Here is a 55,079-nt window from a genome sequence, read left to right as displayed (position 1 = left end):
CGTCGAGCACGCTCATCCCGGTGCGCACCGCCGACGGCGTCGCCGCGATGCTGAAGATCGCCCGCGTCGACGAGGAGGAACGCGGCGGCGAACTGCTCGAGCGGCTCGCGGGTCGCGGCGTCGCGCGGGTGCTCCGACGAGAGGGCTCGGCAGTGCTGCTCGAACGGGCGACCGGGCCGAACGACCTCGTGCGGCTCGTGCTGGCGGGGCATGACGACGAGGCGACCCGGGTGCTCTGCGACGCCGCCGCCCGGCTGCACCTCGAGGTCGCCGAGCTCGACCCGCCGGGCGACCGCAATGCGCTCGTCGTCGACACCGGCACGACCGGCCGCACCGAGTCCGGTGATCCGCTGCTCGCCCCACTCACCGACTGGTTCCGCGAGCTGTTCACCCACGCCGACGGGCTCGACCCGCTGCACCGGCGCGGCGCCGAGCTCGCACGAGAGCTGTTGGACGCGCCCCGCGACGAGCGCGTGCTGCACGGCGACCTGCACCACGGCAACGTGCTCGACTTCGGCGAACGCGGCTGGCTCGCGATCGACCCGAAGGGGCTCGTCGGCGAGACCGGGTTCGACTACTGCAACCTGCTCTGCAACCCCTCGCACGAGCGCGCCCTCGCGCCGGGCCGGCTCGAGCGCCAGTTCGGGGTCGTGCTCGATGCGACCGCCGGCGCCGGCGCGCCCCTCGAGCCCGACCGCTTCGCCCGCTGGCTCGTCGCGTGGTGCGCCCTGTCGTCGACCTGGTTCGCGCTCGACGACGACCCCGTGCACGCCGACGGCGTCGCCCGCATCGGCGAGCGCGCGCTCGGCCTGCTCGGCTGAGCGGACCACGTCTCAGCGCGCGAGCTGCACGGGCCGTCGCGACGCCCAGTCGCGCACGAGCTCGGGGCGCACGGTCACGCCGGTGCCCGGGGGATCCGGCACCTTCAGCTGGCCGCGATGCTCGCCCTCGCCGAGCACGAAGGGCTCGGTCAGGTCGTCGGCGTAGTAGCGGTCGGACGCAGAGGTGTCGCCGGGCAGGAGGAACCCGGGCAGGGCCGCGAGCGCGACGTTCGCGGCACGGCCGAGCCCGGTCTCGAGCATGCCGCCGCACCAGACGGGCACGTCGAGCTCGCGGCAGGCGTCGTGCACCCGCAGTGCCTCGAGGTAGCCGCCCATGCGCCCGGGCTTGATGTTCACCACCGAGGTCGAACCGCGCTCGATCGCGTCGACCGCCGTCGCGGCGTCGAGGATCGACTCGTCGAGGCACACCGGGGTCTCGCACGCGGCGGCGAGGCGGGCGTGGGTGGCGAGGTCCTCCTCGGCGAAGGGCTGCTCGATGAGCAGCAGCTCGAACGCGTCGAGCGTGGCGAGCAGGGGGATGTCATCGGCCGTGTAGGCGGTGTTCGCGTCGACCTGGAGCAGCCCGCCGCGGCCCATCAACTCGCGCACGGCAGCCACCGGCACGACGTCCCAGCCGGGCTTGATCTTCAGCTTGATGCGCCGGTACCCCGCCTCGAGGTAGCCCGTGACCTCGTCGAGCAGCTCTTCGAGCGTCGGTGCGATGCCGACCGAGACCCCGCAGTCGACCCACTCGCGCACGGCGCCGAACGCCTCGCCCATCGAGCGGCCCTGCGCCCGCAGCTCGGCGTCGAGCACGGCGGCCTCGAGTGCGCCCTTCGCCATGCGATGCCCGGCCACGAAGCCGAGGGTGCCGGCGAGCGAGCGGGCGAGCGGCAGCGAGGCCCCACGCCGGCCGGGCCCCTCCTCGCCGTCCGGCGGCGCGGTCGACGGCGCCGCAAGCAGCGCGGGCGCGAGGTAGCGTTCGATCACGGATGCCGCGCCGTCGACGTACTCCGCCGAGTAGAACGGGTCGCGTCCGGCGACGCATTCGCCCCAACCGTCGCCGGCATCGGTGCGGACGTGCACCAGCAGGACCTCGCGCACCGTCTCGCGCCCGAAGCTCGTCTCGAAGGGCCGCACGAGCGGCACCTCGATGCGGTGCAGCTCGATCGCCTCGATGCGGCTCGCCGTCGTGCTCATCTCGTCTCCTCGTCGTGGCGGTCGGGGTCGTCGTCGGTGAAGACGTAGTCGCCGTGCGCGTCGAGCTCGGCACGGAGCCCCTGCCGCGCCATCGTCGTGAACGCGACGACCGAGGCGTCGCGCAGGCGCGAGGCCTCGACGGGGTCCGTACGACGAAGCGCCTCGAAGTCGGCGACGAGCGCCAGCCGCTCACCGCCCGACCACGTCGGTGCGGGCGCACCGGCGAGCGCCCGTTCGACGCGCGGGGCGTCGAGCCGCCAGCGCACCTCGAAGCGGTCGCTGCGGTCGGCGCCGGTGATCTCGTCGCCGATCACCCCGTAGAACTCGGGCAGGTAGGCGGCGACCTCGGCGCCGAGCCGCACGAGGTTCAGGTGCGCGTTGCGGCGGATGAGCGGGTCGAACGTCCAGCGGATCTCGTCGACGCCGTGCGCGAGCGCGATCGCTCGCTGGCGGAGCTTCAATGCGAGGCCGATGCCGTGCCCGCGCGCCTCGGGCGCGACGGCGTTCATGTGCGAGTGCACGTGGAGGCCCTCGTTCCAGCCGAGGAACCCGAGGGTGGCGCCGAGCAGCGCGCCGGGCGTCGCGAACGGCGGCGTCGCCGAGGCATCCACCCCGCCCTCGTCGTCGGCGACCGCGACGAGCACGGTCGCGCCGGCGTGCAGGAGCGCGCGGATCATCGCGTGGTCGGGCCCGCGCCCCCCGCCCCACGTGGCCTCGAACCGCCCGAGCACGTCGGCGATCTCGTGCTCGGCCGCCTCGCGGGTGACGACGCCCGAGCGCAGATCGGCCGCCTCGGCGAGCGCCTCGGCGGCATTCACGACGTCACGGTCCATGCCTCCCGAGGCTAGCCGAACACGACGAGCGGCACCCGTCCGGATGCGGGTCAGCAGAAGCCCGCGACGCCCTCCCATGCCGCGGGCGCCGGCTCGACGCCCGCGCGCATGACCGAGGCCTCGATCAGGCCGTAGGGCCGGTCGACGGCGAAGAACACCTCGTTCGGGTTGTCGAGGCCGAACGGCGCGAGGTCGACCGCGAAGTGATGCCGGTTCGGCATCGAGAACCGGATCTCGTCGAGCTCGGCCTCGGTCTCGAGGACCGCCCGGCCCATGTCGTACAGCGTCGCCTGCAGCGCGGGCGAGTACCCTTCGGCGAAGCTCGCGAGCAGGTGCGCCCGCACGCGTCCGTACAGCGCGTCGTAGTCGGGGCGGGAGCCGGCGGCGAACCGCCAGCGCACGGCGACGCTCGTCGCGAGGATTCGGTCGGCCGTCTCCTGGAGGGTCGTGTATCGGTCTCTCGGGAACCCCTCGAAGCCCGAGTCCGTCGTCTTCATGACGGTGAGGTCCTGCAGCCCGCCGAGCACGTGGCGCACGCCGCCGTCGACGACGACCGCGGCGGTGCGCACCTCCTGGCCGGAGCGCACGAAGGCGTGGTCGTGCTCCTCGCCGTCGCTCGCGATGCGCTCCCACGCGAACCGCTCGGCGAGCCAGCGCCCGCCCGTGACCCAGTCGAACTCGCCCGTGAAGTGGTCGGCGAGCCGCTGCAGGAACTCCTCGGGCGCGCCGACGCCGTCGCGGGCGAAGGCGAAGATCGTGTTCTTCTGGGTGTCGGTGGCGACGACGTGGGCGTTGTCGCCCTCGAGGTGCGCCGCCCGGAAGTCGCCGCGCAGCTGCGAGGTCACGTTGAGGTCGTCGACCTCGTGCCGCGCGGTGTCGCGGGTCACCCGCACGAGCCGCACCTCGGCCTTGCCGTACCGGTTCGGGCCGAGGACGATGCCGTTGCCGCCGTCGCCGCTGTTGCCGCCGTTGCCGTTCGCTTCGTCGCTCATGCTCGTCTAGCTCCCTCGGTAGGTGGAATACGCGAACGGGCTGAGCAGGATCGGCACGTGGTGGTGCCGCCCCTCCTCCTCGACCGCGAAGGTGATGAGCACCTCGGGGTAGAAGCCCGCGGTCCCTCGGGCGGCGAAGTAGGCCCCCGTGTCGAAGCGCAGCCGGTACTCCCCCGGCGCGACGCGCTCGGGGCCGAGCGCGTTCGCCCGTCCATCGTGGTCGGTCACGGCGCGCGCGAGCATCGTCCACCCGGCGCCGTCGTCGTCGCCGTCGCCGTCGCGCCTGAGGAGCTCGACGGCCACGCCGACGGCGGGCACGCCGCGGGCGGCGTCGAGCACGTGGGTCGTGATCTGCGACCGGCTCATGAGAAACGTCCTTTCACTCGCAGCACCGCGATCTCGCGCAACTGCTCGGCGACGACCGCCGCCTCCGCGGCGTCGTCGTTGCGGAGGCGGTCGGTGAGCGCGTCGAGGATGTCGCGCGCGGAGCGCCCCGCGGCCCGGATGAGGAACACCCGCCCGAACCGCCGCTCGTACGCCGCGTTGCCCTCGGCGAGCGCACGGGCGAGCTCGGCGTCGGCGGGGTCGACACCCGCCTGCTCGCCGCGCGACAGCGTCGCGGCCTCACCGGCTCCGGTCGCGCGTTCGCCGATCCGGGGGTGGTCGCCGAGCGCCCGGGCGACCTCGGCGGCCGTGAACGGCGAGGCGGCCTCGCCGGCCGCACGCACGAGCGCATCGACCGAGGCGTACGGCCGGGCGTCGACGAGCTCCTGGCACCAGCGGGCGACGTCGAGGCACGGCCGGAGCGACGCGAACGCGTCCTCGCGATCGGTGCCGTTGAACCGCTCGAGCCGACTCGCCTGCGTCATCGCCCCAGTGTGCAGGCGGCCACTCGCGGGGGGAAGCGGCTCCCGCCGGAGCATCCGCCCGCGAGGCCGCTCGCGATCGACGGGCTCGCCCGCGAGCAGGGTCCGGCGGACGACGCCCGAGAGCTCGCGGCCGTCGTACGGCGAGACGGGATGCCGGTGCAGCAGTGCCGTGGCGTCGACGGTGAAGCGGGACTCGGGCGCGAAGACGACGAGGTCGGCGTCGGCGCCGACCGCGATGCGCCCCTTCGCGGGCAGCCCGACGAGCTCGGCGGGGTGCTCCGACATCCATCGCACGACCTGCTCGAGCCCGATGCCGCGACGGCGCGCCTCCGTCCAGACGAGCGGCAGCCCGAGCTGCAGCGACGCGATGCCACCCCAGGCGAGCTCGAAGTCGCCGTCGCCCGCGAACTTCAGCTCGGGCGTGGCCGGCGAGTGGTCGGAGACGACGAGGTCGATGACGCCGTCGGCGAGCCCCTGCCAGAGGGCGTCGCGATTCGCCCGCTCGCGGATCGGCGGACAGCACTTGAACGCGGTCGCCCCGGCGGGAACGTCTTCGGCGCTCAGGGTCAGGTAGTGCGGGCAGGTCTCGACGGTCAGGCGGACCCCGGCGGCGCGGGCCTCGGCGATGCGGCCGAGCGAGTCGGCGGCGCTCAGGTGCAGCACGTGCGCGCGGGCGCCGGTGCGGCTCGCGCGGGCGATGACCTCGGCGATCGCCGTGTCCTCCGCGGCCCGCGGTCGCGAGGCGAGGAAGTCCGCGTAGGCGGGCCCGCCGCGGTGCGGGGCGCCCTCGATCAGCCCCGCGTCTTCGGCGTGCACGATGAGCAGCGAGTCGAGCGCCGCGATCCGTCGCATCGCCGCCTCCATCTCCTCGGCGCTCAGCGGCGGGAACTCGGGCACCCCCGAGGGCAGCAGGAAGCACTTGAAGCCGAACACCCCCTCGGCGACGAGCGGCTCGATCTCGTCGAGGGAGCCGGGCACGATCCCGCCCCAGAACCCGACATCGACGGCGAGCTGCCCGGACGCCGCGGCGCGCTTGACCGCGAGCGCCGCGACCGAGACAGTCGGCGGGATGCTGTTGAGCGGCATATCGATGATCGTCGTGACACCCCCGGCCGCGGCCGCCCGCGTCGCCGAGGCGAAGCCCTCCCATTCGGTTCGGCCCGGCTCGTCGACGTGCACATGGGTGTCGACGAGCCCGGGCAGGAGCACCTCGTCGTCGGCGAGGGTCTCGACATCCGCGCCCTCGAGCCCCGTGCCGAGCGGGGCGATCGCCGCGACGACGCCGTCGCGGACGCCCAGCTCGACGGGCGCGAACGCACCGTCGACGAGGGCGCGTCGTGTGCGCAGCACCAGGTCGAACGGCGCGGATGCCTCGGGCTCGGTGTTCACGCGGTGAGCCTCACCTGCCGGTTGACGTCCTTGTAGAGCAGGTAGCGGAACGGGCCCGGCCCGCCCGCGTAGCAGGCCTGCGGGCAGAACGCCCGCAGCCACATGAAGTCGCCCGCCTCGACCTCGACCCAGTCGTCGTTGAGCCGGTACACGCCCTTGCCCTCGAGCACGAACAGCCCGTGCTCCATCACGTGCGTCTCGGCGAACGGGATGGACCCGCCCGGCCGGAACGTCACGATGTTCACGTGCATGTCGTGCGCGAGGTCGTCGGGGTCGACGAAGCGGCTCGTCGCCCAGGCGCCGTCGGTGCCCGGCATCGGCTGCGGCGCGACGTCCTGGTCGCGCGTGACGAACGACGCCGGCGCATCGACGCCCTCGACCGGCTCGTAGGCCTTCCTGATCCACTGGAAGCTCACGCGCTCATCGGCGTCGTTCGCGATCGACCAGCTCGCGCCGGCGGCGAGGTACGCGTAGCCGCCGGGCTCGAGCCGGTGCGGCCGGCCCTCGAGGGTCAGTGCGAGGGCGCCCGCGGTGACGAACACGACGCCCTCGACCCCGGGCTCCGCCTCGGGCCGGTCGGCCCCGCCGCCGGGCGCCAGCTCGACGATGAGCTGCGAGAAGGTCGTCGCGAAGCCGGCGATGGGGCGGGCGAGGATCCAGGCGCGCGCGTCGGTGAAGCCCGGCAGGCGACTGGTCACGATGTCGCGCAGCACCCCCTTCGGGATGACCGTGTACGCCGTCGTCACGATCGCCCGGTCGCTGAGCAGCTCGCGCTGCCCCGGCAGCCCGCCGTCGGGGGTGAAGTAGTCGCTCATCGAGCCTCCTCGTGGTCGTCCTCGGTGCGTCTGCGGCGGCATCCGGTCATCTCGCGGTGCGCCTCGCGCTCGCGAGCCCGGCGAGCGCGCCCTCGTCGAAGCCCGTGTCGGCGGCGACCTCGTCGCCCGTGAGCGCCCCGCACTGCACGCCTCGTCGCACGAACCCGGCGAGCGCGCGCACCGTCGCCGGCTCGTCGAGCACGGCGCCCGCGGTGCCGTCGTGCACGTGACGAAGGCGGGCGGATGCCTCGGGGTACCCCTCGCGGTAGTACGCGTACGCCGCGACGAAGCGCGTCGGGAGCTGCGCCGGGTGGAGGTCCCACCCCTGCGGGATGCCTCGCTCGAACGCCCGTCGCACGAGGCGGGCGTGCACCCGCCAGGCCTCCAGCGCACGGTCGTCGACCGGCAGGAGGTTCGACGAGCCGTCGGAGAGCCGGATGCCGGTGCCCGCGACGGCGAGCTGCATGACGTGCTTGGCGTGATCGGCCGCCGGGTGCTCGAGCGACTGGTAGGGCGCTGCGATGCCGAGGGCCGCGGTGTAGTCGTAGGTGCCGAAATGGAGGCCGACGATGCGGCCGGGTGCGGCGAGCGCGAGCCGCGCCACCGGGGCGGTGCCGTCGGCGCCGAGGACGAGCTGGGGCGTCTCGACCTGCACCTCGAAGCGCAGCCGGCCGTCGGGCAGCCCGTGGGCGCGTTCGAGCGCCGCGAGCACCTCGGCCATCGCCTCGACCTGCGCGACCGTCGACACCTTCGGGAGCGTGAGCATGAGTCCATCGGGCAGCCCGCCCTGCTCGACGAGCGCCGTGATGAAGAGATCGAGGGTGCGCACGCCCCTCGCACGCGTCGCGGCTTCGAAGGACTTGCACCGGATCCCGATGAACGGCGGCGCGAAATGCGCACCCGTCGCGGCGGCCACGCGTTTGGCGGCGCGCACGGCGTCGGCGTCCTCGGCGGCGTCGTCGCGCACGCCGTAGCCGTCCTCGAAGTCGATCCGCAGGTCCTCGATCGGCTCCGTGGCGAGCTTCCGCTCGACGAGGGGGGCCACCGCCTTCGCGATCGCTGCCTCGACGCCCACCCGGAGGCCGAGCGCCTCGGCGCCGCCCGCCCAGGCGGCGGCCTCGCGCGCAGCCCTGCCCCACTCGACGGGGAGCTCGGGCGTGTAGCGATCGCCCGGCACGTAGATGGTGTGCACCGGCTGGCGGGAGCCGTCGTCGCCGGGGTAGGCGCGCTCGAGCAGCCGGTCGGTGGCGTCGAGCCGGTCGTCGATGCGGGCGCGCTCGGCGGCCGTGAGCGCCGTGCGCGGACGGGCGGGCATGCTCACCTCCGCAGGCGGGCGTTGCGGACGACCCCGATGGCCATGCGAACACCTCCGTCCGCGCCGCGCGTCGGCACCGACGGCGGCGTATCTCGGAGGCTACACCCGGGGCTGCGCCCGGTGCCCGGAACCTGCCGTCCCCTCCACGGCGCCCGGTGCGGTGGAGGTGCGTAGACTCCGAAGGAGGGGTGCAACGTCGCACCGGAGGAGCCCGGCCCATGGAAGAACCCGTTCTCACCGTCAACGCACGACGGCGCCCGCTGACGGGCGTCACCGCGCACACGACCGCGCTCGACTGGCTGCGCTCGACGGGGCTCACCGGCGCGAAGGAGGGCTGCGCCGAAGGCGAGTGCGGCGCCTGCGCGGTGCTCGTCGCGACCCCTGACGACGAGGGCGGCACCACGTGGACGGCGGTGAACTCGTGCCTCGTGCCGGTCGCGGCGCTCGACGGCCAGGAGGTCGTCACCGCCGAGGGCCTCGGCGACCCCGAGTCCCTGCACCCGGTGCAGCGCGGGTTGGCCGAGTCGGGCGGTTCGCAGTGCGGCTACTGCACGCCCGGGTTCGTCTGCAGCATCGCGGCGGAGTTCTACCGCGCCGACCGCGCGCCCGCGGCCATCGCGACCGAGGGAGGCGACACCGCCGAGCACGGCCCCAACGGCTTCGACCTGCATGCGCTCGGCGGCAACCTCTGCCGATGCACCGGCTACCGCCCCATCCGCGACGCCGCCTATGCGCTCGGCGGGCCCGACGAGGGCGATCCGCTCGCGGAGCGCCGCACGCAGCCGGCACCTGCACCGGTCGCGACGGACTTCGAGGGCGGCGGCGCCCGCTTCGTCCGGCCGACGACGCTCGACGCGGCGTTGCGACTGCTCCACGACGAGCCGTCGGCCGTCGCCGTCGCGGGCTCGACCGACCTCGGCGTCGAGGTGAACCTCCGCGGTCGCCGCGATCCGCTGCTCGTGGCGATCGACCGCCTCGACGAGCTGCGCGGCTTCCGCGTCGACGACGACGCCGTCGAGCTCGGCGCGGCCCTGCCGCTGTCCGAGGTCGAACGGCGCCTCGACGGTCGAGTGCCGCTCCTCGCGCAGCTCATCCCGCAGTTCGCCTCGCGGCTGATCCGCAACCGCGCGACCCTCGGCGGCAACCTCGGCACCGGTTCCCCGATCGGCGATGCGCCTCCCGCGCTCATCGCCCTCGACGCGCGTCTCGTGCTCGCCTCGCTCGACGGCGAACGCGAGGTCGGCGTCGCCGACTACTTCACCGGCTACCGCGAGACGGTGCTCGCGCCGGGCGAGCTCATCCGGGCCGTCCGCATCCCGCTGCCGCTCGCGAGGCTGACGGCCTTCCACAAGATCGCGAAGCGTCGATTCGACGACATCTCGAGCGTCGCCCTCGGATTCGCGCTCGACCTCGACGGCGGCGTCGTGACCGCCGCCCGGATCGGCCTCGGCGGCGTCGCCGCCACCCCCCTGCGTGCGCACGCGACCGAGGCGGCGCTCGTCGGCGAGCCCTGGAGCCTCGAGACGGTGCGCCGCGCCGCGGCGGTGCTGGCGGGCGAGGGCACCCCGATGTCGGATCACCGCGCCTCGAGCGAGTACCGCTCGCTCATGCTCGGCAACGCGCTCGTGAAGCTCTTCCACCGCGACGCCGAAGCGGCGCCCGATCGGGCGGGGGTGCCGGCATGATCCCCGCGACCCCTCCGAACATCTCCGGCGCGATGCCCGGAGCCTCGGGCGGCGCGGGCGCGTCGCTCGCCGATCGTCCGGCCGACCCCGTCGTGGGTCGCGTCGCCCCGCACGAGAGCGCGGCCCTGCACGTCACCGGTCGCGCGCAGTACACCGACGACCTCGCCGCCCGCACCTCGGGCGTGCTCACGGCATGGCCCGTGCAGTCGACGCACGCGCACGCCCGCATCTCGCTCGACGTCGCCCCCGCCTACGAGGTGGCGGGCGTCGTCAGGGTGCTCACGGCCGACGACGTGCCGGGCGTCAACGATGCGGGCGTGAAGCACGACGAACCGCTCTTCCCCGCCGAGGCCATGTTCCACGGGCACGCCCTCGCGTGGGTGCTCGGCGAGACGCCCGAGGCCGCCCGGCTCGGCGCCGCGGCCGTGCGCGTCGAGGCCGAGCCGCTGCCCTCGATCGTCACCCTGCGCGAGGCGATCGAGGCGGGGTCCTTCCAGGGCATCCCGCGCACGGTCGTGCGCGGCGACGCGGTCGAGGCCCTCCGCACCGCGTCACTCGTGCTCGAGGGCGTCTCGGAGTTCGGCGGGCAGGAGCACTTCTATCTCGAGACGCACGCCTCGTTCGCGGTGCGCGACGGCGACGGGCAGTACCTCGTGCAGTGCTCGACGCAGCATCCGAGCGAGACCCAGGAGATCGTCGCGCACGTGCTCGGCATCCCCTCGCACGAGGTCACCGTGCAGCAGCTGCGCATGGGCGGCGGTTTCGGCGGAAAGGAGATGCAGCCGCACGGCTTCGCCGCGATCGCCGCGCTCGGCGCGAAGCTCACGGGCCGCCCGGTGCGACTGCGGCTCGACCGCACGCACGATCTCACGATGACCGGCAAGCGCCACCCGTTCCACATCGCGTGGCGGGCGGGCTTCACGGGCGACGGCGGGCTTCTGGCGCTCGAGGCGACGCTGACGAGCGACGGCGGGTGGAGCCTCGATCTGTCCGAACCGGTGATGACCCGCGCGCTCTGCCACATCGACAACGCCTACTGGATCCCGAACGTGCGCGCCCACGGCCGAGTCGCCAAGACGAACCTGCCCTCGAACACGGCGTTCCGCGGGTTCGGCGGGCCGCAGGGGGTGTTCCTCATCGAGGACGTCCTCGGCCGCGCTGCGCCGCTGCTCGGCATCGAGCCCGAACGGCTGCGCGAGCAGAACTTCTATCGTCCCGGCCAGACGACGCCCTACGGGCAGCTCGTGAAGGACGCCGAGCGCATGCCGGCGATCTGGTCCCGCCTGAAGGAGGAGTGCGACCACGACGCGCGCCGCGGCGAGATCGACGCGTTCAACCGGGCGCACACCCAGGTCAAGCGCGGACTCGCCATCACCCCGATCAAGTTCGGCATCTCGTTCAATTTCACCGCCTTCAACCAGGCCGGCGCGCTCGTGCAGGTCTACAAGGACGGCTCGGTGCTCGTGAACCACGGCGGCACCGAGATGGGGCAGGGCCTGCACACGAAGATGCTGCAGGTCGCCGCGACCGCGCTCGGCGTCGAGGCGCACCGCGTGCGGCTCGCGCCGACGCGCACCGACAAGGTGCCCAACACCTCGGCGACGGCGGCCTCCTCGGGCGCGGACCTCAACGGCGGCGCGGTGAAGCACGCGTGCGAGCAGATCCGAGATCGGCTGGCCGAGGTGGCGGCGCCCCGACTCGGCATCGACCCCGGCGAGGTGCGCTTCGGCGGCGGCGTCGTGCGCGGTCCCGGCGCCGGCGGCCCCGAACTGCGGTTCGACGAGCTCGTCGCCATCGCCTACCTCGAGCGCGTGCAGCTGTTCGCGGCCGGGTACTACCGCACCGAGGGCCTGGAGTGGGATCTCGACCGCATGCAGGGCTCGCCCTTCAAGTACTTCGCCTACGGGGCCGCGGCCGCCGAAGTCGAGGTCGACGGGTTCACGGGCGAGTACCGGCTGCGCCGCGTCGACATCGTGCACGACGTCGGCGACTCGCTCTCGCCGCTCATCGACCTCGGGCAGATCGAGGGCGGCTACGTCCAGGGCGTGGGATGGCTCACGCTCGAGGAGCTCCTGTGGGACACGGGCGACGGCCCGAACCGGGGTCGCCTGCTCACGCAGTCGGCCTCCACGTACAAGCTGCCGAGCTTCTCGGAGATGCCCGAGGTGTTCAACGTGCACCTCTTCGAGAACGCCCGCGAGGACGGGGCGGTGTACGGCTCGAAGGCGGTCGGCGAGCCCCCGCTCATGCTCGCGTTCAGCGCCCGCGAGGCGCTGCGCGCCGCCGTCGGCGCGTTCGGCGCACCCGGCCGCGCGGTCGAGCTCGCCTCGCCGGCCACGCCCGAGGCCGTGTTCCGGGCGGTCGAGGCGGCGCGGGCGGGCGCCGTCGAGCGCGTTGCGAGCGCACCGGTCGGGCGCGAGGCATCCATCGCATCGGATGCCCCGGCCGCTCGCGAACCGGTCGCCGCGCGACCCGAGGGGTGACGAGGCGCCGGTGGACTGGCTGGAGGCGCTGCGGCGGCTGCGTGACGCGCGCGAGCCCGCGGTGATCGTGACGCTCGCGATCGTGCGCGGGCACGCGCCGCGCAACGGCGGCGCCAAGATGGTGGTCTCGCGGAGCGCGATCGTCGGCACGGTCGGGGGCGGCAACCTCGAGGCCACCGCGATCGATCGCGCTCGCGCGCTGCTCGCCGCGGGCTCGGCCGAGCCCGAGCTGGTCACGCTGCAACTGAGCGACAAGGCGACGACCGAGTACGGCGTGCAATGCTGCGGAGGAGAGGTCACGTTCATGCTCGAACCTGTGCCGGTGGTGCCGGCCGTCGCCGTCTTCGGTCTCGGACACGTGGGGCTCGAACTCGCCCGCATCCTCGCCAGGCAGGAGTGCGAGCTTCACCTCATCGACTCGCGGGCCGAGATGCTCGCGCCCGAGCGGCTGGGCGTGCCGGGCGAATCGGGAGTGCTCGGCGATGCCGTCGCCGTCGTGCACCTGCATCACGAGCCCGTGCCCGAGGCGGCGCTCGAGTCGCTGCCGCCGGGCGGCCACGTGCTCGTCATGACGCACGACCACGTCGAGGACCTCGCGATCGTCGACCAGGCCCTCCGGCGCGAGGGGCTCGCCTCGATCGGGCTGATCGGCTCGCACTCGAAATGGGCGCGGTTCCGGGTGAAGCTCACCGAGCTCGGGCACGACGACACGGCGCTCGCGCGGGTCTCGACGCCGATCGGCATCCCCGAGGTCGCGGGCAAGGCGCCTGCGACGATCGCGGTGAGCGTGGCCGCGCGCATCCTCGAGCTCGTCGAGCAGGCGCGGGTCGGCGGCGACGCGGGCTGAGCGGGGCGACGAAGGCTGAGCGCGCTGCAGCGAGCGAGCCGCAGCGGGCGAGCCCGCGCCCTCAGTACTCGATGCGGTCAGCGGTGCGCTTCCACTCGGCGAAGGGCGCGAGACGGCGTTCGCCGCCGAGCTCGAGCCGGGCGACGGGCATGATCGACCGCGCCTCCTCGCCGTCGTCGTCGAAGTAGCGGTAGAAGCGCGCGTCGTCGAAGCCGGCGTCGGCGGCGTCGTCGCGGGTCGCGGCGAAGACCACCCGGTCGAGACGCGCCCAGAGCGCTGCGGCGAGGCACATGGGGCAGGGCTCGCAGCTCGAGTAGAGCGTGCCGCCGCTGAGGTCGAAGTCGCCGATGCCCCGGCAGGCGGCGCGGATCGCCGTGATCTCGGCGTGCGCGGTCGGGTCGAGGTTCGCGGTGACCCGGTTCACCCCGTCGAAGCTGCGGCCGTCGGCGGTGACGACGATCGCGCCGAACGGCCCGCCCGCGTTGCGCACGTTCTCGGTCGCGAGCTCGACGGCCTGCGCGAGGCGCGCAGCGGTGTCGTCGCCTGTGGCGTCGGGAGTCGGGCCGAGGTTCATCGCGGGCATCCTTGCTCTTTCGTCCCGACAGTAACAGCCACGCCCGCTGCGGCCATCGGAGCAGTCGTGCGGCTTCGCGTACGGTTTCCGCATCTGCGGCACTATTCTCGATTCCATGACGCATTATCGGATCAGCGAGGCCGCCGAGCTCGTCGGGGTCAGCGACGACACGGTACGGCGGTGGATCGCCGACGGGCTGCTCCCCGTCGAGAAGGACGCCTCGGGCCGCCAGGTCGTGCCGGGCGCCGAGCTCGCGGCCCGGGCTCAGTCGATCGCCTCCGCCGCCGACGATCGCACGGGCGTCCGCCGCAGTGCGCGCAACCGCTTCGTGGGGCTGGTCACCCGCGTCGAGATCGAGGGCCTGATGGCCCAGGTCGAGCTGCAGTGCGGCCCGCACCGCGTCGTCTCGCTCATGTCCTCCGAGGCGGCGCGCGAGCTGCGGCTCGAGGTGGGCTCCCGCGGCGTCGCCGTCGTGAAGGCGACGATGGTCGTCGTCGAGACCGAGCAGGACGACGCGTGAACGCCCGTCGCGCGCTCACGGCGTTCGCGGTCGCTTCGGTCGCGCTCGCGCTGCTCGCCGCGTGCGCCCCGTCGGCCGAGACGGATGCCTCCTCGGGCGCCGCCTCGGGCACCGACGCCCCCGCCACCACCACGGGTCCCGAACTCTCGGGCGAGCTCACGATCTTCGCCGCCGCCTCGCTCGGCGGGCCCTTCGACGAACTCGCGACCCGGTTCGAGGCGCGCAACCCCTCGCTCGACGTGCTGCCCGTGACCTACGACGGCTCCTCGGTGCTCGCGACCCAGCTCGTCGAGGGGGCGCCCGCCGACGTGTTCGCCTCCGCCGACGAGCCGAACCTCGACCGCGTCGCCGAGGAGGGCCTCGTCGCGGGCGAGCCCGAGGTCTTCGCCACGAACGTGCTCGAGATCGCCGTGCAGCCGGGCAACCCGCTCAGCATCGACGGCCTCGACGCTCTCTCGATCGGCGCGGACCCCGCACCCGTCGTCGTGGTCTGCGCCGCCGAGGTGCCGTGCGGGCGGGCCGCCGCGACCCTGCTCGACGACGCCGGCGTCGAGCTGTCCCCCGCGAGCGAGGAGCAGAACGTGAGCGCGGTGCTCACGAAGGTGCGCACAGGCGAGGCCGACGCCGGGCTCGTCTACGTCACCGACGTCCGTGCGGCCGACGGCGAGGTCGAGGGCATCGAGATCGACGGCGCGGATGCCGCGACGAACCGCTACCCGATCGCCGCCCTCGCCGGGGCCGCGAACCCCGCGGCCGCCGCGGCGTTCGTCGAGTTCGTGCGGTCGTCCGAAGGTGCCGAGGTGCTCGCGGAGTTCGGATTCGGGTCGCCGTGATCCCATCGCATCGCGACGAGGAGCGCGCGGGGGCCCGATGACCGAGACCCCGTTCGCCCCGGGCCCTGCGCCCTCACCCCCGTCATCGCGCTCGCCCTCGCCCTCGCGGGAGCGCATCGGCGCCCACCGGGCGATCGGGGTGCCGGGCGCCCTCCTCGCGCCCGCGGCGATCGGCGTGGCGGTGCTCGCGCTGCCGCTCGCCGCGCTGCTGCTGCGCCTCGACTGGAGCGCGGTGCCGGCCGCCGTGACGTCGCCGGCCGCGGTCGAGGCGCTCACGCTCTCGCTCGTCACGGCGGCGATCGCCACCGGCTGCTGCATCGTGCTCGGGGTGCCGCTCGCACTCGTCATGGCGCGCGCCTCTCGCCGCACGGCGGCGGTGCTGCGCACCCTCGTCACGCTGCCGCTCGTGCTGCCGCCGCTCGTCGGCGGCATCGCCCTGCTCGCGCTGCTCGGCCGCACGGGGCTCTTCGGCGAGAGCCTCGCCCTCCTCGGCGTCCGCATCCCCTTCACGACGACCGCCGTCGTGATCGCCCAGGTGTTCGTTGCGCTCCCGTTCCTCGTGATCTCGGTCGAGGGATCGCTCCGGGCGGTCGGCACCCGGTTCGAGGCGGTCGCCGCCAGCCTCGGAGCCCGGCCCTTCACCGTGTTCCGCCGGGTGACGCTGCCGCTCGTCCTCCCGGGTGTGCTCGCCGGCACGGTGCTCTGCTTCGCGCGGGCGCTCGGCGAGTTCGGCGCCACCGCACTCTTCGCCGGCAACACCGCCGGGGTCACTCGCACCATGCCGCTCGCGATCTACACCGCCTTCAACGGGGCGGGTGTCAGCGAGGACACGGCCATCGCGCTCTCGCTCATGCTCATCGGGGTCGCGATCGCCGTGCTCCTCGTCATGCGCGGCTGGCGAGAGGATGCTCCGCGATGACCGGCGGCGAGACATCCGGCGCGCTCGTGGCCGAGGTCGTGAGCGAGCGCGGCGCGTTCCGCCTCGAGGCGGCGGTCCGCGTCGACCGCGGCGAGGTGCTCGCGGTGCTCGGCCCGAACGGCTCGGGCAAGTCGACGCTGCTCGCGACCATCGCGGGCCTCATCGCCCCGAGCCGCGGCGAGGTCCGACTCGGCGAGCGCGAGCTCGCCCGCAGCGGGTCCGACGGGCGGCGCACCGTCGCCACGGCGGTGGACCGGCGCCGCATCGGGTTGCTCGGGCAGGAGTCGTTGCTCTTCCGCCATCTCAGCGTGCTCGAGAACGTCGCCTTCGGGCCGCGGTCGCAGGGCCTGCGCGCCGGCCCTGCGCGCACCGAGGCGCGGCACTGGCTCGAACGCGTCGGCGCCGCGGAGTTCGCCGCCCGCCGGCCGGCCGAGCTCTCGGGCGGCCAGCAGCAGCGGGTGGCCATCGCTCGCACCCTCGCCGCCCGGCCCGAGCTGCTGCTGCTCGACGAGCCGTTCGCGGCGCTCGACGTGCCCACCGCGGCGGCGATGCGACGACTCCTCGGCGAGCTCTGCGCCGAGACCGCGACGCCGACGGTGCTCGTCACCCACGACCCGCTCGACGCCATCGTCCTGGCTCGGCGCGCGGCCGTGCTGCACGACGGGCGCATCGCGCAGATCGGCACGGTCGCCGAGGTGCTCGGACACCCCGCCACTCCGTTCGTCGCGGCCCTCGCCGGCGTGAACCTCGCGCTCGGCGTCGCGACCGCGCGCGGCGAGGTGCAGCTCGAGGGCACCGACGGAGCGCGGCTCGTGCTGTCGTCGGGCTCGACTGCGGCCGATGCCGCAGCGCGCCCGGCCGTCGGGCGTGCCGCCTCCGCGGTCTTCAGCCCCGGTGCGGTGCACGTCGCGCCGGTGCACGAGGGCACCCAGGAGGCATCCGCCGCGCCCGTCGCGAACCGGTGGTTCGGCACCGTCTCTCTCCTGCAGCCCGCACCCGGCGGGGTGCGGCTCACGACGGTCGAGCATCCCGAACTCGCGATCGACCTGCCGGGCGCCGCGGCCGTCGCGCTCGATCTTCAGCCGGGGGCGCGGTTCGCCTTCTCGATCGCTGCCGAGGAGGTCACGGTGCGGGTGCGTGACTGAGCCGGTGTTACGGTGGCACCACGAGCAGGGGGTGACCGACGAGCGACACGGCGATTCCGATCAGAGCGCCCCGCCCCGATTCGGCGGGAGCGGCGCTCGGGGTGCGCCGGCTGCCCTCGACGGGCCTCGAGAGCGCCGACGCCTCGCTCCTCGACCGCCGCGACCGGCCGATGCGCGACCTCCGCATCTCGATCACCGATCGCTGCAACTTCCGCTGCGTGTACTGCATGCCGAAGACGGTGTTCGGCCGCGACTACGCGTTCCTCGACCGCGACGAGCTGCTGAGCTTCGAGGAGATCACCCGGATCGCGCGTGTGGCTGCAGCTCACGGGGTCGAGAAGCTGCGCCTCACCGGCGGTGAGCCGCTGCTGCGACGCGGACTCGAAGAGCTCGTCGCGCAGCTCGCCGAGCTGCGCACCCCCGACGGCCGCCCACTCGAGATCGCGCTCACGACCAACGGCTCGGCGCTCGCGATGAAGGCCGCGGCCCTGAAGGCCGCGGGCCTCACCCGGGTCACGGTGTCGCTCGACTCGCTCGACGACGAGCTGTTCCAGGCGATGAACGACGTGCGCTTCCCCGTCGCCCGGGTGCTCGACGGCATCGAGGCGGCGCAGGCGGCCGGCCTCGGCCCGGTCAAGATCAACATGGTCGTCAAACGCGGGCTCAACGAGCACGAGGTCCTGCCGATGGCGAGGCGCTTCCACGGCTCGCCGTTCACGCTCCGCTTCATCGAGTACATGGACGTCGGCAATTCGAACGGCTGGCAGCTCGACGAGGTCGTGCCCTCGGCCGAGATCGTCGACCTCATCGGCGCCGAATTGCCCCTCCAACCGCTCGGGGCGACCGCGCCGGGCGAGACGGCGACGCGCTGGCGCTACCGCGACGGCGGCGGCGAGATCGGGCTCATCTCGAGCGTCACCAACACCTTCTGCGGCAGCTGCAACCGGGCGCGCATCTCGACCGAGGGAAAGCTGTTCACGTGCCTGTTCGCGAGCGAGGGCCACGACCTGCGGGCGCTGCTGCGCGGCGGCGTCGACGACGAGGGCCTCGCCGTCGCGATGGCGTCGATCTGGGGCGCGCGCGACGACCGCTACTCCGAGGTGCGGTCGAGCCTCACGCCCGAGCTGCGGGCCGCGCGCCCGAAGGCCGAGATGAGCTACCTCGGCGGGTGACGCCGCGATGCCGCTGCCGGCGGCCCGCTCCGCGCGCTCAGAGCCCGACCCACTCCGAGACGCCGTCGCTGAAGTGCTGGCGCTTCCAGATGGGCACCTCGCGCTTGATCAGCTCGACGAGGCGCTCGCACGCGTCGAAGGCCTCGGCCCGATGCGCCGCGGATGCCGCGGCCACGAGCGCGACGTCGCCGATGCGCAGCTCGCCGACGCGGTGCACGGCCGCGACGGCGAGCCCCGTCTCGTCGGCGATGCGACGCACGCAGTCGGCGAGGAAGCGTCGGGCGTCGGGGTGTCCTTGGTAGTCGAGCCCGAGCACCTCGCGCCCGCCGTCGTGGTTGCGCACGACCCCGAGGAACGTCACGACCGCGCCGCTCGTCTCGGACTCGACGGCGACGCGCACGGCGGCCTCGTCGATGGGCTCGTCGGTCACGTCGGCCGTGACGCCGGCGGGGTTCTGACTCATGCGCGCCTCTCGCTCGTGCTGCAATCCTATGTTCGACGCCCGTTGCGGTGCCGCGCCGAGCGCCGGTTTGCTTCTCGACCCTCGCAGCGCGAGACTGGCTCGCAACGCGACACATCGCACGGGGGTGCATGGCGACGGAGGTGGCGAGTGGCGGGCACGACCGAACCGGATCCGTACCGCACCCTGTCGTCCTACAGCCGCGTCGCCCTGCTGCACCTGCTGCAGCAGCAGCCTGCCCAGACGGTGGTCGAGCTCGCCGCCGCCGTCGGGCTGCACCACAACACGACCCGTGAGCACCTGCAGCGCCTCGTCGACGACGGCTTCGTCACGGCGACCCCCGAGCACCGCCCGAGCCGCGGGCGCCCGCGGCTGCGCTACAGCGCCGCCACCGGCAGCGTCGAGGAGCGCAACCCGCCCGCCCAGGAGCGCCTTCGCCACGCCGTGGAGCGCGGGGACCTGCTGCGCCGAGCTGTGCCGAACACGGCGGACCGAGCCGACGCGGGCTTCGACCGAGACGCTCGGCGCCAGATCGACGCGCTCGACGACCACCTCGATCGAACCGGGTTCGAACCCGAGATCGACACCGAGCAGCTCAGGGTGCAGCTCGCCGGATGCCCGTTCCAGTCGATGGTCGACGAGCACCGCGACGTCGTGTGCTCGGTGCACTTCGGCGTCATCCGCACCGTGCTCGCGCACGCGGGCGGGCCCATCGAGGCCCGCGAGCTGCTGCCGTTCTCGGCCCCTGGGTGCTGCACGCTGCAGCTCGCCGTCGACGAGGGCTGACGCCGCTCACGCCGAGTCGGGGGCCGCCTTCGCCGACCCCGCCGGCCGGGCGTCGCGCAGCATACCCGCGACGACGAGCGCGAATGCGCCGACGATGACGAGCAGCCACAGCCCGAGTGCGTACGAGTTCGTCTCGGCGTTGTAGGTGGCCCCCATCACGAGCGGCGGGAAGTAGCCGCCGAGACCGCCCGCGGCGGCCACGACGCCGGTGACCGCGCCGACCTTGTCCTTCGGCGTCGACGGCCCCACCCACGCGAAGACCGCACCCATGCCGAGGCCCATCGCCGCCGCCATCGCGATGAACGTGATGCCGGTGAGGATGCCCTCGGGCGGCTGCTGCCCGACGACGTAGGCGAGCGAGACGATGCCCGCGAGCGAGATGAGCGAGATGATCTTCGGCCCCACCCGGTCGGAGAGCGCGCCGCCGATCGGACGCGCGACGACGGCCGCCGCCGCGAAGAGCGCCGTGCGAGTGCCGGCGCCGACGGGATCGACGTCGTCGGGGTAAATCGTCGTGAGGTACTTCGGCAGGAACGTCGAGAACGCGACGAAGCCGCCGAAGACGATGCCGTAGAGGAACGCCATCTCCCACGTGATGCGGAGCTTCAGCGCCCCGACGACCTTCGGCACGAGCGCCTGCCTGCTGGGCTCCCACACGGGCGAGTCGCGGAGGAAGAACCAGACGAGCAGGGCCATGACGACCATGACGCCGGCGACGAGCAGGTGCGTCGGCAGGTAGCCGATCGACTCGGCGAGACGCGGGGTGAGGAACGCCGAGACGGCGGTGCCGATCATGCCCATGCCGAACACGCCGGTCGCGAAGCCGCGGCGCGACGGTTCGTACCAGGCGCTCGAGAACGGCACGCCGACGGCGAAGATCGTGCCGGCGACGCCGAGGTAGAAGCCCGCGCCGATCAGCAGCGGGAAGCTCTTGAGCTCACCGGCGAGCGCGACGAGCAGTACGGCCGGCACCGAGAGCAGGAGTACCGCGGCGAACATCCTGCGCCCGCCGAACCGGTCGGTGAGCGCGCCGGTGAGGATGCGACCGAGTGCGCCGACGAGCACGGGCGTCGCGAGCATGAGCGAGATCTGCCCCTCGTCGAGCCCCATCTCGGTGGCGTACGTCTTCTGCAGGGGGGCGATGAGCATCCACGCCCAGAACCCGACCGTCGAGGCGACCGTGGCCAGCAGGACCTGGCCCAACTGCCCGCGCAACGGGGTGCCCGCGGGTGCTCCGGCCGTCGTGTCCGGTTGCTTCACTGCGTCGCTCACTGACTGCCCCCGATCGTGCGATCCGGCGGCCGACCCGCCGTTTGCGCCCGACAGTACCGGTCGCACGCCCCACTCGCCAGTGATTCCGGCCGAGAGAAATCGCCGCCGATTATTCCCGGCGAATCGCCTCGACAGGGGTCGACCGACCTGCCTACGGTCGGTAGTGTCCACTGCAACGGCACCCCCGCGGGGCGCCGTCCTCGACGTTCGTCGCTCAGGCGAGGAGGCTCTTGTGACCCAGACGCCACCGAGTTCGCGCGGTCCGGCCACCGACGGCCCGCTCGCCGATTCCCTCCTGAAGTTCGGCCGGTTCCTGAGACCCGGCGAGTTCTCACCCGACCTCCGCACGGTCACGCTCGAGGGCGGTCGCCAAGGCGACGTCTTCTACCGCGACCGCTGGTCGCACGACAAGGTGGTGCGCTCGACGCACGGCGTGAACTGCACGGGCTCGTGCTCGTGGAAGGTGTACGTCAAGGACGGCATCATCACGTGGGAGACGCAGGAGACCGACTACCCCTCGGTCGGGCCCGACTCCCCCGAGTACGAGCCCCGCGGCTGCCCGCGCGGCGCCGCGTTCAGCTGGTACACGTACTCGCCGACCCGGGTGCGCTACCCGTACCTGCGCGGCGTGCTGCTCGAGCACTACCGGGCGGCGAAGGCGCGCGTCGGCGGCGACCCCGTGCTCGCGTGGGAGGCGCTCGTCACCGACCCCGTGGCATCCAGGGCGTACAAGCGGGCCCGCGGCAAGGGCGGGCTGGTGCGCGCGAGCTGGGACGAGACGCTCGAGATCGTCGCGGCCGCCCACGTGCACACCATCAAGGCGCACGGGCCCGACCGGGTCGCCGGGTTCTCGCCGATCCCGGCGATGTCGATGGTCTCGCACGGGGTCGGCGCCCGGTTCATCAACCTCATCGGCGGCACGATGCAGTCGTTCTACGACTGGTACGCCGACCTTCCGGTCGCGAGCCCGCAGGTATTCGGCGACCAGACCGACGTGCCCGAGTCGGCCGACTGGTGGAACTCGACCTACCTCATGATGTGGGGCTCGAACGTTCCGGTCACGCGCACGCCCGACGCGCACTTCATGACCGAGGCCCGCTACCGCGGCCAGAAGGTCATCACGGTCTCGCCCGACTACGCCGACAACACGAAGTTCGCCGACGAGTGGCTCTCGCCGCACCCCGGCACCGACGCCGCGCTCGCGATGGCGATGGGGCACGTGATCCTCAGCGAGTTCCTCGTCGAACGGCGGGTGCCGCGCTTCGAGCACTACCTCAAGACCTACTCGGACGCCCCGTACCTGGTCTCGCTCGACGAGCGCGAGGCGAGCGACGGCCGTCGCACCTACGTCCCGGGCAAGTTCGTGACGGCCGCCGACCTCGGCGGCGCCGAGGCCGCCGTCGACAACGCCGCGTTCAAGACGGTGCTGCTCGGCCGGGACGGCTCGGTCGTCGTGCCGAACGGCGCGCTCGGCCACCGCTTCGGCGACGCCGACGAGGGCAAGTGGAACCTCGACCTCGAGGGCGTCGACCCGCAGCTCTCCATCCGCGACGGCGCCGCGTGGGGCGGCGAGGTCGCCGAGCTCGAGCTGCCGCGCTTCGACGTCGCCCCCGAGGCCGGCGCCGAGCACGAGGGCGGCAGCGGCGTCGTGCGTCGCGGCGTGCCCGTCGCGCGCGTCGCCGGCCGGCTCGTCACGACCGTCTTCGACCTGCTGCTCGCCCAGTACGGCGTCGCGCGCGAGGGCCTCCCGGGCGAGTGGCCGACGAGCTACGCGGATGCCTCGACGCCGGGCACGCCCGGCTGGCAGGAGGAGATCACCGGGGTCCCCGCCGAGCAGGCCGAACGCATCGGCCGCGAGTTCGCCGACAACGCCGAGCGCTCGGGCGGGCGTTCGATGATCCTCATGGGCGCCGGCACGAACCACTGGTTCCACTCCGACACGATCTACCGCACCTTCCTCGCCCTCACGACGATGACCGGCTGCCAGGGCGTCAACGGCGGCGGCTGGGCGCATTACGTCGGCCAGGAGAAGGTGCGACCCGTGACCGGCTACTCGCAGTACGGCACCGCGAGCGACTGGTCGCGGCCCGGCCGCCAGATGATCGGCACCGCGTTCTGGTACCTCGCGACCGACCAGTGGCGCTACGACGGTCTGCCTGCAGACCAGCTCGCCTCCCCGCTCGCCGAGGGGCTCTTCGCCGGCCGCACCACGGCCGACTGCCTCGTCGAGTCGGCCAAGCGCGGCTGGATGCCGAGCTTCCCGACCTTCGACCGCAACCCGCTCGACCTCGTCGACGACGCCCGGGCCGCGGGCAAGGAGCCGGCCGAGTACGTCGTCGACTCCCTGAACGACGGCTCGCTGCGCTACGCCTGCGAGGACCCCGACTCGCCCGAGAACTTCCCGCGGGTGCTGAACGTCTGGCGCGCGAACATCCTCGGCTCCTCGGGCAAGGGCAACGAGTACTTCCTGAAGCACCTGCTCGGCACCGACTCGTCGGTGCGCGCCGCCGAGGCGCCGCCCGAGCGACGCCCCGAGTCGATCGACTGGCACGACGATGCGCCCGAGGGCAAGCTCGACCTGCTCGTCACAGCCGACTTCCGCATGACCTCGACGACGCTCTTCTCCGACGTCGTGCTGCCCGCGGCCACCTGGTACGAGAAGCACGACCTCTCGTCGACCGACATGCACCCCTTCGTGCACTCGTTCAACCCCGCCATCGCGCCGCCGTGGCAGACGAAGACCGACTTCGAGATCTTCCACCTCATCGCGAAGCGGTTCTCCGAGTACGCGCGCACGCACCTCGGCACCCGCAGCGACCTCGTCGCCGCGCCGCTCATGCACGACACCCCCGACGCGATGGCGACCCCGCACGGCACGGTCGAGAACGACCTGCCGCTCGTGCCGGGCGTGACCATGCCGAAACTCGTCGTCGTCGAACGCGACTACACGGCGATCGCCGACAAGCTTGCGACGCTCGGGCCGCTCGCGGTGAAGGCGGGCATGGTGACGAAGGGCATCGTGTTCGACCCGACGCCCGAGGTCGCCGAGCTCGGGCGGCTCAACGGGGTCGCCACTGCCGGCGCGGGCGCCGGGCAGCCGCTGCTCGACACCGACGTGAAGGTGTGCGAGGCGATCCTCGCCCTCTCGGGCACGACGAACGGCCGGCTCTCGGTTCAGGGCTTCCGCCAGCTCGAGAAGCGCACGGGGCAGCGCATCGCGCAGCTCGCCGAAGACCATGAGGGCGGGCGCATCCGCTTCGCGGACGTGCAGGCGCGGCCGGTCTCGGTCATCACGAGCCCCGAGTGGTCGGGCTCCGAGCACGGCGGACGCCGCTACACGGCGTTCGCGATCAACGTCGAGCACCTGAAGCCGTGGCACACCCTCACCGGTCGCCAGCACTTCTTCCTCGACCACGACTGGATGCGGGAGCTCGGCGAGAACCTGCCGATCTACCGGCCGCCGCTCGACCTCGCGAGGCTCTTCGGCGATTCGCCGGTCGTCGGCTCGACCGCCCCGAGCGGCGACCCCGCGGCATCCGGTCACGCCGAGGTCGCGGTGCGCTACCTGACGCCGCACTCGAAGTGGTCGATCCACTCCGAGTACCAGGACAACCTCTTCATGCTGTCGCTCTCGCGCGGCGGCCCCACCATCTGGATGTCGACGCAGGACGCCGAGAAGATCGGCGTGCGCGACAACGAGTGGATCGAGTCGTACAACCGCAACGGCGTCGTCGTGGCCCGTGCGATCGTCTCGCACCGCATGCCCGAGGGCACGGTGTACATGTACCACGCGAAGGACCGCACGGTCGACGTGCCCCGCACCGAGACGAGCGGGCAGCGCGGCGGCATCCACAACTCGCTCACCAGGGTGCTCCTGAAACCCAGCCACCTCATCGGCGGCTACGCGCAGCTCGCGTTCGCGTTCAACTACCTGGGGCCGACCGGCAACCAGCGAGACGAAGTCACGGTGATCCGCCGCCGCAGCCAGGAGGTCGAGTACTGATGAAGGTCATGGCGCAGATGTCGATGGTCATGAACCTCGACAAGTGCATCGGCTGCCACACGTGCAGCGTCACGTGCAAGCAGGCGTGGACGAACCGCTCGGGCGTCGAGTACGTGTGGTTCAACAACGTCGAGACCCGGCCGGGCATCGGCTACCCCCGCCGCTATGAGGACCAGGAGAAGTGGGGCGGCGGCTGGGTCCGCACGAAGTCGGGGCGCCTGAAGCTGCGCTCGGGCGGGCGGCTGAAGAAGCTCGCCACGATCTTCTCGAACCCGAAGCTGCCCGAGATCCACGACTACTACGAGCCGTGGACGTACGAGTACGACATGCTCCTGAACGCGCCGGCCGGCGAGCACACCCCGGTCGCGAAGCCGAAGAGCCTGCTCACCGGCGAGGACATGAAGATCTCGTGGTCGGCGAACTGGGACGACAACCTCGGCGGCTCGGCCGAGACGATGGCGGACGACCCGATCCTGCAGCACATGTCGGAGCACGTGGCATCCGAGTACGAGCAGACCTACATGTTCTACCTGCCCCGCATCTGCGAGCACTGCCTGAACCCCTCGTGCGTGGCCTCGTGCCCGTCGGGCGCGATGTACAAGCGGGTCGAGGACGGCATCGTGCTCGTCGACCAGGACCAGTGCCGGGGCTGGCGCATGTGCGTGTCGGGCTGCCCGTACAAGAAGGTCTACTTCAACCACAAGACCGGCAAGGCCGAGAAGTGCACGCTCTGCTACCCGCGTCTCGAGGTCGGGCTGCCGACGGTCTGCTCAGAGACGTGCGTCGGCCGGCTGCGGTACCTCGGGCTCGTGCTCTATGACGCCGACAAGGTCGCCGAGGCCGCGTCCATCGAAGACGAGCACGCGCTCCTCGACGCGCAGCGCAGCGTCTTCCTCGACCCGCACGACCCGGCGGTCGTGCAGGCGGCCAGGGAGGCCGGCATCCCCGAGGACTGGATCGACGCCGCGCAGCGCTCGCCGATCCACAAGCTCATCAACGAGTACAAGGTGGCGCTGCCGCTGCACCCCGAGTACCGCACGATGCCGATGGTCTGGTACATCCCGCCGCTCTCCCCCGTGGTCGACGTCGTCGCCTCCTCGGGCAACGACGGCGAGGACGCGAAAACGCTGTTCGCGGCGATCGCGAAGCTCCGCATCCCGCTCGAGTACCTCGCCGGGCTCTTCACCGCGGGCGACACGCGCCCGGTCGAAGCGTCGCTGCGCAAGCTCGCCGCGATGCGCTCGTACATGCGCGGCATCAACCTCGGCGAGGGCAAGGACGAGCGGATCGCCGACGCCGTCGGCATGACCGGCGACACCCTCGAGGAGATGTACCGGCTGCTCGCGATCGCGAAGTACGAGGAGCGCTACGTCATCCCGGCCGCGCACACCGAGCAGGCCCGCGAACTCGACGAGCTCGCCTGCTCGCTCGACTACGACGGCGGGCCGGGCATGGGCGGCGCGGGGCCGTTCGGCTCGTCGAGCGGGCAGCAGGTGCCCGTCGCGGTCGAGAACTTCCACGCGCTGAAGAACCGGCAGACCGCCGACCGCCCGTCGACGTCGGGCCGGGTGAACCTGCTCAATTGGGACGGCAACGGCGCGCCCGACGGCCTGTTCCCCCCGAAGTCCGGGGAGGAATGATGGCGAACTTCCCGCTCATCTTCAGACGCTCCGGTTCGGATGCCTCGCGCTCGTCGCGCAGACCGGGGACGGCGCCGCTCGCGCTCGACGACGCCACACGGCGGCTCGCGCACATCGCGACCTCGCTGCTGCTCGACTACCCGGGCGAGGGCTTCGATGCCCGCCTCGCGGCGGTCGAGGCCTCCCTCGGCGAACTGCCGCCCGCGATCGCGAGCGAGCTCCGCGCGTTCATCGATCACGCCGCCGCGACCGATCGCGAGGCCCTCGCGATCGAGTACGTCGCGACCTTCGACCTCAAGCGCAAGTGCTGCATGTACCTGAGCTACTACGCCGCGGGCGACACCCGGCGGCGCGGCACCGCGCTCGTGACCTTCATCCAGGCGTACCGCGCCGCCGGTTGGGAGTTCGACGCCGACGAGCTGCCCGACTACCTGCCCGCCGTGCTCGAGTTCTCGGCGCGCAGCGACTCGCCCGTGGCCTCCGAGCTGCTCTCGGCCCACCGCGACGGACTCGAGGTGCTGCGCGAGGCCCTCGAGAAGCAGCGGAGCCCGTGGGCGGGCCTCGTGCGCGCCGTCTGCCGCTCGCTGCCCGAGCTCGACGAGGCGACCCGCGAGCGCTACCTCGAGCTCGTCAGCCAGGGCCCGCCCGCCGAGACCGTCGGGCTGTCGTTCCTCGGCAGTCTCGGTCCGACCGTCCTGGCGCCGTATCAGCCCGTCGGAGCCGCACACGAGGAGGCACGCGCATGACCGCCTGGGACGTCCTGCTGTGGGTCGCGATGCCGTACGCCGCGTTCGCGGTGTTCGTCGTCGGGCACATCTGGCGCTACCGCTACGACAAGTTCGGGTGGACGACCCGGTCGAGCCAGACCTATGAGAACCGACTGCTGCGCTGGGGGTCGCCGATGTTCCACCTCGGCATCCTCATGGTGCTCGCCGGGCACGTCGTCGGCCTGCTCATCCCGCGCGAGTGGCTGTACGCCATCGGCATCGACGAGCACATATACCACCTCGGGGCTACCGCGCTCGGCACGGCGGCCGCGGTGCTCACCCTCGCCGGGCTCGCGATCCTGATCTACCGTCGGCGCACTGTCGGTCCGGTGTTCCTCGCGACGACCCGCATGGACAAGCTCATGTACGTCGTGCTCGGCGCGGTGCTGCTGTTCGGCACGATCGCGACCGTCATGTACCAGCTGCTCGGGCCCGGTTACGAGTACCGCGGCACGGTCGGCCCGTGGCTGCGGAGCCTCATCGTCTTCCAGCCGCAGCCCGAGCTCATGGTCGACGTGCCGCTCATGTTCCAGATCCACGTGATCGCGGCGAACGTGCTCTTCGCGCTCTGGCCGTTCACCCGGCTCGTGCACGTGTGGTCGGCGCCGATCGGCTACCTGTTCCGCCCGTACATCGTGTACCGCTCGCGCGACGACGCCCGCCGCCCAGGCTCGCGGCCCGCGCGCCCGGGCTGGGAGGGCATTCAGACGCCCGACCCGAAGAAGCTCACGAAGCTCTGAGCGCGCTGGGCCCCGCGCGCGCTCCCAGGTCGCTCAGCGGGTGACGAGGTCGGCGGCGACCCCGGCGAAGCGCTGGATGCCGCCGTCGAGCGAGGCGACCTCGGCGTGCCCACGGCGTGCGAGCTCGCGGGCCGCGCGCTGCGAGCGGATGCCGACCTCGCAGTAGACGACGATCGGGCCGTCGCCGGGCGGCAGCTCGGCGCCCGAGAGGAGCTCGCGGAGCGGGAGCAGGGTGCTGCCGTCGATGCGGACGAGCTCGGCCTCGCTCGGTTCGCGCACGTCGATGAGGCGCAGCGGCTCGGCCGCACGCAGGCGCATGAGCAGTTCGGCCGCCGAGATCGGGGGCGGCGCGGTCGCCGAGGCATCCGATTCACTCGAATCGTCGAGGCCGCAGAACCGTTCGTAGTCGATGAGGTCCGTGATCTCGTCGGCGTCGGCGATCGCCGTGTAGGCGATCTCGCGGGTGCGCGCGGTGAGCGCGTCGTAGCTGAGGACTCGGCCGAGGAGGGGGTCGCCGAGTCCGGTGACGAGCTTCACGACCTCGGTCGCCATGAGCGCGCCGACCACGAGGCAGAGGCTCGGCAGCACGCCGCCGAGCTCGCAGCTCGGCACCTCGCCGGGCGCCGGCGGCACGGGGAAGAGGTCGCGGTACCCGGGGCCGCGACCGCGCCAGGCGACGCCGAGCTGCCCGTGGTAGCGCAGGATCGCGCCCCAGACGAGCGGCTTGCCGGCGAGATGGGCCGCGTCGTTCGTCAGGTAGCGCGTCGGGAAGTTGTCGCTGCCGTCGACGACGAGGTCGTAGTCGTCGAGGATGCCGCGGAGGTTCGCCGCGGTCACGCGCTCGCGATGGCGGACCACCCGGCACTCGGGGTCGGTGGCGGCGACCGTGTCGGCGAGCGAGTCGACCTTCGGCCGGCCGAGGTCGTCGACCCCATGGCTGAGCTGGCGCGGCAGGTTGCTGAGCTCGACCGTGTCGGCGTCGGCGATGCCGATCGTGCCGATGCCCGTTCCGGCGAGCGCGGGCACGACCGCGCTGCCGAGCCCGCCGGCGCCGATGACGAGCACCCGCGCGGCCTGCAGGCGACGCTGGGCGAGTTCGCCGAAGCCCGGCAGCATGAGCTGTCGGCTGAAGCGTGCGAGCCTGGCGGGAGCCAGCGGCGGCCCGGGCTCGACGAGCGGCTCGGTCATGCGGCCAGTGTATCCGCCGGGTTCCGCCACGAGGGCGGTCGGCGGGACGGCGGATCCGGATAGGGTCCCGGATCCGTCGCACCGCACTGTCAGGGGGGTGATCGGCGCCGGGGCGCATGGGAGCCGTTCGTGGGGGGCCGAGTTCGCTCCACCCCGGAACGCCGATCGCGGGACACCCACTCGGGTGTGGGTCAAACGTCCCACTTATGAAGATAGAGATCCATCCTGTGAACCGGCTCCATGGTCGCTGCATGCTTCCACCGAGTCCCAGTCCGCGCCCCGACGGTTCGACGACGAGCCGCGCCGCGCCGGATCCCACCCCTCCCGGTACCATCGACGGCATGACGATCGTGACCGTGCGGTACTTCGCGGCGGCCGCCGACGCGGCCGGCGCCGAGGAGGAGCGGCTCGAGCTCCCCGACGGCGCCACCGTCGGCCACCTCCGCGACGAGCTCGCCGAGCGGTACGGCGTCGCCATGCAGCGCGTGCTGCAGAACGGGTCGTTCCTCGTCGACGGCACCGTCGAGCGCGACCCCGCGACCGCACTCGGCGCGGCCGTCGACATCCTTCCGCCGTTCGCCGGCGGATAGGGCCGAGCACTCCCCGAGCGCTCGCCGAACTCGGGACCCGCAGCACCCACCGCAGAGACGAGGCCGGAATGCGCAGCTACGCCGAACACCAACGGGCCGTGCACGAACTGCTCGACCCGCTCGCCGCGCGGCTCGACGCAGCGGGCGGGCGTCCGGTGCCGGTCTCGGCCTCCGTCGGGCGAGCCGACGCGCATGGGCGGGTGCTCGCCCGCGACGTCCACGCGCCGGTCGCGCTGCCCGGCTTCGACAACTCGCAGATGGACGGCTACGCCGTGCGCTCGGCCGAGCTCGCCGGAGCACGCCCCGGTTCGCCGGTGCGGTTGGCGGTCGGGCCGACGAGCGCCGCGGGCGACGCGCCCTTCGCACTCGCCCCCGGCACCGCCTCCCCCGTGATGACCGGTGCCGCGATCCCCGCCGGCGCCGACGCCGTCGTGCCGATCGAGGTCGCCGACCCGTCCGCCTTCATCGGCCTCGGGGCCGGACGCCACGACTCCCCCGACGGCTCGGTCGTCGGGTTCACCGCCCCGGTGGCGCCGGGCGCGTACATCCGCCGCGCCGGCAGCGACATCGCCGAGGGCGCCCTGCTGCTCGCCGCCGGCACCCGGCTCGGCCCCGCGCAGCTCGGCTCGCTCGCCGCGGCCGGCGTCACCGAGGTGCTCGTGCGTCGCCCGTTGCGAGTGCTGCTCGTCTCGACCGGCCACGAGCTGCAGGCGCCCGGGCTGCCGCTCCGCCCCGGGCAGATCCACGACGCCAACACCACCATGCTCGGCGCCGCGCTCCGCGGGTGCGGCGTCGAGGTGATCGAGGCCCTCGCCCCCGACGATGCGGCCTCCGTGCGGGCCGCGCTCGAGGCATCCGCTCGCCGCGTCGACCTCGTGGTGACCACCGGCGGCGTCAGCGCCGGCGCCTTCGAGGTGGTGCGCGAGGCGCTCGCGCCGCTCGGCGTCGAGTTCGTGAAGGTCGCGATCCAGCCCGGCGGACCGCAGGGCCTCGGCACGGCCCGCATCGAGCCCGAGGACGGCGACAGCCCCGTCGAGGTGCCCGTGGTCGCGTTCCCCGGCAACCCGGTGTCGGCGCTCGTCTCGTTCGAGCTCTTCCTGCGGCCGGTGCTGCGGCGGCTCGAGGGCCTCGCGCCCGATCGCCACCGCGCGCGGCTGCCGCTCGCGCACGAGGTCGTCTCGCCGCGGGCGAAGCACCAGGTGCGGCGGGGCGTCCTCGACGGCGACGGCGCCGTCGAGGTCGGGGCCCCGAGCTCGCACCTGCTGCACGCGTATGCTCAGGCGACGGTGCTCGTGCACCTGCCGGTGGGAGTCGACGCGCTGCCCGCCGGCGCCGCCGTCGACGTCTGGAGGATCGATGACTGACACCCCGCCCCGTCTCACCCACCTGCGCGACGACGGTTCGGCGCACATGGTCGACGTCACCGACAAGCAGGTCACGAAGCGCACCGCGAGCGCGCAGGCGGTCCTCACGAGCCGCCCCGAGGTCGTCTCGGCGATCCTCGACGGCACCCTGCCGAAGGGCGAGGCGATCGGCACCGCGCGCATCGCCGGGATCATGGCGGCGAAGCAGACCTCCACGCTCATCCCGCTCTGCCACCCGCTGCCGCTCACGAAGCTCGACGTCGACATCACCGCCGAGGGCGAGCGCGTGCGCGTCGTCGCGACAGTGACCACCAAGGGCGTCACGGGCGTCGAGATGGAGGCCCTCACCGCGGCGAGCGTCGCCGCGCTCACCCTCTACGACATGATCAAGGCGGTCGACCACCACGCCGTGATCGGCGAGATCATGGTGCTCGCGAAGGCGGGCGGCAAGAGCGGCGACTGGTCGCGGGCATGAGCGACCGGATGCCTCGCGCCGCCACGGTGCTCGTCGCGTCGACGCGCGCCGCGGCCGGGGTCTACGAGGACCGCACGGGGCCGGTGATCGCCGCCTGGCTCGCCGAGCGCGGCTTCGCGGTGCAGGGGCCGCTCGTCGCCGCCGACGGCGTGGCGTTCGAGACGGCGCTGCAGGCGGCCGTGGCGGCGGCGCCTGCGGTCATCGTGACGACCGGCGGCACCGGCCTCGCCCCGGGCGACCTCACGCCCGAGGCGACCGCGGCGCTGCTCGACCGCGAGCTCCCCGGCTTCGCCGAGGAGCTGCGCCGGCGCGGCGCCGCGACGACGCCGACCGCACTGCTGACCCGCGGCGTCGCCGGGGTCGCCGGATCGACGTTCGTGGTCAACCTTCCCGGCTCGACGGGCGGCGTGCGCGACGGCCTCGGCGTGCTCGGCGACGTGCTCGACCACGTGCTCGACCAGCTCGCGGGCGGCGACCACCGGCAACCAGGCTGAGTTCCATCTCGAGACCGCGGGCCCTGCTCCCGAGCACACCTCTGCGCGACATCTGGGTCCCGGGTTCTTCGTCGGCCACGGGCGACCTTCCCTCCGGAGCGGGTGTGCACAAGTGGACTTGTGGCCGCCCGACAGGTCCACTAGTGGACTTGTCGCGTACCGGCGAGGACACAAGTGGACTTGTGGCCTTCTCTCCGCAGGTGGCCTTCCCTCCGGAGCGGGTGTGCACAAGTGGACTTGTGGCCGCCCGACAAGTGCACAAGTGAACTTGTGGCCGCCCGACGAGTCCACAAGTGGATTTGTGGCGTCCCGGCCATGACACAAGTGGATTCGTCGACCGCCGCGTCCGAGAGATACCCGCCGTCGGCAAAGGTCACCGAGCGGTGCGAGGGCCTACCGGAGCGACGATGGGCGATGACGCGGCGGGGTGACGTGCTCCTGCGCCCTGGCCGCGTTGCGCGCCGAGACGCGGTCGATCCACTGGAGGCGCTCGCGTTCGAGCGGCACGGCGAAGATCGCCCAGAGCACCAGCGCGACCCCGACGCCGACGAGGGCGCCGCCGACGGTGTCGGAGAACCAGTGCGCCCCGAGGTAGGTGCGGCTGATCGCCATGAGCACGGTGTAGAGCGCGCCGAGCACCCACACCCACAGCCGCGGCACGATCACGCCGACCGCGACGGCGATGGTCGCGGCGTTCGCGACATGCCCCGAGGGGAATGAACCGAAGTCGGAGACGACGATCATGTCTTCGGGCCGAGCGCGGCCGAACGCCGACTTCAGCACCTGCACCACCCCCGCACTCGCCGCAGAGGCGGCGATGAAATAGAGCGCGGCCCACGGCCGGCGAACGAGGAGCAGCACGACCGCGGTGCCGACCGGGATGACGAAGACACCGATGACCCCGCCGCCGAGCGCGTTCATGAAGTACGCGAACACGTCGCCGACGGGCCCGCGCATCGCGAAGACCTCTTCGGCCCACTGCTCGTCGACCTCGAACGGGAGCCCGCCGAAGCGCCCCATGATCACGAAGCCGAGCAGGGCCGCCGTCACGATCGCGACGATGCCGCCGATGAGCGGCGCGCGTCGCCGCACGGTCCGCACCGAGGCATCCGCCTGCTTCGCCTGAACGGTGCGCGTCGCCTGCATCCTCCAAAACTAACGAACGACGCGTCGGCCTCCACCCGGCTCGCCGGGGCGCCCGCGTTCAGTCCGTGAGCGGCGGCACGGTCTTCGGGCGCACGAGCACCCAGAGGCCGATGATCGCGATCGCCGCCGCAGCCGACATCACGATCGCCATCGGCAGCGCGCTGCCGACTCCCATGAGGCCGATGAGCGGCGAGATGAGCCCCGCGAGCCCGAAGTTCAGCGCCCCGAGGAGCGACGCGGCCGTACCGGCCTCGCTGCCGTGCGAGGCGAGCGCGAGGATCTGCACCGCGGGGAACGAGAACCCGCACGCCGTGATGAACAGGAACAGCGGCACGATCGTGCCCCAGAGGCCCGCTCCGGTCACGTCGAGCACCGCGATCGCGATGGCGGAGCCCAGCAGCACGACGGTGGTCACCGCGAGGATCCACTGCGGCGCCACCCGCCCGCGCATGAGGCGCGAGCTCGTCTGCACGCCGATGATGATGCCGACCGAGTTCACGCCGAACAGCAGCCCGTACTCCTGGGCGGTGAACTCGTACACCTCCTGGAAGAGGAACGACGACGTCGACAGGTACCCGAACAGTCCGGTGAACACCATGCCGCCGACGAGGGCGGCGCCGAGGTAGACCCGGTCGCGGAAGAGCGCCCGGTAGCGGTCGCGCATCGTCGAGTGGCCGGTCACGTGCCGGCGCGACGGCGGCAGCGTCTCGACGATGAGGAAGGCGACGCAGAGCACGACGACCACGCCGTACGCCGCGAGCACCCAGAAGATGCCGCGCCAGTCCATGACCTGCAGCAGCTGCGAGCCGATGACCGGCGCGAGCACAGGGGCGAGGCCGTTCACGAGCGCGAGGCGGGAGAGCATCTTCACGAGGGGCTTGCCGCCGAACAGGTCGCGCACCATCGCCATGGCGACGACGCCGCCCGCGGCGGCACCGAAGCCCTGCAGCAGGCGGAACGCGGCGAGCCAGACGATGTCGGGTGCGAACGCCGCGCCGATCGAGGCGGCGATGTGCAGCGTGGTCGCGAGGATGAGCGGCAGGCGGCGGCCGACCTTGTCGCTCCACGGGCCGACGATGAGCTGCCCGAAACCGAATCCGATCATGGTGCCGGTCAGGGTGATCTGCACCGCGGCGGCCGAGACGCCCAGTTCGTCCTGCAGCACCGGGAAGGCGGGCAGGTAGAGGTCGACCGTGAACGGCCCGAGTGCGGTGAGCGCCCCGAGCACGAGCACGTAGACGAGGCGCTGGCGCGCCGTCAGGGCATCGCCGGGATGCACCGACACGACGGGGGTCGAGCGGGTGTCGTCGGGGCGGATGATGGGGATGGGACTCGTGGCGGACATGCGATCCTGGCGTGCTCGAAGGCGGATGAGGTCTGGTGCCGGGCGCGACCGGCGGCCTCGGCGCGCGCCATCGGACGCCGGGAACGACGACGACGGCACCGCGTGGGTGCCGTCGTGCGGATCCGAGCCGTGACATCGCACTCGAATCGATTCGAAGGCACTAGGTTACCGCACGGTCGACCGAGGTGCGAGCGTCGATTCCCCGACTCCCGGCGCGAACGCGGGCGGCGTCGCTAGTCTGGATCGATGCCGTTCGATCTCCGAGACATCCCGCTCGATCAGAAGGCCGAGGCCGCCCTCGCGGCGCGCGGTCTCGAGTACCGTGTCGTCGATCCCGATGACCGCGCCGGGCTCGAAGCGTGGGTCGCGGCCGACCGCCGCGGATTCCACGAGAACCGCGCCGACGAGGCCGAACTCGCCCGGGAGGTGTCGGTGTTCGCCGATCGGCGGGTGCACGCCGTGCACGACCCGACGCTCGACGCCCCCGAGATCCCGGTCGCGACCGTCGCGAGCTGGCCCACCGGCCTGAGCGTGCCGGGCGGCCGGAGCGTCGACGGCTGGGCCGTGAGCTCGGTGACGGTCGCTCCGACGCACCGTCGCCGCGGCGTCGCCCGCGCGCTGATGGAGGGCGAGCTGCAGAACGCGGTCGCCGCCGGCGCCGCGCTCGCCATGCTCACCGCGTCGGAGGCGACGCTCTACGGCCGGTACGGGTTCGCGCCTGCAGCGCGCGCCGCCACCGTCGAGGTCGCCCGCCGCCGGGTCGAGTGGATCGCGCCGCTCGAGCCCGGGCGGGTGCAGTTCGTGGCGCCCGAGGTCATGCGCACCGCCGCGGCATCCATCGCCCGTCGGGCCGTCGCGCGCACCCCCGGCGAGATCGACCGCTGGCCCGGCCTGATCGACCGCATGCTCGGCACGCACGCTCCCGACAGCGAGCGGTCGCGCTCGATCCGCGTGGCGCGCTACGACGACCGGCACGACCAGCCGCAGGGATTCGTGGTGTTCCGGGTGAAGCACGACCCGGGCGAGGCCGACAACGACGACCGGAGCGTGCTCGAGTTCGACTTCCTCGCCGCCGCCACCGACGAGGCCGAGCGCGCGCTCTGGCGCTTCCTCACCGAGCACGACCTCATCGGGCGGGTGCGCGGCCGCCTGCGCTCGGTCGACGAGCCGCTCCCGTGGCTCATCGCCGATCGGCGGGCGATCACGGTGCGCGACGTCGTCGACCACCTCTGGCTGCGCATCCTCGACCCCGTCGCCGCGCTCGAGGCGCGCCGCTACTCGGGCAGCGGGTCGCTCGTGCTCGACATCGACGACCCGCAGGGGTACGCGGCGGGCCGCTTCGAGATCGAGTTCTCGGCCAAGGGGCACGCCGAGGTGCGTCGCTCCGAATCCGCACCGACGGATGCCTCGGCTCGCGCCGCCCGCCGGTCGCGACCCGTGCAGGGCCTGCGGCTCGGGGTCGCCGAACTCGGGGCGATCTACCTCGGCGATGTCGCGCCGTCGCTGCTGGCCCGCGCCGGCCGGGTCGTCGAGACGACGCCGGGATCGCTCGCCCTCGCCGACCGCCTCTTCGCGTCGCCGCGGGCACCCCACCTCAGCATCTGGTTCTGAACCGCGGCGCTCCCCGCCGAAGAGGCGCTCCCCCGCCGAAGCGGCGCTACGCCGCCGAGGCGGAGAACCCGGCCGCGAGCTCGGCACCGGCCCGTTCGAGCCATCGCAGCGGTTCGGCGACGGCGGCGGCGCCACTGCCGGCGAGCTCGGTGAGCGAGGCGCTCGCGCCGAATCCTGCGGCCCGCGGTTCGGCGACAACGAGCCCCGCGACGAGCGCGGCGGGAACGCCGGCGGACTCGGCGAGGCGCACGATCTCGGAGGGCACCTTGCCCGCAGCCGACTGCCCGTCGAAGCGCCCCTCCCCAGTGATCACGAGTGCGGCGCCGCGGAGTGCTGCGGGCAGCCCGATCGTCTCGGCGACGGTGCGCGCGCCGGGCACGGTGCTCGCGCCCCAGGCGAGCAGGCCGAAGCCGGTGCCGCCCGCCGCTCCCGCTCCCGGGGTCTCGGGATCGGTGCCGGGCAGCAACTCGGCGAGTCGGGCGAGGCCGGCTTCGAGCACGGCCACGTCGGCCGGCGACGCCCCCTTCTGCGGGCCGAACACCGCGGCGGCCCCGGCGGGTCCGAGGAGCGGATTGGTCACGTCGACGAGGAGGCCCGCACCCGCCGCAGGCAGACAGCGGAGGCCGTCGAGGCGCACCTCGGCGAGCCGACCGAGTGCGCGGCCTCCGGCCGCGACCGGTCGTCCCGCGCCGTCGAGCAGCGCCGCGCCGAGCTCGGCGAGCGCGCCCGCTCCCCCGTCGGTCGAGGCGCTGCCGCCGAGCGCGAGGAGGAGCCGCTCGACCCCGTGGTCGAGCGCCGCGGCGATCGCCTCGCCGAACCCGCGCGTGTGCGCGTCGAGCGGCGCGAGCGGATCGAGCAGGGTGATGCCGCTCGTCGCGGCGAGTTCGACGACGCCCGTCGCCGGTTCGCCCGGCAGCAGCAGCCAGTGCGTGGCGACGGGCTCGGCGAGCGGTCCCGCCACGGTGACCGGCACTCGGATCGCCCCGGGCATCGCCGCCCCGAACGCGTCCAACGTGCCCTCGCCGCCGTCGGCCATCGGGCGCAGCACGAGTTCGTCTGTCGGTCGCACCGCGCCCCAGCCGCGGGCGATCGCGGCGGCGGCCTCGGTCGCCGACGCGGTGCCCTTGAACGAGTCGGGGGCGATGACGATGCGACTCATCTGGCACCTCTTCGGGGTCGCCGCCGCTCGGCGCGGGTGAGCGGCCTAGATCGAATCCTGCCGAGGGAAGACGACCTTCTGCACGATGATGATGAGCGAGGCCGCGACGGGGATCGCGACGAGCGCGCCGAGCACTCCGCCGAGGGTGCCGCCGGCGACCGCGGCGATCACGACGAGGGCGCCGGGCACCGAGACCGCGCGGTTCATGATGCGGGGGCTCAGCACGTAGGCCTCGACCTGCATGTAGATGAGGTAGTAGATCGCGGCGGCGAGCGCCGTCGGCGGGCCGGCGGCGAGGCAGACGAGCGAGATGATCACCGCGCCCGTGAGCGTGCCGACGAGCGGGACGAGCGAGAACAGGAAGGCGATGAACGCGAGCAGGATGGGGGCGGGCGCCCCGATGATCGTCAGGAAGACGAGGCTCAGCACGCCGTTGACGGCGGCGAGGCTGACCTGGCCCATGACGTAGCGGCCGACCGAGCCCGTGATCTCCTCCGAGACGTCCCGGTAGCCCGAACGCGACGAGGCCGGCACGAAACGGGCGGCGTAGCGCTTCATCGAGTCGAGCGAGGCGAGGAAGTAGAGGGTGAGGATGAGCACGATCGTCGCACCCGTGAATCCGCCTGCGATGCCCGCGCCGACCGCGAGGATGCCGCCGCCGAGCGAGCCCAGGTTCTCGGGGTCGGCGAGCCACTTGCCGACCGACTCGATCGCGTCGTTGAGCGCATCGCCCGAGCCGGAGACGCTGTTGAGCCAGCCGACGAGGTCGCTGTGCTTGAAGTTCTCGACGATCGTCGGCCAGTTCTCGATGACGTACGTGGTCTGCTCGACGATGAGCGGCACGATGGTCGCGATGAGGCCGACGAAGAGGCCGACCACCACCACGACGACCCCCAGGATGGCCGCCCAACGAGGCATCCCCCTGCGTTGCAGCCAGCTGACCACCGGGTCGAGGCCGAGCGCGAGGAAGAGGGCGAGGGCGACGTAGAGGATGACGGTGCCGAGCTCGGCGATGATCCCGCCGAGCATGAGCGCCAGCAGCACGCCGAGCGCACCGATGAAGCCGATGCGGAACGCCCGGATCTTCACCTCGGGACCGCGCGCGTCGCCGTCGCTCGTGACCTGGGTCGACGGCGGCTGCGGGGCGACCGCCCGCTTCGTTCGGATTCGCATGCCTCGACGGTAATGCGCGCCCCCGCCGAAGGCATCCCCTTGACGCGGCGAGTTCGATCCGGTGGCGCCGGCGAGCGCGGCGAGGACGGATGGAATGATTCGAGACCCGAGGCGTTGCACCACTGCGGGGCGGCACCGTGCGCCCCGGCGAGGAGCGGGCATGGCGGACACGACGGGTGTGGGATTCCGATCCGAGCGGGGGCCGGTGCTCATCGCGGTGATGCTCGCGACCGGGCTCATCGCCATCGACTCGACGATCCTCGCGACGGCGGTGCCCTCGATCGTCGACGATCTCGGCGGGTTCTCGCAGTTCCCGTGGCTGTTCTCGATCTACCTGCTCGCGCAGGCCGTCTCGGTGCCGGTGTACTCGAAGCTCGCCGACACCGTGGGGCGCAAGCCCATCATGCTCGTGGGCATCGGGCTGTTCCTCCTCGGCTCGATCCTCTGCGGCGTGGCGTGGGACATGACCTCGCTCATCGTCTTCCGCGCCGTGCAGGGCCTCGGCGCCGGCGCCGTGCTGCCCGTCTCGATCACGATCACGGGCGACATCTACACGGTGCGCGAGCGCGCCAAGGTGCAGGGCTACATCGCGAGCGTGTGGGCGGCCTCCTCGGTCATCGGTCCGACGCTGGGCGGCGTGTTCGCCGAGTTCCTGTCGTGGCGGTGGATCTTCTTCGTGAACATCCCCCTCTGCATCCTCGCCGCCGTCATGCTCTGGCGGGGCTACCACGAGTCGCTCGGCCGCGAGAAGCACCGCATCGACGTGGCCGGTGCGACGGTGCTGACCCTCGGGCTCACGCTCGTCATCCTCGCCGTGCTCGAGGGCGGGCAGGCGTGGGACTGGCTGTCGTGGCAGAGCCTCGGCGCCTTCGGCGTCGGCGGGCTGCTGCTCGTCGTGTTCGTGCTCATCGAGCGTCGCGCGGCCGAACCGGTACTGCCGCTCTGGGTGTTCTCGCGGCGGCTCATCGTGACGACCTCGCTCATCTCGCTCGGCGTCGGCGCCGTGCTCATCGGGCTCACCTCCTACGTGCCCACCTTCCTCGAGATCACGGCGGATGCCTCGCCGCTGGTCTCGGGCCTCGCGGTCGCCGCGCTCACCCTGGGCTGGCCGATCGCAGCGTCGAACGCGGGGCGCCTGTTCCTGCGCATCGGGTTCCGCGCCACCGCCCTCATCGGGCTCGCGATCGCCGTGCTCGGCAGCGCCGCGCTCTTCGCGGCCTCGTTCGTGCCGAACGTGTGGACGACGGCGATCGCCTGCTTCATCGTCGGCCTCGGCCTCGGCCTCGTCGCCTCGCCCACCCTGATCGCGGCCCAGTCGTCGGTGCCGTGGGAGGAGCGCGGGGTGGTGACGGGGGCGAACATGTTCCTGCGATCGGTCGGCAGCGCCGTCGGCGTCGCGATCTTCGGCGCGGTCGCGAACGGGGTGATCACCCGATCGGGACTCGGCCCGCAGTCCCCCGTCGCGATCCAGGCGGCCTCGGCCACGGTGTTCTTCGCGGTCGCCGTGGCGGCGATCCTCACGATCGCCGCGGCCCTCGTGATGCCGCGGGCCCGGGTCGACGACATCGAGCACCGCCCGGCCGAGGCCGTCGCCGCGAGCTGAGCCGCGGCATCCAATGCCGCCCGAGCGCTACCCGAGGCCCGAGGTCGCGGGCGGCATGACCTCGCCCTCGAGGGTCCGTACCCAACGATCGCCCGTCGCCCGGAACTCCCGGCGGGTCGCGAAGCGGTAGTGATAGGCCCGCACGCGCAGCCAGCGAGGCGGCTCGCCGTCGAACGGGTCGTCGGCGAGCAGCGCGAGCGTCGGCCCGTCGGCGGCGAGCAGGCGTTCGAGGAACACCTCGAACCAGGGTTCCCACAGGCGCCCGAGCGGCAGGAACCACATCAGCCAGTCGAGCCGCAGGTGGTACGGGGCCCACTGCCGCGGCAGCGCTCGCACGTCGCCGGGCTTGCCCTTGAAGCCGTACTCTCGCCATGCGGCGTCCTCGTCGGGCACCTCGTCGAGGGTGCCCTCGACGACGATCTCGATGCGGCGCTTCGTCACGGTGCCGAACGCGCCGTAGGCGTTGACGAGCATCCACCGGTTGAACGCGGCGTTCATGAGCTGGCGGTGCGCGAAGAGGTTGCGCAGCGGCCACCAGCTGAGCACGAGGACGAGCGCGCTCACCGCGAGCACGACGAGGACCCACCAGCTCGGTGAGCCCGAGGCGTCGGTGCCGAGGTCTTCGGGGATCGCCGGGATCAGCAGGTGCCAGACCGGGTCGGTGATCGCGGATGCCGCGAGCACGACCGTGATCCAGTTGAGCCACGCGAAGTTGCCGGTCACGATGAGCCAGAGCTGCGTGAGGATGACGATCGCCGCCGCGACCGAGCCGACCGGCCCGGGAACGAACAGCAGGAACGGCACGACGAGCTGCGCGACGTGGTTGCCGAGCACCTCGCCGCGGTGGAACCACGGCGGCAGCAGGTGCGCCTGCCGGCTGAGCGGGCCCGGCATCGGCTGGGTCTCGTGGTGGTACATGAGCGCGGTGAGGTCGCGCCACTCGCGCCCGCCGCGGATCTTGATCATGCCGGCGCCGAACTCGAGCCGGAACACGAGCCACCAGATCGCGACGACGATCGTGATCGGCGGGGGCTGCGCGTTCGAGCCGAGGAACGCCACCGTGAACAGCGCCTCGCAGAGCAGCATCTCCCAGCCGAAGCCGTAGAAGGTCTGCCCGACGTTCACGATCGAGAGGTACAGCAGCCACAGGGCGATGAAGGCGAGCATCGGCAGCCACGGCGGCCCGAGCTGCGGCAGCCCGAACACGACGGAGGCCCCGAGCACGATCCCTGCGACGGCGACCGCGACGAGCCGCCGATCGCTGTACCCCCAGCGGAACAGGCTCGGGCCGCGGAGGCGCGATGCGCGCTGCAGCAGCGCGGGCACCGGCAGCAGTCCGTGCTCGCCGAGCAGCGGGCGGAACTGGTTCAGCGTCGACCAGAACGCGACGACGGCGAGCACGCCGACGCCGCGCTGCAGCACCTGGCGGGCGACCTCGTAGTCGTGCGCGTCGAACCAGACGGTCCAGTCCACGCCTCCACGCTACGCCCGTCGCAATCGGTCGGGCAGGGAGCGCGAGGACCGCAGAGGCCGCCGCCGAGGCGCCTCAGATGGTGAGCCCGAAGCGCTCCTTCAGGGCGAGCTTCGCCGCGTACCACCCGTTCATGCCGTGCACGGCCGGCCCGGGCGGAGTCGCGCTCGAGCACAGGTAGACGCCGTCGACGGGGGTGCGCCACGGCGCCGTCGAGACCACCGGGCGCTTCACGAGCTGCGCGAGGTCGAGCGCGCCCGAGTAGATGTCGCCGCCGACGTAGTTGCGGTTGTAGGCGCCGATCTCGCGGGCCGAGCTCGCCGCGCTCGCGAGCACGACGTCGCGGAATCCGGGCGCGAAGCGCTCGACCTCGGCCGTCACGAGCTCGGTCGCGTCGAGCGTCGACCCCGCCGGCACATGCGTGTAGGCCCAGAGCACCTGCTTGCCGGCAGGCGCGCGGCTCGGGTCGACGACGCTCGGCTGGCAGACGAGCACGTACGGATGCCTCGGCGCCCCGCCGTCGCCGGCGACCCGCGTGTTGACGCCCGGCTGCAGCCCGCGTGCGACCGCGTTCTCGGCCGCGGCGATCTCGCGCCGGCTGCCGCCGAGGTGCACGGTCGGGGCGAGTCCGACGGCGGGGTTCGCCCACGGCACCGGCCCGTCGAGCGCGAAATCCACCTTCGCGATGCCCGATCCGTAGCGGTACCTGCGCAGTGCCCGCTCGTAGCGATGCGGCAGCTCAGCGGTGAAGAGCAGCTCGGGCGAGGTGTCGAGCAGCACGGCGCGCGAGCCGCGCACCTCGTCGAGCGCCTGCACCGGGGCATCCGTGACGATCTCGGCGCCGTGCTCCGCGAGCTCGGCCACGAGCGCATCGGCGATGGTCTGGGAGCCGCCCCTCGGCAGCCCCCAGCCGACGCCGTGGCCGTGCATCGCGATCAGCAGGCCGGCCCCCGCCGAGGCGAGCGAGGGCAGGCCGCCCGCCGCGTGCGCGACGACGCCGGTGAAGAGGGCGGGCGCGACGTCGCCCGTGAAGCGCCGATCCCATGCGCGGGTGCCCTGCTCGAGCGCGCGCAGGCCGAATCGGAACGCCGCGAGCGGGTCGCGGGGCACCCGGAGCAGTTGCGAACCCGTGAAGTCGACGACGCCGTCCTGGCGGGCGAGCAGCGGGCCGACGAGCCGTCGCCAGGCCCGGCCGTCTGCCCCCAGCCCGTCGACGGTGCGGTCGAGGTCGCGCCAGGCGATGCCCGCGCGTCCGCCGGGCAGCGGGTGCGCGTAGGACGCCTCGGGCACGATCCACTCCGGCGCGTGCGGGCCGTCGAGGAGGCCGAGCTCGCGGAACACCGGTGAGGCGAGCGCCGCCGGATGCACCGCGGAGCAGACGTCGTGCCGGAAGCCGGGCAGCGTCAGTTCGGCGGTGCGGAGGCCCCCGCCGATCGTCGGCGCCGCCTCGACGACGCGAACCGTGAGCCCGGCGCGGGCAGCCACGACGGCGGCGGTGAGCCCGTTGGGCCCCGATCCGACGACGGTGACGTCGACCATGCTCAGAAGGTGTGGTGATAGACCCAGGGCAGGCGGTCCATCATGAGTCGGTGGCGGGCGCCCTGCGCGTCGGGGGCGTCGTCGGACACGGCGGGGATGCGCCCGTCGCCGCCCGGGGCGGCGTCGTACTCGCCGTCCTCCTGCCAGAGCACCATGCGGCGGGCGTCGTCGCGGCGTGCCCGGTAGGGGCGGACCCCGCCCTCGGCGAATGCGGCGAGCGCGGCATCGACCGACCGGGCGCCGAGCAGCCCGTGCAGGGTGACCCAGGTCGGCGGCCACAGCGTCATGGCGCCTGCGGCGTGACGGTCGAGGGCGTCGACCGGGCGGATCCACTCGGCGGCGACGACCTCGTCGGCGGCGAGTCGCAGTTCGCCGTCGGGCACGCGCACCGCGAAGAACGCCGTCGTCAGCTGCTTGGGCGCGCCCTTCGGCGGGGTCCAGAGGGAGAAGGGCACGAGCTCCTTCTCGTCGACGACGAGGCCGACCTCCTCCTCGACCTCGCGCGCGGCGGCTCGTCGGGCCGCCGCGAGACCGTCGGTCGGCCCGCCGAGCGCGTCGGCCTCGTCGACGGCTCCGCCCGGGAACACCCAGGCGCCGGCGAAGGAGCCGCGATCGCTGGGCCGCTCGGCGAGCAGCACCTCGAGGCCGAGCTCGCCGTCGCGCAACAGCACGACGGTGGCGGCGGATCGGGTGGCGGCGGATGAGCTCGGGGACTCGGGCGCGCTGTCCATGCCCTCAGACTAGGCCGCCACGCCCCGCCTCGCACGGGGCGGGCCGATACACTGCCGGGATGGATGACGCCGCAGCGCACGAGCGGGTCGACCCGGCCGGGCCGTCGCGACTGGCCCGCACGGTGCTCGCGCCGAACGCGGGCCCGATGACCCTCGACGGCACCAACTCGTACGTGCTGCAGGCGCCCGGCGCCCGGTCGACCATCGTGGTCGACCCGGGGCCCGCCGATGCCGGTCACCTCGAACTGCTCGCAGGCGTCGGCGAGGTCGAGCTCGTGCTCATCACGCACCACCATGCCGACCACACGGAGGCGATCGATGCCTTCGCACGGCTGACCGGGGCCCCGGTGCGGGCGATCGACCCCGCGTTCTGCCGCGGTGCGGCGCCGCTCGTCGACGGTGAGCGGATCGCCGCGGCGGGCGTCGAGCTCGAGGTGATCGCGACCCCCGGGCACACGGCCGACTCGGTCTGCTTCGCGCTGCTCGGCGAGACGGGAGCTTCGGGCGGGCTCGACGGGCCGGGCGACGCCGCCCGTACGCCGCTCGCGGTGCTGACCGGCGACACGATCCTCGGCCGCGGCACCACGATCATCGCCGATCCCGACGGCGCCCTCGGCCCGTATCTCGACTCGCTCGAGCGGCTCAGGGCGCTCGGTTCGGGCGGGCCGGTCGTGGTGCTGCCCGGGCACGGCCAGGCCCTGCCCGACCTCGCGGCGATCTGCGACGCCTATCTCGCGCACCGAGCCGAGCGGCTCGAGCAGATGCGGGCGGCGCTCGGACGGCTCGGCGCCGATGCCTCGGTCGACGAGGTCACCGACCTCGTCTACGCCGACACGGATGCCTCGGTGCGGGGCGCGGCGGAGGCATCCGTTCGTGCCCAGCTGCGCTACCTGCGCGGCACCGCCTGACGGCGGCCCGCCCGCCCGGGCCTCCCTGAGACATCGAATCGCCCGACCTCGTACGAGATCGGGCGATTCGATGCCTGGTGCCGACGGGTCAGGCTGCGACGGCGAAGCCGCCCGTCCAGCCGATCTTCTCCTGCACGGCGAGGGTGAGCTGGAGGAACCCGATCGACTCGAGCTCGCGGGCCCGCTTGAGCGCACCCGCGTCGATCGCCTTCACGCCGCCGGCGCGCACGACGTCGATGAGGGCCTGCTTGGCGACGGTGTCGTCGCCGGCCACGAGCACCGTGGTCTCTGCTTCGCCGACCGACTTCGAGGCGAGGGTCGCCGCGAAGTTCGTGTTGAAGGCCTTGAGCACGCGCGACTCGGGCAGGAGCTCGGCGAGCTCGGCCGCCTTCGAGCTGTCGGAAGCGGGGACGAGCGAGTCGAAGGTCTCGAAGTCGAGCGGGTTGGTGATGTCGACGACGATCTTGCCGGCGAGCTCGGCGCGGCGGGCCTCGGCGATCTCGGCGAGTGCGAAGTGCGGCACGGCGAGCACGACGATGTCGCCCGTGATCGGCTGCGAGAGGTCGCGGCCGATGACCTCGACGCTGTTGCCGCCTGCGGCGACGATGCCGCCGATCGCGCTGCCCATGTTGCCGTTTCCGATGATGCTGACGGTCGTCATCTGCGATTCCTCTCCGCGCCGTTCGACGCGATTACTTGTTTCGACAACCATTACTGTAGGCCAATTCAGTTGTCGCGTCAACCAATGCGCTAGAATCGAGGCATGGCAGACGAAACGCATTGGCTCTCCCCCGAGGAGTCGGCGGCCTGGGTGCGCCTCATCGCCGTCGCCGAACTGCTGCCCGGCGCGCTCGACGCGCAGCTCCTCCGCGATGCGGGCCTCACGCATTTCGAGTACGTCGCGCTCATGGCCCTCGCGGACGCCCCCGATCGCACGATGCGCATGACCGAGCTCGCCTCGCGCACCAACGCGACGCTGCCGCGCCTCTCGCACGTCGCCCGCCGACTCGAGGAGCGCGGGCTGATCCGACGGTTCCCGTGCCCCGAAGATCGACGGGCGACGAACGCGACGATCACCGAGGCCGGGCTCGAGCTCATGGCCGATGCCGCCCCCGGGCACGTCGGCACGGTGCGCGCCAACGTGTTCGACGCGCTGACCGCCGAGCAGCTCGAGCAGCTCTACGTCATCGCGGGCGCCGTGCTCGCGAAGCTCGACCCCGACGAGCGGCTCTCGGCCACCTCGTGCCAGTTCAGCGAGGGGCCGGTCGTCCGCACGCTCGCGAGCTGAGCCGGTCGCGGAGGGGCGCCGGCGCCGTCTCGACCGGCGGCGGTTCCGCCCACAGCAGCACTGCCCTCGGCAGCATCGGGCCCGCGCCTCGCCCCCGCCGCGCAGGCTGAGGTCATGAGCGAACAGACCCCGGCCATCCAGCCGATCGACGCCGAGCTCACCGCCCGGCTCTTCCACGAACGCATCATCGTGCTCGGCGACGAGCTCGACCAGCAGGGCGGCAACCGCCTCTGCGCGCAGCTGGTCACCCTCGCGGCCGACGACCCGCGCCGTGACATCCGCTTCTGGATCAACTCGCCAGGCGGCTCGGTCTCGGCGATGCTCGCCATCGCCGACCTGATGCGCTCGATCCCGAACGACGTGTCGACGATCGCGTACGGAATCGCGGCGAGCGCCGGCCAGTTCCTGCTGAGCGCCGGCACGCCCGGCAAGCGCTTCGCCCTCCCGCACGCGCGCATCCTCATGCACCAGGGCTCGGCGGGCATCGGCGGCACCGCCGTCGACGTCGAGCTGCAGGCCGACGACCTGCGCCACATGCGCGACACCGTGCTCGACATCACCGCCGCGAACACGGGCCAGCCGCTCGAGCGCATCGCCGAGGACTCCCTGCGCGACCGCTGGTACACCGCCGCGCAGGCCGTCGACTACGGCTTCATCGACCGCATCGCCGGCGGCTTCGACGAGATGTTCCCCCGGGCCGAGCGCCCCCAGACCGGATTGCGAGCGACCGCATGACCAGCTACACCATCCCCTACGTCGTCGAGAAGCGGGGCAACAGCGAGCGTTCGCTCGACGTCTACAGCCGGCTGCTCTCGGAGCGCATCGTCTACCTCGGCACCGAGATCGACGACGGCGTCGCGAACGTGCTCATCGCGCAGTTCCTCCACCTCGCCTCCGAGTCGAGCGAGACGCCGATCAGCCTCTACCTGAACTCGCCCGGCGGCTCGCCCGGGGCGGCGCTCGCGGTCTACGACACGATGCAGCACATCAGGCCGGATGTCGCCACGACGTGCGTCGGCCAGGCCGCCGGGCCGGCCGCGGTGCTCCTCGCGGGCGGGGCGAAGGGGCAGCGGGCGATCCTGCCGCACGGGCGGGTCGTGCTGCACCAACCCTCGACGCAGGGCCGGGGCTCGATCCCCGACCTCATCATCCACGCCGACGAGGTCGTGCGCGTGCGGGCCGAGCTCGAGACGGCGCTCGCCGCCGACACCGGGCACGACGCGGCGACGCTGCGACGCGACACCGATCGCGACCGCATCCTGTCGGCCGCGGCCGCCGTCGAGTACGGGCTCGCCGACCACGTGCTCACCGCACAGGTCGCGGTCGGCGCGGGCACCTCCTACGCGGCGAGCAGATAGACGTCTCCGGGGGGCGCGGCGACGGTCGCGCCGCCCGCGGCCGTCGCCGCGTCGAGGTCGAGCACGAGTACGCCGTCGACCCCGAGCGCGGGATGCCTCGCCGGCACGTCGGCGCGGAACGCGAACGACCGCTCGCGCTCGAGGCGTTCCCGCCGCTCGGCTTCGCGCCGTTCGAGCTCGCGTCGGGCCCCGAGCGACTCGGCGACCCGGTGCACGACCTCGACGAGCTCGAGCCCGAGCGCCTCGGTCACGGCGCCGAGCACCTCGCTCGAGGGCTCCTTGCGACCGCGCTCGATCTCGGAGAGGTACTGGGGCGAGACGCCCGCCGCCCCGGCGACCTCGGTCAGGATGCGCTCCTGCGCGAGTCGCTCGCCGCGGAGCACCTCACCGAGCTCGTTGCGCCAGAGCGGCTTCGCAGCGCGGGGTGCTCGCGGGAACTCGACGACCTTGCCCATGCCCCGAGGCTAATCGCGGGCCTTCGCGGGCGACAGGGCGATCCGCTCACAGCAGAACGGCGCAGACGAAACGGGCCCTGCCGATCACTCGGCAGGGCCCGTTCGCGTCGATTCAGGCGACTTCGTACGTGAGGCAGTCGGCGTCGTCCGTGCCGGCGCCGATCCGCACAGAGGCCGCGGTGCACTCGAGCTTCGAGTTGTGCACGCACTCGGAGCGCTGACACGCACCGACGTGGGTGATCACCTTGTCGAGGCCGCCCTTGCTGCCCAGCGGGATGAACGTCGCACACTCGGCGTCGCCGACCGAACCGGCGATCGTCACGGCGGCGGCGTGGCAGTGCGAATGGTCGTTGTAGGAGCATCCGGCCACCGAGCATTCGGCGACTGCGGGCAACTCGTCGAGCGTCATGCTCATGGTGACCTCCTCTGGCGGTTGCGGCTCCGTCGAGACGGCCGCTCGGTATCTGGATGCTAACCCCGCGCGGGGCGATCCCGCAGCATCACCGGGACGGAATTCCGCAGATCAGTGGGACTTTCTTCTGAGGATTGCCTTACCTTTCCGGCACCGATGCCGGGCAGCCGCAGCAGGATCAGGCCGGTGCGTTGTCGGGGTCGACCGTCTCGATCGTGTCCTCCTCGACGGCGTTGTCCGCCTCGACGTCGTTCGCGTCCTCGCCGCGCTCCGGGCCGCCGTCCACCGGCTCGCCCTCGCGGTCCAGGCGCACCGCGTCGGGCCGCTCGGAACCTCCTGCTGCCGATCCGCCGCGCGTCGCGTCGCTCATCGTGCCCTCCCTCGTCTCGATCCTTCGAGCGTGCGCGGGCGCGTGGCATCCGTCAACCGCTTGACAGCACGGCCGATGCTGCAGCCGCTCTTCAGTACTCGCGCACGTAGCTCCGGTGCGAGTGGGCGACCCCGAAACCGAGTCCCGTGTACAGGCCCAGCGCCCCGGTCGGACTCTCGGCATCGACGTCGAGCGTCGCCTTCTCGAGCCCCTGCGCACGGCACGCCTCGAGATGCCGGCCGAGCAGGCGCCGGGCGACGCCCCGACCGCGCCAGGGCCGCACCACGCCGACGAGCTGCACGTACGAGGAGCTGAACCCCTGACCCGCCCAGTCCTGCTCGTTGCGGAGCGCGAGCACGAAGCCCACCACCTCGTCGCGGCCGTCGCGCGGCGCGACAGCAACGAAGGAGAGCGAGGGTGCGAACTGCTCGCTGCCGACGATTCGCGCCCACGACTCCGTGCCCACGGACTGGCTGCCCCAGTGGTCGACGAACGCGGCGTTGCGCGCGAGCCTGGTCGACTCGGTCCATTCCGCCGACCACGGGAGGATCGTGAACGCGCCGACGTCGCCGCCCGGCACGTCGGACCTCCCGGCGGCCGCGCCCACTTCGTCGGGCAGGGCGAGGTCGCGCTCGAGGGTGAAGAAGTGGCGGCGCAGCTCGAGACCGGCTCGGGCGAGCAGGGCCTGCGCGTCGGGTGCCCGCTCCTCGGCGTACGCCATGATCCAGCCCGGCAGCGTCTTCTCGCTCGCCGCGAGCTGCTCGCGGGCGCGCGCGAGTTCCCAGCCCAGCAGGAGTCGTCCGATACCGCGGCCGCGCGCCTCGGGCCGCACCGCCCCGAGCACGATCGCGCGTACCAGGGTCTCCTGCCCGGGCGGCACGACGACCGATCCGCTCGCGAGGATCCGCCCGTCGGCGGCGAAGCCGAGCAGGGTGTCGCGCCGGGGGTCGACGTGCGAAAGCTCGAAGGCCTGGAGGATCTCGTCGCGCGACTCGACCCAGTTGGGGTGGTCGGCACGAGCCACATCGGTGTGGAAGGCGAGGAGTTCGTCGAGGTCGCCGGGAACGGCCGGACGCCAGCGGGCGACCTCGGGGTGCTCGGGCACGACGGGCGCCGGCGCGGCGCCCACCCGGCTCGACAGGGTGGGGCGCGGATCAGACATCCTCAGATCCTGCCATGCCCGGCCCGGCGGCGACCGACCTCGGCCGGATGCTGGAGTTCGCGTCGCCGCACGGGCATGATGAAGCCACGGACACGGAGGTGGGCGATGTCGACGGAGACGATGTTGTGGTCGATCCTGGGGCTGATCGGCGCAGTGGGCGGGGTGCTGCTGCTCGCCTCGCTCTGGGCGCTGATACGACGACCCCGCGGGCAGTGATCCGGCGGGAGCTCCCCCGCAGGTTCAGCGGATCGCGTCGGCGATCGGCGTCGCGCCCGCGTTGAATCGGATCGTGCGGCCGATGGTCACGGGCTCCTCGAGCACGGCGGCCGCGACGGCCGCGGCATCCGCGCGGTCGACGGTCAGGCTCTCGGATGCCTCGGTGTCGATGCGCCCCGTGCCCTCGCCGTCGGTGAGGCGGCTCGGGCCGAGGATCGTCCAGTCGAGCGGCATCGTCATGAGGTGCTCATCGGCCGCGGCTTTCGCCTCGGCGTAGGCGCGGAACGCGTCGGCCTCGGGCACGGTGTGATCGGGCGATCGGAAGTAGGAGACCATCACGTAGCGTCGCACCCCCGCCAACTCCGCGGCGGCCATCGAGCGCAACGCGGCGTCGCGGTCGACGGCGTAGGTGCGCCGCGGGTCGCCGCCGCCCGCGCCCGCCGACCACACGACGGCGTCGTGCCCGCGCACGAGCTCGACGAAGCCGTCGACGTCGAGCGTCTCGATGTCGGCGACGACCGGGTGCGCGCCGGTCTCGGCGACCTCGTCGGAGTGCGCGGGATCGCGGATCACCGCGTCGACCTCGTCGCCGCGCGCCGCGAGCAGACGTTCGAGCCGCAATGCGACCCTCCCGTGCCCGCCGATGAGTACGATGCGTGCCATGCGGAACTCCTTCGCGTCTCCTGCCCCACGCTACCCGGCCCCGTCGCCGGAGCACGGTCCGGCGCCGTGGCGGTGACCAGCGCGGGCATCCTGCTCTACCGGACGACGCCGGTGGACGCCGCGCCGACGACCCCCGTGCTCGAGGTGTTCATCGCGCACATGGGCGGCCCGTACTGGGAGCGCCGGCACGAAGGCGCTTGGACGGTGCCGAAGGGCGAGTACCTCGCCGCCACCGAGCATCCGCTGCTCGCGGCGCGTCGCGAGTTCGGCGAGGAGATCGGCGTCGCCGCGCCCGAGCTCGACTACGCCGACCTCGGCGAGTTCCGTTCCTCGACCGGCAAGCTCACCCGGGTCTACGCGGCCGAGGCGCCAGGGTTCGAGATCGGCCGAGTCGAGAGCAACTCCTTCGAGCTCGAGTGGCCTCCACGATCTGGTCGCCTCCAGTCCTTCCCCGAGGTCGACGACGCGCGCTGGGTGGCGATCGACGAGGCGCGCACGCTCGTCACGAAGGGTCAGCGGCAGGTGCTCGACGCGCTCGAGGCGCGGCTCGCCGCCCCGTCGGTCGAGGAGCGACCCCCGTCGGTCGAGTAGCGACGCAGGAGCATATCGAGACGACGTGGACGCCGGCTACCCGGCCGACCGCCGTACCTCTGCGCACCACGCGGGCACCACCGTGCTCGCCGGGCCCTGCCGAACCTCGTCGAAGAGGCCGGTGATCTCACTCGGGGCGAGATTCAGCTCCACGGTGCGCGCACCCCTCGCCTTCGCGGTCGAGACGAAGCCCGCCGCCGGATACACGGCGCCCGAGGTGCCGATCGCGACGAACACCTCGCAGGCGGCGAGCGCGGCGTCGATGCGGTCGAGTCCGTACGGCATCTCGCCGAACCAGACGACGTCGGGGCGGAGCATCCGATCGCCGCAGGCCGGGCAGGGCGGGCGTCCGATGAGGTCGCCCTCGGCGGGCGACCTCGCGCCGCACGACGAGCAGAGGGCCGTGCCGAGTTCGCCGTGCATGTGCAGCACGCGCGTCGAGCCGGCCGACTCGTGCAGAGCGTCGATGTTCTGGGTGACGACGAGCAGCTCGTCGCCGAGTTCGCGCTCGAGCCGAGCGAGCGCGGCATGCGCGGGATTCGGTGCGACGAGCGCGACGGCACGACGACGTGCGTCGTAGAAGCGCTGCACGGTGTCGGGGGCTCGCCGGAACGCCTCGGGCGTCGCGACGTCCTCGACGCGATGCCCCTCCCACAGCCCGTCGGCGTCTCGGAACGTCGGCACCCCGCTCTCGGCCGAGATGCCGGCCCCGGTCAGCACGACGACCCGCATGCATCCATGAGACCACGTCGCGGCGGCTGTCGGAATCGCCCGGGATCTTGCAGGATGGCCCTATGGGGGGCGATGCGCTCATCGACGAGGCGGCGGCGCTGTACGCGCTCCGGCCCGACGAGTTCACCGCGGCCCGGAACGACCGCAGCCGAGCACTGCGGGGCGACGATCGCGAGATGGCCGACGACGTGCTCGCGCTGCGTCGCCCCGCACCGGCGGCGTGGATCGTGAACCAGCTCGTGCGCCATCGCCGCGACGAGCTCGACGGACTGCTCGCGCTCGGGGCGGAACTGCGCGCCGCCCAGAACGAGCTCGACGCGCCGACGATGGCACGGCTCGCCAAGCAGCGCCGCGGGCTCGTCGCCGCCCTTGCCCGCGGGGCGGGCGAACTGGCCGAAGAGCTCGGCTCCCCGGTGCGGCAGCCGGTGCTCGACGAGGTCGCGCAGACGCTCAACGCCGGCATGGTGGATGCCTCCGCCGCCGACGCGATCGTCAGCGGACGGCTCGTGCGGAGCCTCGAGGCGGTCGGGCTCGAGGTCGACCTCGACGGTGCGGTCGCGGGCGGCCCGGGCGGCCCGACACCGACGACGCGGTCCGCACGTCCGAGCGCGAGGGCCCGCCGGCGGAGCGGCGACGACGGAGCGGCCGAACGCGAGGAGCAGGCACGGCGCGAGCGTGCGGAGCGCGAGCAGGCGGCGGCCGAGGCCGAGCAGCGCGCGGCCGAGGCATCCGCCGCCCTCGACGAACTCGAGGACGAACTCACGGGCCTCACCGAACGGATCGCCGCAGACAGCGCACGGCGCGACGAACTCGACGCCGAGCTGCGCGAGGTCGAGGATCGCCTCGGCGAGCACGGCCGCGAGCAGCGGCGCCTGGGGCGCGAGCGCGACCGGGCGGCCAGGGCGGCGGAGTCGGCGCGCGACGAGGCGGCCGCGGCGCGCGAGGCGCTCCACTAGCCTGTCGGCATGCCCGACACCCCCGCCGACGCCCCCGCCCTCCGCCCCGAGACCGTCGCCGTGGTGGCCGGCCGCCCGCCCCACTCGCCCGACGCGCCGATGAACGTGCCCGTCCATCTCACCTCGACCTATGTGGCCGGCGGCGAACTCGGGTACGGGCGATACGGCAATCCGAGCTGGACCGCCTTCGAGGAGGTGCTCGGCGCGCTCGAGGGCGGCTCGTGCGTCTCGTTCGCCTCGGGCATGGCCGCGATCTCGGCGGTGCTCGATCTCGTCGCACCCGGCGGGCTCGTGGTCGCGCCGCGGCACTCGTACACCGGCACGGTCGCGCTGCTCGAGGAGCGAGCGCAGCAGGGGCGTCTCCGGGTCGAGTTCGTCGACATCTCCGACACGTCCGCGGTCGTCGCGGCCAGCGTCGGGGCCGCGATGGTGTGGTTCGAGACGCCGACGAACCCGGCGCTCGAGCTCGCCGACATCGCGGCGATCTCCGCCGCCGCGCACGAGCACGGAGCGCTCGTCGCGGTCGACAACACCTTCGCCACGCCGCTGCTCCAGCGACCGCTCGCGCTCGGCGCCGACCTCGTGGTGCACTCGGCGACCAAGTACCTCTCCGGCCACAGCGACGTGCTGATGGGTGCCGCGATCGCCGCGAGCGAGCAGCACGCCGCCGCGCTCGTGCAGCGGCGCACCCTGGCCGGCGCTATTCCGGCGCCCCTCGAGGCGTTCCTCGCGCTACGGGGCATGCGCACGCTCGCGGTCCGGCTCGACCGGGCGCAGGCGAACGCGCAGGAGCTCGTGCGACGACTCGACGGCCACCCCGCGCTCGAGGAGGTGCGCTATCCGGGCTTCGGCGCGATCGTCTCGATCGTCGTACGCGGCGGCGCCGCACCGGCAGACGCGCTCACCCGGGGGACCGGGTTGTGGGTGCACGCGACGAGCCTCGGCGGCGTCGAGTCGACCTTCGAGCGGCGGCGGCGGTGGCCGTCCGAGCAGCCCACGATCCCCGAGGGTCTCGTGCGGCTGTCGGTCGGGATCGAGCAGGTCGACGACCTCTGGCGCGACCTCCGAACCGCCCTCGACTCCCTCGACCTCCTCGGCTGACCGACCTCCGCGAGCCGTCAGCCGAGTCGTGCCAGCAGCCAGTCCATGGCGTCGGGCACGGTGTCGAGCACCGAGACGTGGCCGTCGTCGAGGCGCATCCAGAGGGAGGCGTTCGGCAGGTGCGCCAACAACCAGGCCGCGTGCCGCCGCGGCACCACCCGGTCGCCCTCGCCCTGCACGATCAGCACGGGCGCGGCGACCTCGGCGAGTTCGAAGCCCCATGGGCTCGCGAAGGCGACGTCGTCGTCGATGAGCCCCTCAGGGCCGAGATCTGCGGCATGGCCGGCATCGGCCCCGAGCGACGCCCACCGTCCTTCGAGCGCCGCGAGGTCGACGGGAAGGAACTGCTCGGGGTCGAACTCCTCGGTCTCGGCGAAGCGGGCTCGTGCCGCGCGTCCCAGCCGGGCGGCCCGCAGCGCCTCCGGCGAGCGCATGCCGTCGAACCAGTCGAACGCCTCGGTGTACGGCGCGATCCCCGCGAGCGTCACCGCACCGATCACGCGATCGGGATGCCGCGCCGCGCCGGCGAGCGCATGGGGGCCGCCGCCCGACGCCCCCATCGCGGCGAAGCGCCCGACGCCCAGTGCGTCGGCGACCGCGACGACGTCGTCGGCCGCCGAGACGACGTCGCGACCGTGGCGCGGCGTCGAGCCGCCGTAGCCCGGTCGGGCGTACGAGACGAGGCGGATGCCCCTGGCCGCGGCGGCCTCGGCGACCGGCGGGAGCGGCGCGCCCGTCTGCGGCGATCCGTGGTGCCAGACGAGGGTGAGCGCCGCCGTCGCATCCGCGCCGGAGTCGTAGACGTGCAGCACGCGACCGTCACCGAGCCTCACGTCCTGCCCTGCTGCCATGCGAACCTCCGTCGTCGACCCGGCCTGCGGCCGGTCCGCCCAGCCTA

53 protein-coding genes and 1 pseudogene (1 of these 54 cut by a window edge) are annotated in these 55,079 nt (G+C 73.1%); 27 read left to right on the top strand and 27 right to left on the bottom strand.

Translation table 11 applies throughout. The features are described 5' to 3' along the window. A protein-coding gene (locus tag GQQ93_RS00550; protein ID WP_157422283.1) for an aminoglycoside phosphotransferase family protein crosses the window boundary here: on the top strand, positions 1–821 show its 3' portion. The gene continues 136 nt to the left of window position 1, outside the view; 821 of the gene's 957 nt are visible here — the last part of the coding sequence; its start codon lies off the left edge, out of view; it ends in the stop codon at positions 819–821. Positions 822–833: 12 nt separating this feature from the next. Here the strand turns inward: GQQ93_RS00550 and menC are convergent, their stop codons facing one another. The 8 genes and pseudogenes from menC to GQQ93_RS00515 all read right to left on the bottom strand — a co-directional run bounded on the left by menC (position 834) and on the right by GQQ93_RS00515 (position 8,234). Then, complete coding sequence (menC, locus tag GQQ93_RS00545) at positions 834–2,021, bottom strand: o-succinylbenzoate synthase (RefSeq protein ID WP_157422282.1); 1,188 nt, start codon at positions 2,019–2,021, stop codon at positions 834–836. Beyond that, the gene (locus tag GQQ93_RS00540; RefSeq protein ID WP_157422281.1) at positions 2,018–2,854 is read right to left on the bottom strand and encodes a GNAT family N-acetyltransferase; all 837 of its coding nucleotides are present in this window, start codon (positions 2,852–2,854) and stop codon (positions 2,018–2,020) included. The genes menC and GQQ93_RS00540 overlap by 4 nt, the downstream gene beginning before the upstream one ends. A gap of 50 nt (positions 2,855–2,904) precedes the next feature. Next, entirely contained in the window at positions 2,905–3,846 is a 942-nt protein-coding gene (gene pucL, locus GQQ93_RS00535; protein WP_157422280.1) for a factor-independent urate hydroxylase, read from the bottom strand. A gap of 6 nt (positions 3,847–3,852) precedes the next feature. After that, positions 3,853–4,212: a hydroxyisourate hydrolase gene (gene uraH, locus GQQ93_RS00530; protein WP_157422279.1), complete on the bottom strand. Its 360-nt coding sequence runs from the start codon at positions 4,210–4,212 to the stop codon at positions 3,853–3,855. Then, entirely contained in the window at positions 4,209–4,715 is a 507-nt protein-coding gene (uraD, locus tag GQQ93_RS17815; protein ID WP_170296104.1) for a 2-oxo-4-hydroxy-4-carboxy-5-ureidoimidazoline decarboxylase, read from the bottom strand. Before uraD ends, uraH begins: the two co-directional genes overlap by 4 nt. A gap of 42 nt (positions 4,716–4,757) precedes the next feature. Continuing rightward, a pseudogene (gene allB / locus GQQ93_RS00525) lies at positions 4,758–6,104 on the bottom strand (allantoinase AllB); the annotation flags it as partial. After that, entirely contained in the window at positions 6,101–6,919 is an 819-nt protein-coding gene (locus tag GQQ93_RS00520) for a bifunctional allantoicase/(S)-ureidoglycine aminohydrolase (protein WP_157422278.1), read from the bottom strand. The pseudogene allB and the gene GQQ93_RS00520, both read right to left, overlap by 4 nt. Positions 6,920–6,965: 46 nt before the next feature. Then, positions 6,966–8,234 (bottom strand): DUF6986 family protein, encoded by a 1,269-nt coding sequence (locus GQQ93_RS00515; RefSeq protein WP_157422277.1) that lies wholly within the window; start codon positions 8,232–8,234, stop codon positions 6,966–6,968. 218 nt (positions 8,235–8,452) lie between these two features. Between GQQ93_RS00515 and GQQ93_RS00510 the strand changes: the two genes are divergently transcribed. The 3 genes from GQQ93_RS00510 to xdhC are packed head-to-tail and all read left to right on the top strand — an operon-like array spanning position 8,453 to position 13,249. Further along, positions 8,453–9,919 (top strand): xanthine dehydrogenase small subunit, encoded by a 1,467-nt coding sequence (locus GQQ93_RS00510; protein WP_157422276.1) that lies wholly within the window; start codon positions 8,453–8,455, stop codon positions 9,917–9,919. A gap of 32 nt (positions 9,920–9,951) precedes the next feature. Then, the gene (xdhB, locus tag GQQ93_RS00505) at positions 9,952–12,402 is read left to right on the top strand and encodes a xanthine dehydrogenase molybdopterin binding subunit (RefSeq protein WP_157422759.1); all 2,451 of its coding nucleotides are present in this window, start codon (positions 9,952–9,954) and stop codon (positions 12,400–12,402) included. A gap of 10 nt (positions 12,403–12,412) precedes the next feature. Beyond that, entirely contained in the window at positions 12,413–13,249 is an 837-nt protein-coding gene (gene xdhC / locus GQQ93_RS00500) for a xanthine dehydrogenase accessory protein XdhC (RefSeq protein WP_157422275.1), read from the top strand. Positions 13,250–13,310: 61 nt separating this feature from the next. Here the strand turns inward: xdhC and GQQ93_RS00495 are convergent, their stop codons facing one another. After that, entirely contained in the window at positions 13,311–13,823 is a 513-nt protein-coding gene (locus GQQ93_RS00495) for a nucleoside deaminase (RefSeq protein ID WP_157422274.1), read from the bottom strand. Positions 13,824–13,938: 115 nt separating this feature from the next. On the opposite strand from GQQ93_RS00495, the gene GQQ93_RS00490 reads away from it, so the two are divergent. The 5 genes from GQQ93_RS00490 to moaA all read left to right on the top strand — a co-directional run bounded on the left by GQQ93_RS00490 (position 13,939) and on the right by moaA (position 18,412). Continuing rightward, positions 13,939–14,343, top strand: coding sequence for a TOBE domain-containing protein (locus GQQ93_RS00490; protein ID WP_157422273.1), 405 nt, complete (start codon positions 13,939–13,941; stop codon positions 14,341–14,343). Further along, complete coding sequence (gene modA, locus GQQ93_RS00485; RefSeq protein ID WP_157422272.1) at positions 14,340–15,176, top strand: molybdate ABC transporter substrate-binding protein; 837 nt, start codon at positions 14,340–14,342, stop codon at positions 15,174–15,176. Before GQQ93_RS00490 ends, modA begins: the two co-directional genes overlap by 4 nt. Positions 15,177–15,213: 37 nt before the next feature. Next, entirely contained in the window at positions 15,214–16,095 is an 882-nt protein-coding gene (locus tag GQQ93_RS00480; protein WP_157422271.1) for an ABC transporter permease, read from the top strand. After that, positions 16,092–17,240: a sulfate/molybdate ABC transporter ATP-binding protein gene (locus tag GQQ93_RS00475; RefSeq protein ID WP_157422270.1), complete on the top strand. Its 1,149-nt coding sequence runs from the start codon at positions 16,092–16,094 to the stop codon at positions 17,238–17,240. The genes GQQ93_RS00480 and GQQ93_RS00475 overlap by 4 nt, the downstream gene beginning before the upstream one ends. Positions 17,241–17,341: 101 nt before the next feature. Then, positions 17,342–18,412, top strand: a complete 1,071-nt coding sequence (gene moaA, locus GQQ93_RS00470; RefSeq protein ID WP_281349859.1) for a GTP 3',8-cyclase MoaA — start codon at positions 17,342–17,344, stop codon at positions 18,410–18,412. Between the two features lie 37 nt (positions 18,413–18,449). Here the strand turns inward: moaA and GQQ93_RS00465 are convergent, their stop codons facing one another. Beyond that, entirely contained in the window at positions 18,450–18,875 is a 426-nt protein-coding gene (locus GQQ93_RS00465; protein WP_157422268.1) for a molybdenum cofactor biosynthesis protein MoaE, read from the bottom strand. A 147-nt stretch (positions 18,876–19,022) separates the two neighbouring features. On the opposite strand from GQQ93_RS00465, the gene GQQ93_RS00460 reads away from it, so the two are divergent. Next, complete coding sequence (locus tag GQQ93_RS00460; RefSeq protein ID WP_157422267.1) at positions 19,023–19,658, top strand: helix-turn-helix transcriptional regulator; 636 nt, start codon at positions 19,023–19,025, stop codon at positions 19,656–19,658. A gap of 6 nt (positions 19,659–19,664) precedes the next feature. On the opposite strand, the gene GQQ93_RS00455 is transcribed toward GQQ93_RS00460, so the two are convergent. After that, positions 19,665–20,918 (bottom strand): nitrate/nitrite transporter, encoded by a 1,254-nt coding sequence (locus GQQ93_RS00455; RefSeq protein WP_157422266.1) that lies wholly within the window; start codon positions 20,916–20,918, stop codon positions 19,665–19,667. Between the two features lie 244 nt (positions 20,919–21,162). Between GQQ93_RS00455 and GQQ93_RS00450 the strand changes: the two genes are divergently transcribed. From GQQ93_RS00450 to narI, 4 genes are read left to right on the top strand one after another with little or no spacing between them, the layout of a single operon-like run. Beyond that, positions 21,163–24,933, top strand: a complete 3,771-nt coding sequence (locus GQQ93_RS00450) for a nitrate reductase subunit alpha (protein ID WP_246191955.1) — start codon at positions 21,163–21,165, stop codon at positions 24,931–24,933. Next, positions 24,933–26,573 carry a nitrate reductase subunit beta gene (narH, locus tag GQQ93_RS00445; RefSeq protein WP_157422264.1) on the top strand — a complete coding sequence of 547 codons (1,641 nt, stop codon included), beginning with the start codon at positions 24,933–24,935 and terminating at the stop codon, positions 26,571–26,573. The genes GQQ93_RS00450 and narH overlap by 1 nt, the downstream gene beginning before the upstream one ends. Further along, the gene (narJ, locus tag GQQ93_RS00440) at positions 26,573–27,319 is read left to right on the top strand and encodes a nitrate reductase molybdenum cofactor assembly chaperone (RefSeq protein WP_157422263.1); all 747 of its coding nucleotides are present in this window, start codon (positions 26,573–26,575) and stop codon (positions 27,317–27,319) included. Before narH ends, narJ begins: the two co-directional genes overlap by 1 nt. Further along, positions 27,316–28,080, top strand: a complete 765-nt coding sequence (narI, locus tag GQQ93_RS00435) for a respiratory nitrate reductase subunit gamma (RefSeq protein ID WP_157422262.1) — start codon at positions 27,316–27,318, stop codon at positions 28,078–28,080. The genes narJ and narI overlap by 4 nt, the downstream gene beginning before the upstream one ends. Positions 28,081–28,113: 33 nt before the next feature. On the opposite strand, the gene GQQ93_RS00430 is transcribed toward narI, so the two are convergent. Next, entirely contained in the window at positions 28,114–29,268 is a 1,155-nt protein-coding gene (locus GQQ93_RS00430; protein WP_157422261.1) for a ThiF family adenylyltransferase, read from the bottom strand. A gap of 341 nt (positions 29,269–29,609) precedes the next feature. Here GQQ93_RS00430 and GQQ93_RS00425 point away from each other — a divergent pair, with 341 nt between their 5' ends. The 4 genes from GQQ93_RS00425 to GQQ93_RS00410 all read left to right on the top strand — a co-directional run bounded on the left by GQQ93_RS00425 (position 29,610) and on the right by GQQ93_RS00410 (position 32,191). Then, positions 29,610–29,858, top strand: a complete 249-nt coding sequence (locus GQQ93_RS00425) for a MoaD/ThiS family protein (RefSeq protein ID WP_157422260.1) — start codon at positions 29,610–29,612, stop codon at positions 29,856–29,858. 68 nt (positions 29,859–29,926) lie between these two features. Then, the gene (locus GQQ93_RS00420; RefSeq protein WP_157422259.1) at positions 29,927–31,222 is read left to right on the top strand and encodes a molybdopterin molybdotransferase MoeA; all 1,296 of its coding nucleotides are present in this window, start codon (positions 29,927–29,929) and stop codon (positions 31,220–31,222) included. Then, positions 31,215–31,697 (top strand): cyclic pyranopterin monophosphate synthase MoaC, encoded by a 483-nt coding sequence (moaC, locus tag GQQ93_RS00415; protein WP_157422258.1) that lies wholly within the window; start codon positions 31,215–31,217, stop codon positions 31,695–31,697. Before GQQ93_RS00420 ends, moaC begins: the two co-directional genes overlap by 8 nt. Before the next feature lie 8 nt (positions 31,698–31,705). Then, positions 31,706–32,191 (top strand): MogA/MoaB family molybdenum cofactor biosynthesis protein, encoded by a 486-nt coding sequence (locus tag GQQ93_RS00410; protein ID WP_157422257.1) that lies wholly within the window; start codon positions 31,706–31,708, stop codon positions 32,189–32,191. Positions 32,192–32,584: 393 nt separating this feature from the next. Here the strand turns inward: GQQ93_RS00410 and GQQ93_RS00405 are convergent, their stop codons facing one another. Together GQQ93_RS00405 and GQQ93_RS00400 are read right to left on the bottom strand one after the other, a co-directional pair. Next, positions 32,585–33,337, bottom strand: a complete 753-nt coding sequence (locus tag GQQ93_RS00405; RefSeq protein WP_246191953.1) for a phosphatase PAP2 family protein — start codon at positions 33,335–33,337, stop codon at positions 32,585–32,587. Between the two features lie 58 nt (positions 33,338–33,395). Next, positions 33,396–34,682 (bottom strand): multidrug effflux MFS transporter, encoded by a 1,287-nt coding sequence (locus GQQ93_RS00400; protein ID WP_157422256.1) that lies wholly within the window; start codon positions 34,680–34,682, stop codon positions 33,396–33,398. A 246-nt stretch (positions 34,683–34,928) separates the two neighbouring features. On the opposite strand from GQQ93_RS00400, the gene GQQ93_RS00395 reads away from it, so the two are divergent. After that, positions 34,929–36,293 (top strand): GNAT family N-acetyltransferase, encoded by a 1,365-nt coding sequence (locus GQQ93_RS00395; RefSeq protein WP_157422255.1) that lies wholly within the window; start codon positions 34,929–34,931, stop codon positions 36,291–36,293. Between the two features lie 46 nt (positions 36,294–36,339). On the opposite strand, the gene GQQ93_RS00390 is transcribed toward GQQ93_RS00395, so the two are convergent. After that, the gene (locus tag GQQ93_RS00390) at positions 36,340–37,452 is read right to left on the bottom strand and encodes a glycerate kinase (protein ID WP_157422254.1); all 1,113 of its coding nucleotides are present in this window, start codon (positions 37,450–37,452) and stop codon (positions 36,340–36,342) included. Between the two features lie 45 nt (positions 37,453–37,497). Continuing rightward, complete coding sequence (locus GQQ93_RS00385; protein WP_212277218.1) at positions 37,498–38,625, bottom strand: AI-2E family transporter; 1,128 nt, start codon at positions 38,623–38,625, stop codon at positions 37,498–37,500. Between the two features lie 160 nt (positions 38,626–38,785). Between GQQ93_RS00385 and GQQ93_RS00380 the strand changes: the two genes are divergently transcribed. After that, on the top strand, positions 38,786–40,228 hold the full coding sequence (locus GQQ93_RS00380; RefSeq protein ID WP_157422253.1) for an MDR family MFS transporter: 1,443 nt from the start codon (positions 38,786–38,788) through the stop codon (positions 40,226–40,228). 27 nt (positions 40,229–40,255) lie between these two features. On the opposite strand, the gene GQQ93_RS00375 is transcribed toward GQQ93_RS00380, so the two are convergent. From GQQ93_RS00375 to GQQ93_RS00365, 3 genes are all read right to left on the bottom strand, one after another. After that, complete coding sequence (locus GQQ93_RS00375; protein WP_157422252.1) at positions 40,256–41,701, bottom strand: lipase maturation factor family protein; 1,446 nt, start codon at positions 41,699–41,701, stop codon at positions 40,256–40,258. A 73-nt stretch (positions 41,702–41,774) separates the two neighbouring features. Next, on the bottom strand, positions 41,775–43,238 hold the full coding sequence (locus GQQ93_RS00370) for a phytoene desaturase family protein (RefSeq protein ID WP_157422251.1): 1,464 nt from the start codon (positions 43,236–43,238) through the stop codon (positions 41,775–41,777). A 2-nt stretch (positions 43,239–43,240) separates the two neighbouring features. Beyond that, positions 43,241–43,969: an NUDIX domain-containing protein gene (locus GQQ93_RS00365; protein ID WP_157422250.1), complete on the bottom strand. Its 729-nt coding sequence runs from the start codon at positions 43,967–43,969 to the stop codon at positions 43,241–43,243. A 59-nt stretch (positions 43,970–44,028) separates the two neighbouring features. On the opposite strand from GQQ93_RS00365, the gene GQQ93_RS00360 reads away from it, so the two are divergent. Further along, a complete protein-coding gene (locus GQQ93_RS00360) occupies positions 44,029–44,877 on the top strand; it encodes an MBL fold metallo-hydrolase (protein WP_157422249.1) in 849 nt (282 codons plus the stop codon). A gap of 88 nt (positions 44,878–44,965) precedes the next feature. On the opposite strand, the gene GQQ93_RS00355 is transcribed toward GQQ93_RS00360, so the two are convergent. Continuing rightward, positions 44,966–45,538: an NADPH-dependent F420 reductase gene (locus GQQ93_RS00355; protein ID WP_157422248.1), complete on the bottom strand. Its 573-nt coding sequence runs from the start codon at positions 45,536–45,538 to the stop codon at positions 44,966–44,968. Positions 45,539–45,640: 102 nt separating this feature from the next. Between GQQ93_RS00355 and GQQ93_RS00350 the strand changes: the two genes are divergently transcribed. The 3 genes from GQQ93_RS00350 to GQQ93_RS00340 all read left to right on the top strand — a co-directional run bounded on the left by GQQ93_RS00350 (position 45,641) and on the right by GQQ93_RS00340 (position 47,523). Next, positions 45,641–46,165, top strand: coding sequence for a MarR family winged helix-turn-helix transcriptional regulator (locus GQQ93_RS00350; RefSeq protein ID WP_157422247.1), 525 nt, complete (start codon positions 45,641–45,643; stop codon positions 46,163–46,165). Between the two features lie 114 nt (positions 46,166–46,279). Next, the gene (locus tag GQQ93_RS00345) at positions 46,280–46,900 is read left to right on the top strand and encodes a ClpP family protease (protein ID WP_157422246.1); all 621 of its coding nucleotides are present in this window, start codon (positions 46,280–46,282) and stop codon (positions 46,898–46,900) included. Beyond that, complete coding sequence (locus tag GQQ93_RS00340) at positions 46,897–47,523, top strand: ClpP family protease (RefSeq protein ID WP_157422245.1); 627 nt, start codon at positions 46,897–46,899, stop codon at positions 47,521–47,523. Before GQQ93_RS00345 ends, GQQ93_RS00340 begins: the two co-directional genes overlap by 4 nt. On the opposite strand, the gene GQQ93_RS18170 is transcribed toward GQQ93_RS00340, so the two are convergent. The 5 genes from GQQ93_RS18170 to GQQ93_RS00315 all read right to left on the bottom strand — a co-directional run bounded on the left by GQQ93_RS18170 (position 47,505) and on the right by GQQ93_RS00315 (position 50,801). Next, the gene (locus tag GQQ93_RS18170; protein ID WP_157422244.1) at positions 47,505–47,978 is read right to left on the bottom strand and encodes a helix-turn-helix domain-containing protein; all 474 of its coding nucleotides are present in this window, start codon (positions 47,976–47,978) and stop codon (positions 47,505–47,507) included. The genes GQQ93_RS00340 and GQQ93_RS18170 overlap by 19 nt on opposite strands. 112 nt (positions 47,979–48,090) lie before the next feature. Next, positions 48,091–48,393: a DUF1540 domain-containing protein gene (locus tag GQQ93_RS00330; RefSeq protein WP_157422243.1), complete on the bottom strand. Its 303-nt coding sequence runs from the start codon at positions 48,391–48,393 to the stop codon at positions 48,091–48,093. A 175-nt stretch (positions 48,394–48,568) separates the two neighbouring features. Further along, complete coding sequence (locus GQQ93_RS00325) at positions 48,569–48,760, bottom strand: hypothetical protein (RefSeq protein WP_157422242.1); 192 nt, start codon at positions 48,758–48,760, stop codon at positions 48,569–48,571. Positions 48,761–48,851: 91 nt separating this feature from the next. Next, positions 48,852–49,922 (bottom strand): GNAT family N-acetyltransferase, encoded by a 1,071-nt coding sequence (locus GQQ93_RS00320; RefSeq protein WP_157422241.1) that lies wholly within the window; start codon positions 49,920–49,922, stop codon positions 48,852–48,854. A 240-nt stretch (positions 49,923–50,162) separates the two neighbouring features. Beyond that, complete coding sequence (locus tag GQQ93_RS00315; RefSeq protein WP_157422240.1) at positions 50,163–50,801, bottom strand: NAD(P)H-binding protein; 639 nt, start codon at positions 50,799–50,801, stop codon at positions 50,163–50,165. 66 nt (positions 50,802–50,867) lie between these two features. Here GQQ93_RS00315 and GQQ93_RS00310 point away from each other — a divergent pair, with 66 nt between their 5' ends. Further along, positions 50,868–51,392 (top strand): NUDIX hydrolase, encoded by a 525-nt coding sequence (locus GQQ93_RS00310; RefSeq protein ID WP_157422239.1) that lies wholly within the window; start codon positions 50,868–50,870, stop codon positions 51,390–51,392. A gap of 36 nt (positions 51,393–51,428) precedes the next feature. Here the strand turns inward: GQQ93_RS00310 and GQQ93_RS00305 are convergent, their stop codons facing one another. Further along, a complete protein-coding gene (locus GQQ93_RS00305; RefSeq protein WP_157422238.1) occupies positions 51,429–52,124 on the bottom strand; it encodes an NAD-dependent deacylase in 696 nt (231 codons plus the stop codon). A gap of 62 nt (positions 52,125–52,186) precedes the next feature. On the opposite strand from GQQ93_RS00305, the gene GQQ93_RS00300 reads away from it, so the two are divergent. Further along, a complete protein-coding gene (locus GQQ93_RS00300; protein ID WP_157422237.1) occupies positions 52,187–53,080 on the top strand; it encodes a transposase in 894 nt (297 codons plus the stop codon). A gap of 9 nt (positions 53,081–53,089) precedes the next feature. After that, positions 53,090–54,181 (top strand): trans-sulfuration enzyme family protein, encoded by a 1,092-nt coding sequence (locus GQQ93_RS00295; RefSeq protein ID WP_157422236.1) that lies wholly within the window; start codon positions 53,090–53,092, stop codon positions 54,179–54,181. A 17-nt stretch (positions 54,182–54,198) separates the two neighbouring features. Here the strand turns inward: GQQ93_RS00295 and GQQ93_RS00290 are convergent, their stop codons facing one another. Then, positions 54,199–55,032, bottom strand: coding sequence for an alpha/beta fold hydrolase (locus GQQ93_RS00290; RefSeq protein ID WP_157422235.1), 834 nt, complete (start codon positions 55,030–55,032; stop codon positions 54,199–54,201). Between the last annotated feature and the right edge of the window lie 47 nt (positions 55,033–55,079).

The sequence above is a fragment of the Agromyces lapidis genome, from assembly GCF_009749405.1.
Classification (GTDB): domain Bacteria; phylum Actinomycetota; class Actinomycetes; order Actinomycetales; family Microbacteriaceae; genus Agromyces; species Agromyces lapidis.
The sequence above is the reverse complement of the archived record's forward strand: the minus strand, read 5'-3'. Positions and strand labels throughout refer to the sequence as shown.

Bases quoted from the DNA above. Each gene is read 5' to 3' on its own strand.
- menC (WP_157422282.1), bottom strand. From the start codon at position 2,021: ATGAGCACGACGGCGAGCCGCATCGAGGCGATCGAGCTGCACCGCATC.
- GQQ93_RS00540 (WP_157422281.1), bottom strand. From the start codon at position 2,854: ATGGACCGTGACGTCGTGAATGCCGCCGAGGCGCTCGCCGAGGCGGCC.
- pucL (WP_157422280.1), bottom strand. From the start codon at position 3,846: ATGAGCGACGAAGCGAACGGCAACGGCGGCAACAGCGGCGACGGCGGC.
- uraH (WP_157422279.1), bottom strand. From the start codon at position 4,212: ATGAGCCGGTCGCAGATCACGACCCACGTGCTCGACGCCGCCCGCGGC.
- uraD (WP_170296104.1), bottom strand. From the start codon at position 4,715: ATGACGCAGGCGAGTCGGCTCGAGCGGTTCAACGGCACCGATCGCGAG.
- GQQ93_RS00520 (WP_157422278.1), bottom strand. From the start codon at position 6,919: ATGAGCGACTACTTCACCCCCGACGGCGGGCTGCCGGGGCAGCGCGAG.
- GQQ93_RS00515 (WP_157422277.1), bottom strand. From the start codon at position 8,234: ATGCCCGCCCGTCCGCGCACGGCGCTCACGGCCGCCGAGCGCGCCCGC.
- GQQ93_RS00510 (WP_157422276.1), top strand. From the start codon at position 8,453: ATGGAAGAACCCGTTCTCACCGTCAACGCACGACGGCGCCCGCTGACG.
- xdhB (WP_157422759.1), top strand. From the start codon at position 9,952: ATGCCCGGAGCCTCGGGCGGCGCGGGCGCGTCGCTCGCCGATCGTCCG.
- GQQ93_RS00495 (WP_157422274.1), bottom strand. From the start codon at position 13,823: ATGAACCTCGGCCCGACTCCCGACGCCACAGGCGACGACACCGCTGCG.
- GQQ93_RS00490 (WP_157422273.1), top strand. From the start codon at position 13,939: ATGACGCATTATCGGATCAGCGAGGCCGCCGAGCTCGTCGGGGTCAGC.
- GQQ93_RS00480 (WP_157422271.1), top strand. From the start codon at position 15,214: ATGACCGAGACCCCGTTCGCCCCGGGCCCTGCGCCCTCACCCCCGTCA.
- GQQ93_RS00475 (WP_157422270.1), top strand. From the start codon at position 16,092: ATGACCGGCGGCGAGACATCCGGCGCGCTCGTGGCCGAGGTCGTGAGC.
- GQQ93_RS00465 (WP_157422268.1), bottom strand. From the start codon at position 18,875: ATGAGTCAGAACCCCGCCGGCGTCACGGCCGACGTGACCGACGAGCCC.
- narH (WP_157422264.1), top strand. From the start codon at position 24,933: ATGAAGGTCATGGCGCAGATGTCGATGGTCATGAACCTCGACAAGTGC.
- narJ (WP_157422263.1), top strand. From the start codon at position 26,573: ATGGCGAACTTCCCGCTCATCTTCAGACGCTCCGGTTCGGATGCCTCG.
- narI (WP_157422262.1), top strand. From the start codon at position 27,316: ATGACCGCCTGGGACGTCCTGCTGTGGGTCGCGATGCCGTACGCCGCG.
- GQQ93_RS00430 (WP_157422261.1), bottom strand. From the start codon at position 29,268: ATGACCGAGCCGCTCGTCGAGCCCGGGCCGCCGCTGGCTCCCGCCAGG.
- GQQ93_RS00425 (WP_157422260.1), top strand. From the start codon at position 29,610: ATGACGATCGTGACCGTGCGGTACTTCGCGGCGGCCGCCGACGCGGCC.
- GQQ93_RS00420 (WP_157422259.1), top strand. From the start codon at position 29,927: ATGCGCAGCTACGCCGAACACCAACGGGCCGTGCACGAACTGCTCGAC.
- moaC (WP_157422258.1), top strand. From the start codon at position 31,215: ATGACTGACACCCCGCCCCGTCTCACCCACCTGCGCGACGACGGTTCG.
- GQQ93_RS00410 (WP_157422257.1), top strand. From the start codon at position 31,706: ATGCCTCGCGCCGCCACGGTGCTCGTCGCGTCGACGCGCGCCGCGGCC.
- GQQ93_RS00405 (WP_246191953.1), bottom strand. From the start codon at position 33,337: ATGCAGGCGACGCGCACCGTTCAGGCGAAGCAGGCGGATGCCTCGGTG.
- GQQ93_RS00400 (WP_157422256.1), bottom strand. From the start codon at position 34,682: ATGTCCGCCACGAGTCCCATCCCCATCATCCGCCCCGACGACACCCGC.
- GQQ93_RS00395 (WP_157422255.1), top strand. From the start codon at position 34,929: ATGCCGTTCGATCTCCGAGACATCCCGCTCGATCAGAAGGCCGAGGCC.
- GQQ93_RS00390 (WP_157422254.1), bottom strand. From the start codon at position 37,452: ATGAGTCGCATCGTCATCGCCCCCGACTCGTTCAAGGGCACCGCGTCG.
- GQQ93_RS00385 (WP_212277218.1), bottom strand. From the start codon at position 38,625: ATGCGAATCCGAACGAAGCGGGCGGTCGCCCCGCAGCCGCCGTCGACC.
- GQQ93_RS00380 (WP_157422253.1), top strand. From the start codon at position 38,786: ATGGCGGACACGACGGGTGTGGGATTCCGATCCGAGCGGGGGCCGGTG.
- GQQ93_RS00370 (WP_157422251.1), bottom strand. From the start codon at position 43,238: ATGGTCGACGTCACCGTCGTCGGATCGGGGCCCAACGGGCTCACCGCC.
- GQQ93_RS00365 (WP_157422250.1), bottom strand. From the start codon at position 43,969: ATGGACAGCGCGCCCGAGTCCCCGAGCTCATCCGCCGCCACCCGATCC.
- GQQ93_RS00360 (WP_157422249.1), top strand. From the start codon at position 44,029: ATGGATGACGCCGCAGCGCACGAGCGGGTCGACCCGGCCGGGCCGTCG.
- GQQ93_RS00355 (WP_157422248.1), bottom strand. From the start codon at position 45,538: ATGACGACCGTCAGCATCATCGGAAACGGCAACATGGGCAGCGCGATC.
- GQQ93_RS00350 (WP_157422247.1), top strand. From the start codon at position 45,641: ATGGCAGACGAAACGCATTGGCTCTCCCCCGAGGAGTCGGCGGCCTGG.
- GQQ93_RS00345 (WP_157422246.1), top strand. From the start codon at position 46,280: ATGAGCGAACAGACCCCGGCCATCCAGCCGATCGACGCCGAGCTCACC.
- GQQ93_RS00340 (WP_157422245.1), top strand. From the start codon at position 46,897: ATGACCAGCTACACCATCCCCTACGTCGTCGAGAAGCGGGGCAACAGC.
- GQQ93_RS18170 (WP_157422244.1), bottom strand. From the start codon at position 47,978: ATGGGCAAGGTCGTCGAGTTCCCGCGAGCACCCCGCGCTGCGAAGCCG.
- GQQ93_RS00330 (WP_157422243.1), bottom strand. From the start codon at position 48,393: ATGAGCATGACGCTCGACGAGTTGCCCGCAGTCGCCGAATGCTCGGTG.
- GQQ93_RS00325 (WP_157422242.1), bottom strand. From the start codon at position 48,760: ATGAGCGACGCGACGCGCGGCGGATCGGCAGCAGGAGGTTCCGAGCGG.
- GQQ93_RS00320 (WP_157422241.1), bottom strand. From the start codon at position 49,922: ATGTCTGATCCGCGCCCCACCCTGTCGAGCCGGGTGGGCGCCGCGCCG.
- GQQ93_RS00315 (WP_157422240.1), bottom strand. From the start codon at position 50,801: ATGGCACGCATCGTACTCATCGGCGGGCACGGGAGGGTCGCATTGCGG.
- GQQ93_RS00305 (WP_157422238.1), bottom strand. From the start codon at position 52,124: ATGCGGGTCGTCGTGCTGACCGGGGCCGGCATCTCGGCCGAGAGCGGG.
- GQQ93_RS00300 (WP_157422237.1), top strand. From the start codon at position 52,187: ATGGGGGGCGATGCGCTCATCGACGAGGCGGCGGCGCTGTACGCGCTC.
- GQQ93_RS00295 (WP_157422236.1), top strand. From the start codon at position 53,090: ATGCCCGACACCCCCGCCGACGCCCCCGCCCTCCGCCCCGAGACCGTC.
- GQQ93_RS00290 (WP_157422235.1), bottom strand. From the start codon at position 55,032: ATGGCAGCAGGGCAGGACGTGAGGCTCGGTGACGGTCGCGTGCTGCAC.